The sequence below is a fragment of the Caulobacter segnis ATCC 21756 genome (assembly GCF_000092285.1).
In the GTDB taxonomy this organism is placed as follows: Bacteria; Pseudomonadota; Alphaproteobacteria; order Caulobacterales; family Caulobacteraceae; genus Caulobacter; species Caulobacter segnis.
Window position 1 is genome coordinate 57,672 of the sequence record NC_014100.1, and the last position, 55,813, is coordinate 113,484.

Here is a 55,813-nt window from a genome sequence, read left to right on the forward strand (position 1 = left end):
GTGGCCGCCTCGCTGGTCGGGGGTTCGCTGCTGGTCGGCTGCTCGCCGGCCGATCTGATGAGCATGGGCTCCAAGGTCGAGGTCGGCGCGTTCGGCCCCTTCATCAAGATCGCGCCCGACGGCGCGGTGACGGTGATCTCCAAGCACATCGAGTTCGGCCAGGGCAGTCACGCGGGTCTGGCGGCCCTCGTCGCCGAGGAGCTGGGCGCCGACTGGAGCCGGGTGCGGGTCGAGTACGCGCCGGCCAACGCCAAGCTCTATTCCAACGGCAATGTCGGCGCGCAGCTGACGGGCGGCTCGTCGGCGATCGCCAACTCCTGGGACCAGTTGCGCAAGGCCGGGGCCACCGCCCGTGCCATGTTCGTCCAGGCCGCCGCCAATCGCTGGAACGTCCCAGCCGGGGAGATCACGGTCAAGGACAGCCTCCTGACCCACGCCTCAGGCAAGGCCGCGACCTTCGCCGACCTGCTGACCGACGCGGCCAAGGTCCCACCGCCGACTGAGGTCAAGCTGAAGGACCCCAAGGCCTTCGCGCTGATCGGCACGGACCGGGTGCGCCGCAAGGACTCCCAGGCCAAGAGCGATGGGACGGCGCGCTACACCCAAGACGTCCGCCTTCCGAACATGCTGACGGCCATGGTCGCCCACCCGCCACGCTTCGGCGCCAAGGTGAAGAGCTTCGACGCGACGGAGGCCAAGAAGGTCGCTGGCGTGGTTGATGTCTTCCAGGTCCCGTCCGGCGTGGCGGTGGTCGCCCAGAACACCTACGCCGCCAAGCTTGGCCGCGAGGCGCTGAATGTCACATGGGACGAGGACAAGGCTGAAAAGCGGGGGTCGGCCGCGATCGCCCAGCATTTCAAAGACGTCCTCGTCGGCAAGGATGCGTCGGTCAAATGGGAGCCGTTCGACCAGCGCGGCGACGCTTCGTCCCTGGCTTCGGCCAAGGGCGAGAACGTGTTCGAGGCGACCTACGAGTTTCCCTATCTCGCCCACGCCACCATGGAGCCGATGAACTGCGTCGCCTCGGTGGACGGCTCGAAGGTCAAGTTGGTGTTCGGGTCGCAAGGTCCGACGCTGGATCAGCTGAACGCGGCCAAGATCGTCGGCTGCCTGCCGGGCTCGGTCGAGGTCGAGACCCTGTTCGCCGGCGGCTCGTTCGGCCGTCGCGCCAACTTCCAGTCCGACTACGTCGCCGAATGCGTCCACATCGCCAAGAAGGTTGGCGACGGCCGGCCGGTGAAGTTGGTCTGGACGCGGGAGGACGACATGCAGGCCGGCTATTTCCGGCCGATCGTGGTCCATGCGGTCAAGGTGACGCTGGACAAGGACGGCTATCCGGCGGCCTGGCGCCATCGGATCGTCACCCAGTCGATCATGAAAGGCTCGCCCATGCCGATGGGCAAGGGGCCTGACCAGACCGCCATCGAGGGCGCGGCGGGCTCGCCCTACCTGAAGGCCACGCCCGTGGTCGACGCGCAGGTTGCTTTCCCGGACGTGGGCGTGCCCGTGTTGTGGTGGCGCTCGGTGGGGGCGACCCACACCGCCTTCGTCATGGAGCACACGATCGATCAGCTGGCCCGCAAGGCCGGCAAGGATCCGGTCGAGTATCGCCGGGCGCTCTATCGGAAGGCCGGCGCCGACCGGCATCTGGCGGCGCTGAATCATGCGATCGACAAGGCCGGGCCCGTTGCGACGCCCGGCTGGGCGCGGGGCGTGGCCGTGCACGAGAGCTTCGGCTCCGTGGTCGCCCAGGTCGCCGAGGTCAAGCGCGAGGAGGGCGTCCCGCGCGTCGGTCGCGTGATCGCGGCCGTCGACTGCGGCGTGGCCATCTCGCCCGACCAGATCGCCGCCCAGATGGAGGGCGGGATTTGCTATGGCCTGTCGGCGGCGCTGTTTGGTGAAGTGACTCTGACGGACGGCAAGGTCGATCAAGGCAATTTCGACACCTACCGCGTGCTGCGGATCAACGAGGCGCCGATGGTGGAGACCCATATCGTGCCTTCCGGAAACGCGCCCAGCGGGGTGGGCGAGCCTGGCACGCCTGTCATCGCGCCAGCCGTCGCCAACGCCCTTCTGGCGCTCGACCAGCGGGCCACCGCCCGACTTCCCCTAATCCGGGGCGCCTGACAACGCGGCAGGCTGGACGGAATCGACCTATCCGAGCATTGTGTCCCTGTTCGCCAAAGCGTGGGGTGTTCATGGCCGAGCTGTCCGGTTCCTCGGGAGACCAAGTCGAGGACGATGTGGCGGAATTCCGCGCGGCGCTGTCGCGGCTCCGCGAGGACCACCGGAGGGTCTTGCTGGTCCTGGTGCCTCGCCTGGCCGCGATGCAGGAACGGGGCGACACCGAGGGCGCTTTGGCCCTGGTGGCCAAGATCCAGGAAATCCTCAGCGATCCCGACCGCCCGCTCCAGTAGCTTGCGCGAGCCGAGCCAGATCCTCGGGCCGGTCAATGTCGAGAAGCACCCCTGGGTCGCTGACCTCGACCGTGATCAGGCGTGATCCCGCCTGCGTGAGCAGCGCCCTCGCGCCCTCGTCGCCGTCAAGCTTGGCCAGCGCTGGCAGCCAGTCTGCCCCGAACAGCACCGGGTGTCCGCGTCGACCAGCGAGGACGGGAACGGCGATGCGCTGCGGGGCGTCCAGGACGGCCGCCAGATGCGACGGCGTTTCCAAGGCGATCGCCGGCATGTCGCCGAGGAAGACAAAGACGCCCGCTGTGTCGGCCGGAAGCGCGGCGGCCGCGGTTCTCAGCGACGCGCCCATGCCCTCGGCCGCGTTCGGGACGGGAACGAGGACCACACGATGAGCCGCCTCCAGCCGCGCGGCCGCCGCCTCCAGAGCGGCGACCAGACGGGGATCGTCGCCGACCGCCACGAAGACCCGGCGTACGGGCGCGGCGAGGGCGGTCCGCAAGGCGCCCGCCACGAGGGGCGCGCCATTCAGCGGGGCCAGCAGCTTGTCGCCTCCGAAGCGGGCGCCGCGGCCGGCCGCCAGCACGATCGCCTCCAAGGCCGGGGTATGGCTTTGCGTCATGGGCTCCAGCGCCTATCTTGCGGTCAGACATGACGCCTTATGACGACAGCGCCGCGCAAGCGGTCTTGGCCACGCCCCGCCCGCCCGTCTTGGTGGACGGTTTCGGCCGCGCCGTCACCTATCTGCGCGTCTCGGTCACCGACCGCTGCGACCTGCGCTGCGTCTACTGCATGGCCGAGCACATGACCTTCCTGCCGAAGGCCGACGTGCTGACCCTGGAGGAGCTGGACCGCCTGGCCTCGACCTTCGTGGCCTTGGGCGTGCGCAAGCTGCGCCTGACCGGCGGCGAGCCGCTGGTTCGCAAGGGCTTCATGACCCTGGTCGAGCGGCTGTCGCGGCATCTGGCGTCCGGCGCTCTCGATGAGCTGACCCTGACCACGAACGGCGCTCAGCTGGAGCGTTACGCCGCCGAGCTCGCCCGCCACGGCGTGCGGCGGATCAACGTGTCGCTGGACGCGCTGGACCCGGCGATCTTCCGTCGTTTGACCCGAGGCGGCGACGTGGCGCGGGTGATCGCCGGGATCGACGCGGCCCAGGCCGCCGGCATGGCGGTGAAGATCAACGCCGTGGCGCTGAAGGACGACAACGCCAAGGATCTGCCGGACCTGATCGCCTGGGCCCACGCGCGCGGCTGCGACATCAGCCTGATCGAGACCATGCCCTTGGGCGAGGTCGAGCAGGACCGCACCGACCAGTTCCTGTCCCTGGCCGAGGTGCGGCGCGATCTTTCTTCGTACTGGACGCTGGAGGACATCCCGTTCGCCACCGGCGGGCCGGCCCGTTACGTCCGGATCACCGAGACGGGCGGCCGCTTGGGCTTCATCACCCCGCTCAGCCACAATTTCTGCGAGGCCTGCAATCGGGTGCGTCTGACCTGCACAGGCACCCTGCACACCTGCCTGGGCCGCGACGACGCCAGCGATCTGCGGGCGGTGCTGCGCTCCGGCGCCGACGAGGCGAGGCTTCGGGCGGCGATCTTCGCGGCCATTGGGACCAAGCCCCAGGGCCATGATTTCCAGATCGCCGCGGCGCGTCCGGCGGTCGCCCGCCACATGTCGACGACGGGAGGCTAAAGATGGCGCGCGTGCTGCTGTTCGGACGCCTGGCCGATCAGGCGGGCTGGCGCGACCGCTCGGTCGAGGCCGGTGACCTTTCCGCTTTGCGCGCGGCGCTGGCCGCCGAGGACGCGGGGCTGGGCGAAGCCTTGGCCGCGCCGGGCGTGCAGGTCGCCGTCGACAAGGTCCTGGTGCGAGGCGAGGCGTCCCTGGCGGCCGGCGCCGAGGTCGCCTTCCTGCCGCCGATGAGCGGCGGATGAAAATCGTCCTGACCGACCGGCCGTTCGAGCCGGGCGCGCTGGTGACGGCCTTCTGCGCCGATCGGGCCGAGACGGGGGCCGTGGCGACCTTCGTGGGACTGGCGCGCGCCGAACAGGGCCAGGCCGCGGCGCTGGAGCTCGAGGCCTATCCCGGCTTCACCGAGGCGGCGATCGGCGAGATCGCGGCCCAGGCCGTCGCGCGCTTCCATCTGCAGGACGTCCAGGTCGTCCACCGCGTGGGCCGTATCGCGCCGGGCGAGGCGATCGTCTTCGTCGCCACGGCCGCCGGCCACCGCCGCGAGGCCTTCGAGGCCTGCGATTTCCTGATGGATTATCTGAAGAGCCGCGCGCCCTTCTGGAAGAAGGAGCACGGTCCGGACGGCGCGCGCTGGATCGAGCCGACGGACCGCGATAGGACCGACGCGCAGCGCTGGGATTGAACGTGGAGAAACCGATGTCGGACGCGGGCCTCAAGCCGGGCGGCGGGATCAAGCCGGAATTGCCGTTCAAGCCGGTGCGCGTGGCGGTGCTGACCGTTTCGGACACCCGCGACGAGGCGAGCGACACCTCGGGCCAGATCCTGGTCGAGCGGATCAAGGCCGCGGGTCACGAGCTTGCCGGCCGTGTCGTGGTCCGAGACGACATCGAGCGCATTCGCGATCAGGTCCGCGACTGGATCGCCAGCAAGGCCGTCGACGCCATCGTCACCACGGGCGGCACGGGCCTGACCGGCCGCGATGTCACGGTCGAGGCGCTGGAGCCCCTGTTCGACAAGAAGATCGACGGTTTCTCGGTCGTCTTCCACCTGGTGTCCTACGCCTCGGTGGGCCTTTCGACCCTGCAGTCGCGCGCCACGGCGGGGCTGATCGGCGGCGTCTTCGTCTTCTGCCTGCCGGGCAGCAACGGCGCGGTGAAGGACGGCTGGGACAAGGTGATCAGCGCCCAGCTCGACAGCCGCCACAAGCCCTGCAACATGGTCGAGCTGATGCCCCGCTTGCTCGAACAATGAGGCTTTTGGAACCGTGAGCAAGCTCACCCACATCGACGACCAGGGCCGCGCCCGCATGGTCGACGTCTCCGACAAGCCGGCCACGGCGCGCGAGGCGGTCGCCGGCGGCTTCGTGCGGATGAGCGCCGAGACCTTGGCGCTGGCGGTATCGGGCTCGGGCCGCAAGGGCGACGTTCGCGCCGTAGCCGAGCTGGCGGGCGTGATGGCGGCCAAGAAGACCTCGGACCTGATCCCGCTGTGTCATCCCCTGGCCCTGTCGAAGGTCGAAGTGTCGGTCGAACCGGCCGAGGGCGGCTTATCGGTGACAGCGAGGGTCAAGACCACCGGCCCCACCGGCGTCGAGATGGAAGCGCTGACCGCGGCGTCCATCGCCTGCCTGACGATCTACGACATGCTGAAGGCCGCCGAGAAGGGCATGGTCATCGAGGCCGTGCGCCTGCTGGAAAAGACCGGCGGCAAGTCGGGAGACTGGCTGGCGGACCGCTAGGCGGTCTGGGCGTCTAATCCCTGGGGCCCGACGCCGGATCCAGAGGCCAGACCTCGACGACGCCCTGCGCCACCGCGCAGGGACTTTGGGCCGCGATGGCGATCGCGGCGTCCAGGTCCGGGGCCTCGATCAGGGCGAAACCCGCTATCGGCAGATCGGCGGACAAGAATGAGCCCTCCGTCACTTCCACCTTCGCGGCGTCATGATTTCGCACCTGCACGGGCCTACCCGCCACACCCATGACGTCGCCTTCGCGCACGCGCCGGGCGTCGGCCGCATGCGCGGCGTCTCGCACCACCTTGGCCGTCCGATCGTAACCGGACCTGTCTCCATAGCCGATGGTGATGAACCGGGGCATGAGGTCTGAACGCGAAGGTCCAACGGCGGTTCTCCGCAAGCCCTGGGCTTTCCGCCGTCAGACCGTCGTGGAGGGCGGCCAAGGCCGCCGCTCGCCTTACGCCGCCGCCGCGCTACGAGCCTCGGCGCTGATCCGCAGTTCGCTCATGCGTTGGGCCAGGCGCGTGGCTTCCTGGGCCAGGGCGTGGCTGGCGGCGGTGGTCTCCTCGACCATGGCCGCGTTCTGTTGGGTGACCTGGTCCATCTGGGCGACGGCGCCATTGACCTCGGCCAGGCCGCGCGCCTGCTCGGCGGCGGAGGCGGCGATGTCGCGGACCAAGCCGTCGATCTGCTGCACCTCGGTGGCGATGGCGCGCAGGACATCGCCCGTGCGGCCCACCCGCTCGACGCCGTGTTCGACTTCCGCCGAGCTGGTGGCGATCAGGTCCTTGATCTCCTTGGCCGCGTCGGCCGAGCGCTGGGCCAGGGCCCGGACTTCCTGAGCCACGACCGCGAAGCCGCGACCGGCTTCACCGGCGCGGGCGGCCTCGACCCCGGCGTTCAGGGCCAGGAGGTTGGTCTGGAAGGCGATCTCGTCGATCACGACGATGATCTGGCCGATCCGCGCCGAGGACTTCTCGATCGCTTCCATCGCGCCGACGGCCTGATCGACGATGTCGCCGCTGGCCCCGGCCGCCTCGCGCGCCCGCTCGACCACCGAGCGCGTGCGGCTGGTCGTCTCGGCGGTCTGGCGCACCTTGGCGGTGATCTGGTCCAGCGCGGCGGCGGTCTCTTCCAGGCTCGCCGCCTGCTGCTCGGTGCGCCGGGCGAGGTCGTCGGCCGCCACGGTGATTTCGCGCGAGCCGCCGTGGATCATGTTGGTGGCCTCCAGCGAGGCGGCGATCACGGCCGACAGCTTCTCCACGGCGGCGTTGAAGTCGACGCGCAGGCGCTCGTAGCCCTCGGGGAAGGTCCGGTTGATCCGATGCGAGAGGTCGCCATCCGACAAGTGGTCGAGCGCCTCGGCCAAGGCGTTGACGACCGCCTTCTGCACCGCTTCGGCCTCGTCGCGCCGCCGCTCGGCCTCGCGCCGCTCCACTTCCAAGGCGTCCCTCACGTCGGCGGCCTCGAGGTCCTTTTGGCGCGCCTGAATGGTTTCATGGAAGGTGCGCAGGGCGCTAGTCATCTCGCCGATCTCGTCGCGGGTCTTGATGACCGGAAGCGCGACATTGACGTCGCCGTTGGCCAGCGCGCGCAGGGCGTTGGTCACCGAATTCAGCGGCAGGATCAGACCTTGGCGCGCGGCGAAGATCAGCAGGCCGGCGAAGATGGCGGAGATCAGGAGCAGGCCGCCCATGAGGCCCTGGCCCAAAAGGCCCAGCGACTTGGCCTTGTCGGCGTCGCGGGTGGCGGCTGCTTCGATCTTGCCGGAGGCCACCTCCATCTTGTCCTCGAGCGCCGAGAACTGGGTTGCGAAGCTGGGCAGACGGGCGCGGGCGCTGGCGGGATCGGTGTCGGCGATGGCGACGATGCCGTTCGCGGCGGCGATGTAGGCGGCCAGCGGGGCCTTTACTTCAGAGAGGGCCGCGCTGATCGCGGGGTCATCGGCCAGCTGGCCGCCCTCGGCGATATCCTGCTTGAAGGCGGCGGTGTGCTCGGCCAGATCGGCGCGAACCGCCTTCAGGTCGACCCCGAGCGCCGGATCGCTGGACATGATGGCGCCCATGACGTCGGCGCGCAGGGCGTCGTGCATCATGTCGCCGTGCATGTGCAGGCGAAGAATTCGAGCCGAGCCTTCGGCGCGGACCAGGGCGGAGTCGAGGCTGTGGGCCACCCAAAGCCCTGTTCCGGCCGTCGCCGCGCACAGCAGGGCCGCGCCCGCCGCCGCACCCATGACCTTCCGTCCGAGGGACGCCATGTCGATTTCTCCGCCTTCGCTTGGTGGTGCGGAGAATGCGGGATGATCTGCCTAACGGCGCTTAACCACATCGCCCAATCGGCAGTGGCATAGTGTCGCGCCGGCCCGCTGGGCGAGCGTTCAGGCGGTGACGACCTGACCGTCGCGCACGGCCACCGGCCAGGCTGTCAGGGCCTGACCGGGGCAGGGCCCGGCCACGCAGGCGCCGCCGTCGATCTGGAACAGAGCGCCGTGCCCCGCGCACAGGATGTAGTCGTTCTCGCGCGTCAGATAGCGGCCGGCGAACCCCGCCAGCGGCCAGCCGGCGTGCGGGCAGCTGTCGACATAGCCGACCAGCCTCTCGCCCTGGCGCACGACGAAGCCGGCGAACAGGGCCTCGCCCTCCCGGAACCGGAACCCCTTCGAGCCGGGCGAGGGGATCTCGTCCAGCGCGCAAAGCGAGGTTCCGGCGACGGGCCGGGCGGGATTGTCTGGATCGCCGCGCAAGGCGTTAGAGCGCGCCGATCGCCACGCGCCAGGGCCGCACCTCGACACTCTCGAACACGCCGGCGGCGGTGAAGGGGTCGTTGTCGGCCTGAGCCTGGGCGGCCGCCAGGTCCTCGGCCTCGACGATCAGCAGCGAGCCGATCGGATTGCCGTCGTCGCCCAGCAGAGCGCCGGCCAGCTTCAGGCCTTGCGATTGGTTCAGGTAGTCGAGGTGCGTGGGGCGGGTGGCCAGACGGGTGTCCAGCGCGCCGGGCTTGTCCTTGCAGATGATGGCGAAGAGGGCCATGCGGAGATCCTTGTTCTAGAAACCTTCGGACTTCAGCGGGCGCGACAGCAGCCCGGCGATGGCGGCGTCGACGGCCAGGTCGCCGTCGAGGATGGCGGCGACCGCCTCGCAGATCGGGACCTCGACGCCCAGCTTGCGCGCCAGGGCCCGGACGGCGGGAGCCGAGGCCACGCCCTCGGCGACCGACAGCTTCCCGGCCAGGGCCTGCTCCAGTGTCAGGCCCTGGCCCAGGGCCAGGCCGACGCTCATGTTGCGCGACTGCGGGCTTGAGCAGGTCAGAACCAGGTCGCCCAGGCCGCAGAGGCCGTTCAGCGTCTCCGCCCGGGCGCCCAGGGCCACGGCGAAGCGGGTCAGTTCGGCGAAGCCGCGGGTGATCACCGAGGCGTGGGCGCTGCGGCCTAGGCCCTTGCCCTCGACGACGCCGCAGGCGATGGCCAGGACGTTCTTCACCGCCCCGCCGGCCTCGGCGCCGATCATGTCGCCCGCGACGTAGGGACGGAAGGTCGGGGTGGCGATGGCGTGGGCGATGACGCGCGCCAGCTCCTCGTCGTCGCAGGCGAGCGTGACGGCGGTGGGCAGGCCTCGGGCCACCTCGCCGGCGAAGCTGGGGCCCGACAGCACCGCGATCGGCGCGTCAGGGATGGTCTCGGCCGCGACCTCGGTCATCAGCTTTAGCGAGCCCTGCTCGACGCCCTTGGCGCACAGCACGACAGGGACGCCCGCCTTCAGGTGCGGCGCCAGGGCCGCCAACGCGGAGCGCAGGTGCTGGGCGGGCGCGACGGCCAGGATCAGATCGCAGTCGGCGAGGGCGCTCATGTCGGCGGTCGCGCGGATGGTCGGTTCCAGCGTGACGCCCGGCAGGAACAGGGCGTTCTCGTGGGCGTCGTTGATCGAGGCCACGACCTCGGTCTCGCGCGCCTGCAGCGTGACCTGAAGCCCGGCGCGGGCGCAGACCTGGGCCAGGGCGGTGCCCCAGGCGCCGGCGCCGATGACGCCCGCATGGTGGAAGGTCATGCCTTGGCTCCCTTGCGGCCGTAAGCGTTGGCGGGATTGGCGAGCGCGGCGGCCTCGTCCAGCGGCCAGCGCGGACGGGCGACGGCGTCGAGGTCGTCGGAGATGCCCAGGGCCAGGCGCTCGGCGCCGGCGAGGGCGATCATCGCGGCGTTGTCGGTGCAGTAGGCCAGCGGCGGCGCGGCGAAGGAGAAGTCGTTCTTCTCGCAGTTGGCCAGCAGGGCCGCGCGCACCGCGCCGTTGGCGGCGACGCCGCCGGCGACGACGAAGCGCAGGTCGCCGGGTTCGTGGCTTTCCTTGTAGAGCTTCATCGCCCGGTCGACCCGCTCGGACAGCTGGCGGGCGATGGCGGCCTGGACGCCGGCGGCCAGGTCGCGGCGCTCGTCGTCGGCGGTCAGGGTCTCGGCGATCCGCGCGGCGGCGGTCTTCAGGCCCGAAAACGAGAAATCGCAGTCCTTGCGGCCTAGCAGGGCGCGGGGCAGGGGATAGCGGTCGGGGTTCCCGCCGACGGCCAGCTTCTCCAGCGCCGGACCGCCGGGATAGGGCAGGCCCAGGCTCTTGCCGATCTTGTCGAAGGCCTCCCCGGCCGCGTCGTCGATCGTGGTGCCCAGGCGCTTGCACGCCCCGACCCCGGCGACCTCCAGAAGCTGGCAGTGACCGCCCGAAACCAGCAGCAGCAGGAACGGATAGCCGACGTCCGCGCCAAGACGAGCCGAGACCGCGTGGCCCTCGAGGTGGTTGACCGCCACCAGCGGCACGCCGCGCGCCAGCGAGACGGCCTTGCCGAACGCCAGGCCCACCATCACCCCGCCCACGAGACCAGGGCCGGCCGTGGCCGCCACGCCGTCGAGCTCCTCGAAGCCGAGACCCGCCGAGCGCATGGCCTCCGCGGCGATCGCGTCGATCGACTCGACATGGGCGCGGGCGGCGAGCTCGGGAACCACGCCGCCGAACGGCGCGTGTTGTTCGAACTGCGTCCCGATGATCGACGACAGCACGCTGACGCTCCCGTCCTCGTCCCGGCGCACGACCGAGGCCGCGGTCTCGTCGCAGCTGGTCTCCAGGCCGAGGATCGTGAGCCCCGAGGGCTTAAGGGTGGTCATTCGGTTGCGGGCCTTTCGCCGCTCCTGTAGCAGCGAGGATGAATTTCGCTTCCGCAGGTAACGTTCCGACCGTGTCCCGGCAACCTCCCATCCGCATCGGCGCGCGCGGCTCCAAGCTCTCGCTGGCGCAATCTGGACTGATGCAGGCCCGCATCGCCGCCGCGCTGGGCGCGCCGGCCGGGGCCTCCAAGGAAGAGATCGAGGCCTTCGCCCCGCTGATTCCCATCGTCACCAGCGGCGACCGCATCCAGGATCGCCGCCTGATGGAGATCGGCGGCAAGGGCCTCTTCACCAAGGAAATCGAGGAAGCGCTGCTGGACGGCCGCATCGACTGCGCGGTGCACTCGCTTAAGGACATGCCGGCCGAGCTGCCGCCGGGTCTGGTCCTGGCCGCGACCCCCGAGCGCGAGGACCCGCGCGACGCCTTCATCAGCCACGTCTGCGAGCGGCTGGAAGACCTGCCCAAGGGCGCGCGCCTGGGCACCGCCAGTCTCCGTCGGCAAGCGCAAGCCCTGCATGTGCGGCCCGATCTCGAGATCGTCATGCTGCGCGGCAATGTCGACACGCGCCTGGCCAAGCTGGAGCGCGGCGAGGCCGACGCCATCCTGTTGGCGCAGTCGGGTCTCAACCGCTTGGGCCTGGGCCACCTGACCAAGAGCTGGATCGACCCCGACGCCTGCCCGCCGGCCCCCGGCCAGGGCGCCCTGGTCATCGAGACGCGGGCCGAGGACATCGGCGCGGCGTGGCTGGACGCGGTGCGCTGCCGTCCGACGACGATCGCCGTCGCGGCCGAGCGCGGCGCGCTGCTGGCCCTGGAAGGCTCGTGCCGCACCGCCATCGGCGCGCGGGCGACCCTGGACGGGGCGCGCCTCTCAATGATCGTCGAGGCCCTGACCCCGAACGGCGCCCAGCGCTTCCGCCGTCACGGCGAGATCACCTTGTCGGGCGGCGACGACGCCGGCGAGGCCCTGGCGCTGGGGTTGAAGCTGGGCGCAGAGGTGCGCGCCGAGGGCGGCGACGCCATCCTGCTGCCGGAATAGGGCATGGCGAAGGGCGCGCCGGTCTGGATCACCCGCGCCCATCCCGGCGCCGAGGCCACCGCCGCAAAGGTGGCGGCGCTCGGCTTCACGCCGGTCGTGGATCCTTTGCTGGCGGTCGCGCCGATCGCCGCGTCGGTCGATCTTTCCGGGATCGCCGCTGTGGCCTTCACCAGCGTCAACGGCGTCCAGGCGTTCTCGAAGCTTGCCGGAGCGCGGGACCTGCCGGTCTTCACCGTGGGCCGCGCCACCGCCTCTGCGGCGAGCGAGGCGGGCTTCTCCAGTGTCTCCAGCGCCGACGGCGATGTCGCGGATCTGGCGCGCCTGATCGCGGCCGCCCGTCCGGGGCCCGTCCTGTGGGCCGGCGCCCGGGAGCCCGCGGGCGATCTTGTGGCGATGTTGAACGACGCCGGTGTCGCCGCGCGCGGCGTGGCGATCTACGAGACGGTTGATCGTCCGCCGTCCGAAGCGACGCTGGCCTTGCTGGATCGGCCCCTGACCGTGCTCCTGCACTCGCCGCGGGCGGCGCGCGTCCTGGCCGAGATTCTGAGACGTCGGCCCGCCTCCGCCTTGCGAACGCTCTGCCTTTCCGAGGCGGTCGCGGCGCCTTTGGAAGCGCTCGCCGAACGCGGCTCTGTGGCGTTCGCGCCGCGCCCGGACGAAACCGCGCTGCTCTCCCTGCTCACAGCTTAAGCGCAAAGTTGCGCGGCGCGGCGGCGTGGGGCACGAATGGCGTATGAACGCAGCTCCCGATCCCGCTGAAATCGTCGCCCCCAGCGATCCGGCGCTGTACGCGCGGCGACGCGTGATTGGCCCCAGCGTCTGGGTGTGGTTGTTCCTTTGCCTGCTGTGCGCCGTCCTAGGGGCCGGCGTCGCGTGGTTCGGGCCCGCGCTGTTCCCGGTCAAGCCAGCGCCCGCGCCCGCCGTCGCCCCGATCTCGGCCGCGCCTAGCCCCAAGCCGGTCGCCGAGCGGGTCGCGCCCACGGGGCGGCGCTCCCGCTCGAGAACAGCGACGTCGCGCCGGCCGCGCCCGCCGCCGACGTGGAACGCCTGGAAGGGCGGATCACCGTTCTGGAGACCGCCCAGCAGAGCGTGGCGGACGCCGCCGCCGCCGCTCTGGCCGTGTCGACCCTGGCCGAGGCGGCCGGCGGGTCGCGCCCGTTCTCCGAGGAATTGGCGGGCCTGCAAAGGGTTCTCCCCGGTTCGCCCAGCTTGCGGGCCCTGGATCCTTTGGCCCGGCTGGGCGCGCCGACCCGCGCGGGCCTCGCCGTCCAGTTCAGCAATCTCGCCGGTCGCGCCGCCAGCGCCGCGCGCAATCCCGGCGCCGACGCCGATCTCTTCGCGCGCATCCGCTACGCGCTGTCGAGCATCGTCTCGATCCGCCACGTCGGCTCGATCAAGGGCTCGACGCCCGACGCGATCCTCGCCCGCGCCCAGGTCCTGCTCGACGAGGGCGACATCGAGGGCGCCGTGGCCGCCCTGGAGGCGCTGCCCGACCCCGCTCGCGAGGTGCTGGCGCCGTGGTTCGCCGCCGCCAATCGCCGGATCGAGATCGACCGCCACGTGGCCTCGGTTCGCGCCGACGCCTTGGCGGCCCTGTCGCGCATCGCGCGGACCGCCCCATGACCCGCGTCGTCTTCGCCCTCTTCCTGGTGGCCGCGGTCGCGGTCAGCGTCCTGGCCCTGACGGGCGAGCCTGGCCGGGCGTCCCTGGAGTGGATGGGCTGGCGGATCGAGATGACGGCCGCCGCCGCCGCGCTGCTGACCCTGTTCTCGGCCCTGCTGTTCACCGTGCTGTGGCGCGGCGTGATCTGGATCGTCGAGGCGCCGCGCCGCGCCGCCCGGGCCCGGGCGGAGGCCAAGCGCAAACAGGCCATCGAAGCCCTGACGCGCGGTTTCCTGGCCGTGGCCGCCGGAGATGGCTCCGAAGCTCGCCGCCTGGCGCAGAAGTCCGCCGAGCTGGCCGAGGACGCTCCCGGTCTTGTCCGGGTGCTGGCCGCCCAGGCGGCGGAAGCCGCCGGTGATCGGGGCGCGGCCGCCAGCGCCTACAACGCCATGTTGGGCTTTCCCGAGATGCGCTTGGCGGGCCTCCGCGGCCTGATGCAGGCGGCCCTGGCCGACGGCGACAAGATCACGGCGCTTCGTCACGCCGAAACCGCCTATGGCCTGGCCCGCACCGCCCGCTGGGCCTGGCGCGCCCTGCTGGAGGCTCGTCTCGAGGCCGGCGACTGGGCCGCGGCCCTGCAGCTCGTCCAGGGTGCCCTGGAGCGCAAGATCGTGTCGCCGGCGGTCGCCGAGCGCAGCCGCGCCGCGCTGCTGGCCGCTTCCGCCGCCAGCCTGGAGGAGTCGCCGGACCCGAAGGCCCGCGCCCAGGCGCTCGATTTCGCGAACCAATCGGTGAAGCTGAAGCCCGACTTCGCCCCCGGGGTGATCATGGCCGCGCGCTTGCTGGCCGACGAGGGCAAGACGGCCAAGGCTGGTCAGCTGATCGAGACCGCCTGGAAAGCCCAGCCGCATCCGGCCTTGTGGCTGGCCTATCGCGATCTGAAGACCAACGAGACGCCCAAGGCCCGCGCGCAGCGACTGGCCGCCCTGGCGGCGATGCGCCCTGAGGTCCGCGAAAGCCTGATCCTGCGCGTCGAGGCGGCCCTGGTCGGCGGCGATCCGATCGCCGCCCGCGCCGCCGCCCGCCTGCTGGACGACGAAGCTCCCACCGCGCGCTTCGCCGGGCTGATGGCCCGCGTCGCCGCCGCCAACGGCCAGGCCGACGAGGCCCGGGCCTGGATCGCGCGGGGGATCGATGCGCCGAGGGAGCCTGACTGGTCGGATCTCGACCCCGAAGGCCGCGCCTTCGCCTATGAGCGCGAGGACTGGGCCCGCCTGGCGGTCAGCTACGCCGAAACGGGCCAGTTGATCCATCCGCGCCACGAGCGCCGCGAGCGCACGATGAGCGACCTGCCGGAAGTGCCCTCGGCCTATGTCGAATCGACGCCGTTCATCCGCGCGGCCGAAACGGGCGGCGCGCTGCTGCCCATTCCGGACGACCCGGGCGTGTTCGACGCCCCGCCGCTTCCGGACCCCCCGGAGCCCCCTCCGGCGCCGCGTCGCAATTCTGGTGCAAGACGGCGCTTGGCAAGCGGCTCGCGCCCCGCTAAATAGGCGCTCCCTCCGCTCCGGGATCGCTCCCGAAGCGTCCGTGGGCCGCCTTAGCTCAGCCGGTAGAGCGGCGCATTCGTAATGCGTAGGTCAGGTGTTCGAGTCACCTAGGCGGCACCACTTCTCTTCCTTCTCCAGGAATGACATCGGGCGCTCTCGCGCTCGGAACTTGCGCGTGCGCGTGTCCGTTGCTTCGGGAAGGAGCCTGACATGCCTGATTCCATCCCCCATCCTGTCGACGACGAGACCGCTCTCGAAGACGTCCTGGCCTTTCTCGATTCGCCGCCCGAGGCCGGATCGACGGAGGACGCGCGTTTCGGCGAGCGGTTGCGCCAGGTAATCGCCGCATCGATTCCGGCGGCCGAGGATGAGGATCAAGAGGATACGCCGCGCCTTTCCCTCGACGCCGATCTGCGGCGGCGACTGGAAGCGCTGGCGAGCCGACGCGCGGCGGATCATCCGTTCGGAGATCATCCGGACGGCATCGGACCCACGCTGGGAATGGACCTTCGTCCGACCGCTTCTCGCCGCGATCCCTGAGGTTGATCGAAATGCGCGGCTCTTCCTGCACGGAAACTTGCCACTCGTTTCGGGTGCGGATGGCGGGCCGCGACAATCTGCCCCTCAATGGGATTTCGATCGCAAGCTGAGCTGAATAGGGGCGGCCATACCGCCGCGAAGTGTCGGCCATACCCCTGTAATTCTCGCCACCCTGGCCGCAGAATCGCGAATTTGCGGCGGACCTTTGGCGACATCATCTGTGTATATAATAGAAGTGATAGCTTCATCTCGTGTATAGAGTGGAAAGTTGTGCGCGTGATATCTCGAAGATGTTGGAAGTTGGATTGACATATTCGTCATATGTCGCTGCGACAATCTGTCTTCGATTGCCCTGATTTACTTTCCGTTTAGAAGTGGAGGCCGATCTCCCTGCGCATCAGCTCGACACAACGAGCGGGGGATAGGCTTAATGTTGAACAAGACCAAGAGCGGCGCGATCGCGCTGATCATCGCGGCGTCCATGACGCCCCTGGCGGCTCACGCCGACGCGGCCAAGGATATCGTGATCGCGGGCCGCGCCCTGACCTTCCTTGAAAACGGCCCCACCGGCAAAGTGGTGATGGGCGTCGTCTTCGATCCGTCGAAGCCCGCGTCCGTGGCCGAAAAGAACGCGGTGATGGCCGCGATCGGCGGCGGCTTGGCCGCTGGCGGCGTCACCCTGACTGGCAAGGCGATCGAAGCGGGCGACGCTTCGGGCGCGGCCGGCGTCGGCGCGCTGTTCGTGACGACGGGCGCCAATGGCGGCGCGGTCGTCTCGGCGGCCAAGGCCAAGAAAATCATCACCATCGGCTCGGACGTGTCGTGCGCCACCAGCGGCGCCTGCGTGATGAGCGTGTCGGGCGATCCGAAAGTGGAAATCGTCGTGAGCCGCTCCGCGGCCGCGGCGGCTGGCGCGGTCTTCAAGGCCGCCTTCCGCATGATGATCCGTGAAGTCTGACCCTAGCGATCGAAAGAGACACACCATGAAGACGACTCTCTTCGCCGGCGCTTCGGTCGGCCTCTGCCTGCTGGCCTTCGCCGGCGCCGCCAACGCCCAATCCATCGACTACGGCGCGATGGAGCAGCTGTTCAACGAACCGGTCACCACCTCGGCCACCGGCTCGCCGCAGCGCTCCACCGAAGTGCCGGTCGACATGACCATCATCAGCGCCGCCGACATCAAGCGGTCGGGCGCCAACGACCTGCCCACGATCCTGAGCCGCGTCGCCGGCGTGGACGTGCTGAACTTCGCCGCCGGCCAGTCGGACGTCGGCATCCGCGGCTACAACCAGGCGCGCTCGCCGCGCCTGCTGGTGCTGATCAACGGCCGCCAGGTCTATCTGGACCACTTCGGTTACACCGACTGGGCGTCGCTGCCGATCCAGCTCAGCGAAATCCGCCAGATCGAAGTCGTTCGCGGCCCCAACAGCGCGATCTTCGGCTTCAACGCCGTGTCGGGCGTGGTCAACATCATCACCTTCAACCCGAAGTTCGACGACACCAACGTCATCGAGCTGAAGGCGGGCACCAACTCGAGCACCAGCGTCTCGGTCGTGAAGACCCTGCGCCTGGGCGAGCGCCTGTCGGTCCGCCTGTCGGGCGGCTTCGACCATGAAGATGAATGGAAGAACACCACCCGCGGCACGGGCGCGATCCTCGCTTCCCAGATCCACAATCCGTCGACGGCGCGCGCCAACATCGACGCCGTGGCCCAGCTGACCGATAAGGCCACGCTGCGGGTCGAAGGCTCGATGTCGAACGGGGCGTCGACCCAGGTGATCTCGACCTTCGCCTACGCCGCCCACCGGGTGAAGACCGACTCGATCAAGGCGACCCTGAACGCCGACACCAAGTTCGGTCTGCTGCAGGCCCAGGCCTATCACAACGGCCTGGACGCCCTGACGCCCGGCCGTCGCTACCTGAACGACATCAGCGTCTACAGCCTGGAAGACCTGTTCAAGATCGGCGCGGCCCACACCGTCCGCGTCGGCCTCGAATACCGCGACAACCAGCTGGACACGGCCTCGTACGCCGGCGCCAAGGTCAGCTACACGGTGCTGGCGCCGTCGGCCATGTGGAACTGGGTCGTCACTCCGAAGCTCTCGGTCACCGCCGCCGTCCGCCTGGACAAGCTGAGCCTGAAGCGCACGGGCACGTTCCCGACCGGCGCCTCGCAGACCAACAACGGGCTGTGGAACCGTGACATCACCGAGACCAGCGCCAACCTCGGCGCGGTCTACAAGGTCACGGACAAGGATATGGTGCGCGCCACCTTCGCGCGCGGCGTCCAGGCGCCGACCCTGCTGGAGCTGGGCGGCCTGCTGATCTCCCGCCGGCCACCCCGGCGCCGAGCGGCGGCCTGATCACCGGCAACCCGCTGCTGGATCCGGCGATCGTGACGAACTACGAGCTCGCCTATGACCGCAACCTGCCGTCGCTGAAGGCCAAGGTCGGCGTCAAGGTCTTCGCGCAGAAGACCCAGGACGTGAAGGGTCAGTTCAACGCCTCGATCGTCGACATCGCGCCGACGGCCAGCACCTGGGCGACCTTCACCTACAAGAACGTCTCGGACTCGAAGATGAAGGGCGTCGAGCTGTCCGCTTCGGGCAAGCTGGACGGCGGCTTCCACTGGAGCGCCGATACGACCTACACCGATGTGAAGGACACGCCGTTCACGACCGTCTCGACGATCGTCCTGCGCAAGGTGAACTTCGCGGCGACCTCGCCGAAGTACCGCAGCAACCTCGCCGCGGGCTGGGCGAACGACAAGTGGGCCGTCGACGGCTACGCCCACTTCGTCAGCAAGTTCAGCTCCTACAACGGCAACGTCCTGGAGCCGGTGAAGGGCTACACGACGGTCGGCGGCCGCGTCGCCTACACGATCGCCAAGGGCACGGATATCGCGCTCAACGGCCAGAACCTGCTGAACGACCGCCAGTCGCAAGCCAAGGGCCTCACCGGCCTGCAGGCCGAGCGTCGGGCGATGCTGTCGCTGACCAAGACCTGGTAAGCGCTCCAGCAGACCAAGAGACGAGGGCTCCGCCGCAAGGCGGGGCCCTTTCTTTTGGGTCAGTCGTCCCAGCCCTTGCGTTTCTTCTTCTTGCCTAGGGCGAAGATGCCCGGATAGGGGCCCTTGCCGACGCGGTAGAGGCACCACTCGTCGTCCTTCTTGCAGTCGCCGTCGAAGGCGGCCTTCTTGTCGGGATCGATGGCGGCGTACATCGGGGCGGTCAGAGCCCGCTTGCCGTCGGCCTCGGCGCAGGCGGCCTTCTCGTCGCGGGTCAAGGCCGTGACCTTCTCATGTCGGCACCCCAGGCTGTCGCGCAGGCTCTTGCGGGTCTCGTCGCTCTGCTCGACCAGCTTGCGCGCGGTGAAGCCCGGCGGCGCGACGATGGCCGGTGGTCCGGACGGCTTGGCGGCGGGCAAGGCCGCGACGTTCGTCGGCGGAGCCGGCGCTGGCGTGCCAAGCACGGGACGGGATGGTCTTGCGAGGGGCGGCGGCGGCGACGCCTTGGCCTGAGGCGACGGCGTGTCCACCAGTTCGGCGTGGATGATCGGCGGCTCGATCAGCTGGGGCGTCCAACGGGCCCCGGAAACCAGGGCCAGCAGAACCAGCGCGTGGACCCCGAGAACCGCGCCCAGGGCCAAGAGGTTGCGCCGCAGATCCCGCCGTGAGGGCGGCCGTCGCCAGGTTCCGATGGCGATCGCCGTGCTCATGGTCTCTCCGGGCGCTGCGGCGCGGGGATGTCGTTAGGCGCGTCATGCGGCGCAAGCGTGGCCGCCAGCGACGACAAAAAGGCCCGGCGTCGCCGCCGGGCCTCTCCGTGTTTCAGCTTTGCGAAGAACCGCTTATGCGGCCGCCTTCGCCTTGACGCCGAAACGGCCGTAGAAGGTCTCGCCCTTTTCGGCCATCTCGCGCAGCAGGGCCGGCGGGGCGAACCGCTTGCCATGCTTCTGGGCGAGGGCGTCGCAGGTCTCGACGAAGGCCTTGGCGCCGACGCCGTCGATCAGGCTGATCGGGCCGCCGGTCCAGGGCGCGAAGCCCCAGCCCAGGATCGCGCCGACATCGGCTTCGCGCGGATCGGTGATGACACCTTCCTCGAAGCAGCGGGCGGCTTCGACGGCCTGGCGGTACAGCAGCCGGGTGCGGATCTCCTGGATCAGCGCCTGGTCGGCCTCGGCGATCTTCACCGGGGCGAGGTCCGACAGGCCCTTCCACAGGGTCTTGGGGCCATTCTCCGGATAGTCGTAGAAGCCCTTGCCGTTCTTGCGGCCAAAGCGCTGCAGCTCGACCACCATCTTCTCGATGATCGGCGCGAACGGACGGTCCTCGAACTTGTCGCCGAGGTCCTTCTTGGTCTGCTGGGTGACCTTGTAGCCAAGGTCCAGGGCGACGTCGTCGTTCATCTCCAGCGGACCGCGCGGCATGCCCGTGGCGCGGCCGACATTGTCGATGATGGCCGGGGCGATGCCGTCGGCCAGCATTTCCAGGCCTTCCTGCACGAAGGTGCCGAAGCAGCGGCTGGTGTAGAAGCCGCGGCTGTCGTTGACGACGATCGGGGTCTTCTTGATCTTCAGGACGTAGTCGATCGACTTGGCCAGGGCTTCGTCCGAAGTCTCCTCCCCCATGATGATCTCGACCAGGCCCATCTTGTCGACCGGCGAGAAGAAGTGGATGCCGATGAAGCTCTTCGGACGCACCGACGCCTTCGAAAGACCGGTGATCGGCAGGGTCGAGGTGTTGGAGCCGAAGATGGCGGTCTCGGCCAGCTGGGCCTCAGCCTTCTTGGTGACCTCGGCCTTGATCTCGCGGTTCTCGAATACCGCCTCGATGACGAGGTCGCTGCCCTTGACGTGATCATAGTCGGTGGTCGGGGTGATCAGGGCCAGGACGCCGTCGGCCTTTTCCTGGGTCATCTTCCCGCGCGAGACGGCCTTCTTCAGCAGGTTCTCGGCGTAGGCCTTGCCCTTGTCGGCGGCCTCTTGCGACTGGTCGATCAGGACCGTCTCGATGCCGGCCATGGCTTGGACATAGGCGATGCCCGCGCCCATCATGCCCGCGCCCAGCACGGCGACCTTCTTGGCTTCCGACGGCGGGACGTTGGCCGGACGGCCCGACCCCTTGCCCAGTTCCTGCAAGCTGAGGAACAGGGTGCGGATCATGCCCTTGGCCTGGGGCGACATCATCGTCTTCAGGAAGTAGCGGGTCTCGATGCGGATAGCCGCGTCGAACGGGACCTGCGTGCCTTCGTAGACCGCCTTCAGGATATTCAGCTGGGCCGGGTAGTTGCCATAGGTCTGCTTGCGCAGCATGGCGTTGCCCATCACGAAGACCTGGCTGCCGGTCGGGGTGTAGGGACCGGCCGCCGGGCAGCTTGAAGTCCTTCCTGTCCCAAGGCGCGACCGGGTCACCCTTGGTCTTGACCCAGGTCTTGGCCGCCTCGACCTCGGACCCCGGCGCGACCACCTCGTGGACGACCTTCAGGGCGAGCGCCTCCTGCGGCTTCATCGACTTGCCTTCGAGCAGGTACGGCGCGGCGGCCATCACGCCCATCAGGCGCGGCAGGCGCTGGGTGCCGCCGGCGCCTGGCAAGAGGCCGACCTTGGCTTCCGGCAGGGCCAGCTGGGTCTTCGGATTGTCGCCGACCACGCGGTAGTGGCAGGCCAGGCAGATCTCGAGACCGCCGCCCATGGCCAGGCCGTTGATCGCCGCGGCGACCGGCTTGCCGCAGGTCTCCAGGGCGCGGAAGGCCTTGTTCAGGGCGAAGCCGGCGTCGAACGCCGCCTTCAGGCCCGCTTCACCGCCAGCCGAGCCGCCGGCCAGACCGCCCGAGCCGCCCAGTTCGCCCAGATCGGCGCCGGCGCAGAAGCCGCTGGCCTTGCCCGAGGTGATGACCGCGCCCTTGATGGCCTCGTCGGTCTTGATGCGTTCGACGATCTCGCCGATTTCCTTGATGACCGAAGCGGTCAGGGTGTTCATCGAGCGGCCGGGCACGTCGAAGGTGACGAGGGCCACGCCGTCGGAATCGACCTCGATCTTGAAGTTTTCCATGGTGCTTGCTCCTCGGTCCTAGACGCGTTCGATGACGGTGGCGGTGCCCATGCCGGCGCCGACGCACAGGGTGATCAGGGCGGTTTCCTTGTCCGAGCGCTCCAGCTCGTCGACCATGGTGCCCAGGATCATCGCGCCGGTGGCGCCCAGCGGGTGGCCCATGGCGATGGCGCCGCCGTTCACGTTCATCTTGTCGTGCGGGATGTCCAGCGCCTGCATCATGCGCAGGACGACGGCGGCGAAGGCCTCGTTCAGTTCATAGAGGTCGATGTCCTTGACCTCCATGCCCAGGCGCTTGAGCAGCTTCTCGGTGACCAGCGAGGGCCCCGTCAGCATGATCGAGGGCTCCGAACCAATCGAAGCGGCGCCCTTGATCCGGGCGCGGGCCTTGAGGCCCAGGGCGTCGCCCATCTCCTTGGTGCCGATCAGCACGCCGGCCGCGCCGTCGACGATGCCCGAGCTGTTGCCGGCGTGGTGGACGTGGTTGACGCGTTCGACCTGCGGGTAGCGCTGGGTGACGACGGCGTCGAAGGCCATCTCGCCCATGCCGGTGAACGAGGGGTTCAGCGAAGCCAGGGTCTGCATGGTGGTCGAGCCGCGCACGGTCTCGTCATGGTCCAGGATGGTCAGGCCCAGCTGGTCCTTCACCGGGATTACCGACTTCTTGAAGCGGCCATCGGCCCACGAGGCGGCGGCGCGCTTCTGGCTCTCGACGGCGTAGGCGTCGACGTCGTCGCGGCTGAAGCCGTACAGCGACGCGATCAGGTCGGCCGAGACGCCCTGCGGGGCGAAATAGGTCTTGAAGGCCGAGGACGGGTCGGTCGGCCAGGCGCCGCCGTCGCTGCCCATCGGCACGCGGCTCATGCTCTCGACGCCGCCGCCGATCGCCAGACCGGCTTCGCCAGAGGCGACCTTGGCCGCGGCCATGTTCACGGCTTCCAGGCCCGAGGCGCAGAAGCGGTTGATCTGCACGCCGGCGACGCTCTCGGCGTAGTCGGCGGTCAGGACGGCGGTGCGGGCGATGTCGGAGCCTTGCTCGCCGACCGGGGCGACGCAGCCCAGGACGACGTCGTCGACCTTGCTGGTGTCCAGGCCGTTGCGGTCGCGCAGGGCTTCCAGAACCTGGGTGGCCAGGGACAGGGCGGTGATCTCGTGCAGAGACCCGTCCTTCTTGCCCTTGCCGCGCGGCGTGCGCACGGCGTCGAAGATGTAAGCGTCAGCCATGGAATGGCTCCTTCCTGCGAAGCGTTGTTCGTGTCTGTGGCGCGGCCCTTTGGGCAGGTCGCGTCCTTATGGTTTCCAGTTGCCGATCGGGTACTTGCCGATCGGTTCGCACTTCAGGCCTCGGGCCGAGACCTTGGCGCGGTAGTAGAGGCGCGAGCCGAACTCCGGCGGCGGCAGCGTGCAGGCGGTGAAGCCCGAGGTGGTCACCTCCAGCTTCCACTCGGCGATCTTGGAGCGCAGCAGCGTGCTGCAGATGTCCTTGCCCGCGGGTTGCAGCGGCAGCTTGAAGGCGCCCGGCTGGGGCCGCTTGCCGACCAGCTCGCCGGAGAAGGTGAGGGGGCGGGGGCCTTGCACGGCGCGCACGCAGACCACGGCCGAGCGAGCGTCGGCGGCGGGCGGCGAAGCGGCGGCCGGGCCGGCCAACAAGGCGAGCAGAACGGGCGTGATCACAGGGTCCTCGCGATCAGCAGTTTCATGATCTCGTTGGTGCCGCCGTAGATGCGCTGGATGCGGCTGTCCTTGTACATGCGCGCGATCGGGTACTCGTTCATGAAGCCATAGCCGCCGAACAGCTGCAGGCAGCGGTCGACGATCTTGTTCTCCAGGTCGCTGACCCAGTACTTGGCCATCGAGGCGGTCGCCGCGTCGAGCTTGCCCTCCAGGTGCTGGCCGATGCAGTGATTGACGAAGACCTTGGCGACAGTCGCCTCGGTCTTGCACTCGGCCAGGACGAACTGGGTGTTCTGGAAGTCGAGGATCGCCTTGCCGAACGCCTTGCGATCCTTGACGTAGGCGATGGTCAGCTCCAGCGCCCGCTCGATGGTCGCCATGCCCTGGACGGCGATGTTCAGGCGCTCCTGCGGCAGCTGGCTCATCAGCTGAAAGAAGCCCTGGCCCTCGTCGGTCCCCAACAGGTTCTCGGTCGGGACCTTCACGTCGTTGAAGAAGAGCTCCGAGGTGTCCTGGGCCTCCTGGCCCAGCTTGTCGAGGTTGCGGCCGCGCTCGAAGCCCTCGGCGCCGTCGGTCTCGACGAAGATCAAGCTGGTGCCGCGCGCGCCGCCGGCCGGGTCGGTCTTGGCGACCACGCAGATCAGGTTGGCGGTCTGGCCGTTGGTGATGAAGGTCTTGGAGCCGTTGAGGACGTACTGGTTGCCGGCCTTCTTGGCGGTGGTCTTGATGCCTTGCAGGTCCGAACCGGCGCCCGGCTCGGTCATGGCGATGGCGCTGACCAGCTCGCCGGTCGCCATGCGCGGCAGCCAGCGCCGCTTCTGCTCCTCGGTGCCGTAGTGGACGATGTACGGCATGACGATGGCGTTGTGCAGGCTGGCGCCGAAGCCGTCGACGCCCTTCTTGCCCAGCTGCTCCATCAGCACGACCTCGTGCCGGTAGTCGCCGCCGGCGCCGCCGTATTGCTCGGGCGTGGAGAGGCCGAGCAGGCCCGCCTCTCCAGCCTTGGTCCACATGTCGCGATCGACGCAGTGGTTCTTGCGCCACTTGGCGACGGTCGACTCGGGGGCGTGCTCGTCGAAGAATTTGCCGACCGCGTCCTCGAAGATCGCGATGTCTTCCTCGGCCATGAAGGCCGGCTTTTCAACGTTGAGCACGCTCATGATCAGAAAGCCTCCGCGGGCAGCGCCATCAGGGTCGCCGAACCGGTCTTCAGCTTGGCCAGATGCGACGCAGCGTCAGGCAAGACGCGTTCGATGAAATATCGACCGGTCGTCAGCTTGGTCGCGTAGAACGGGTCCGAGGAGCCGGCGGCGATCTTGGCCTGGGCGGCCTTGGCCATCAGCGCCCACATGTACGCCAGGCCCGCCAGGCCGAAGAGGTGCATGTAGTCGGTCGAGGCGGCGCCCGCGTTGTCGGGGTTCTGCAGGCCGTTCTGCATCAGCCACATGGTGCCGTCCTGCAGTTGGCCCTTCACGCCGGCCAGGGCCTCGATGAACGGCTTGATCGCCTCGTCGGCGTCGTTCTCGCCGATGAACTGGTCGACCTCCTGGAAGAAGGTCATGACCGCGCGACCGCCCTTGGCCGCCAGCTTGCGGCCGACCAGGTCCAGGGCCTGCACGCCGTTGGTGCCCTCGTAGATCAGGGCGATGCGGCAGTCGCGCATGAACTGGCTGACCGGGAAGTGTTCGGTGAAGCCGCTGCCGCCGTGCACCTGCACCGCGTTCGAGCAGATCTGGAAGCCCTTGTCGGTCAGGTAGCCCTTCAGCACCGGGGTCATCAGGCTCATGTAGTCGGCCGACTTCTCGCGGACTTTCTCATCCGGGTGGATGTGCGAGAGGTCGCCGTGCAGGGCGGTCCAGAACAGGAAGGCGCGGCCGCCTTCCAGGATCGCCTTGCTGTCCATCAGCATGCGGCGCACGTCCGGGTGGACGATGATCGGATCGGCCGGGCCGTCGGCGTTCTTCGGGCCGGTCAGCGAGCGGCCTTGCAGGCGATCCTTGGCGAAGGCGACAGCGGCCTGGTAGGCGGCCTCGCCCTGGGCCACGCCCTGCAGGCCGACGCCGAGGCGCGCCTCGTTCATCATTACGAACATGATCTTGAGGCCGGCGTTCTCCTCGCCGATCAGATAGCCGACGGCGTCGTCGTACTGCATTACGCAGGTGGCGTTGCCGTGGATGCCCATCTTCTCTTCCAGGCCGACGCACTTGACGCCCTGGTTGCGCTCGCCGACCGAGCCGTCGGCTTTCGGGAAGAATTTCGGCACGATGAACAGGCTGATGCCCTTCACGCCGGCGGGCGCGCCCTCGATGCGGGCCAGCACCAGGTGGACGATGTTGTCGGCCATGTCGTGTTCGCCGGCCGAGATCCAGATCTTCTGGCCGGTGATCTTGTAGCTGCCGTCGCCTTGCGGGACGGCCTTGGTGCGCAGCAGGCCCAGGTCCGTGCCGCAGTGCGGCTCGGTCAGGTTCATGGTGCCGGTCCATTCGCCGGTCACCATCTTGGGCAGGTAGGTCTCTTTCTGTTCGTCCGTGCCGCCGAAGTGGATGGCCGAATAGGCGCCGTGGGCCAGGCCCGGATACATCGAGAACGCCATGTTGGCCGAGCTCGACATCTCGCTGAAGGCCAGGTTCACGACATAGGGCAGGCCCTGGCCGCCATAGGCCGGGTCCGAGCCGATCGCGGTCCAGCCGCCTTCGCACAGCTGCTTGTAGGCGTCCTTGAAGCCGGGCGGGGTGGTGACGGTGTTGGTCGCCGGATCCAGCTGGCAGCCGTGCTTGTCGCCGACCGTGTTCAGCGGCGCCAGGACCTCGCCGGTGAACTGGGCGGCGGCGTCCAGGATCTGCTCGACCACGTCGAACGGCGCGTCGGAGAAGCCGGGCAGGTCGCCATGCTGGTCGATATTGAGCACGTCGCGCAGGATGAAAGCGTGATCGCGAACGGGCGGCTGGTAGGTCATGAAACGGTCCTGGGAGGATCGGAGGAGGAAAGGTGAGCGGCGCCGCCGTCCCGACGGGTCTTGTCGAAGGACGGCGCCGCGTTGGTCTTACTTGCCCAGCATGGCCTCGGCGTGACCGTCCAGGCGGGCGCGCAGCACCTGCTCGTAGTCGGCCGCGCGGGGCAGCAGGTCGGGGCGGATCTCGGCCAGGCGACGCTCGAGGCGATCACAGGCCTCGCGCAGCTCGACCAGGGCGTTGTCGATGTCGTCGCGCTGTTGCTCCAGGGCCGTGGCGCGTTCGCGGAACTTCTTCAGCGAGCGCGCCATCTGGGCCGCGCCTTGATCGTTCTCGTCGTAGAGGTCCAGCAGCTCGCGGATTTCCGACAGCGACAGGCCCACGCGCTTGCCGCGCAGGATCAGCTGCAGGCGGACGCGGTCCTTGTGGGAGTAGACGCGGTTCAGCCCCTCGCGCGCGGGATTGAGCAAGCCCTTGTCCTCGTAGAAGCGCAGGGCGCGCGGCGTGGCTTTGAATTCGTTGCAGAGCTGGCGGATCGTGAATGTCCGCTCGGGGCGACGCAGGTCGGCCATGGTTTAAACCTCCCAATGAAGAGGGCCTGGCTACTGCGGCCGGGCCGCTTAGTTATCGACGATCACCCTAAACCCGATCTCGGGGAAGCGTCAACGCTTACGTAAACGTCAATCTGCACCGTACGGATAGGTTTACTTTCCTAGGGCTGAAGGCGTATTTTCAGAAGGAAGGCCGCGCCCGTTAAAGGAGACGCCTCATGGCGACCCTCTCTCACGGTGAAATCTGGCGGGCCATCGACGCCCTGGCCGATCGCTTCGACATGACGCCGTCGGCCATGGCCCGGATGGCGGGCCTGGACCCCACCAGCTTCAATCGCTCCAAGCGCGGCTCGACGGAGGCTGACGGCCGGGCGCGTTGGCCCTCGACCGAAAGCCTGGCCAAGCTGCTGGAGGCCACGGGCGTCAATTTCTCGGAATTCGCCGCCCTGACCGAGCAGTCGCCGGGGGCGGGAGCAGGGGGCAAGCGGGGCGCGCCGCTCATCGGCCTTGCGCAGGCCGGGCAGGAGGGCTTCTTCGACGCGGCGGGCATGCCGGTGGGATCGGGCTGGGACGAGGTCGCCGCGCCGGATCTCGGCCAGGGCCTGTTCGCCCTGGAGGTGTCGGGGGAAACGCTGGCGCCGGTCTATCGCGATGGCGACCGGCTCTTGGTCTCGCCCACGGTCGAGCCGCGCAAGGGCGATCGCGTGGTGGCGCGGACCCATGCGGGCGAGGTGCTGGTGCGGGAGCTGGGCCGGGTCACGGCCAGGACGATCGAGCTCCTGGCTCTGGGGCGCGAGAGCGACCGCCTGCTGTCGCGGGACGAGGTCGCCTGGATCGCGCGGATCGTCTGGGCCAGCCAGTAGGCGGCCTCAGAGGACGCCTTTACGTGCGCGGGCAGTCGCCGTGGGTGTCGAGCAGCCAGGCGATCAGCGGGCCGGCGGCCGGATCGGCGCACGACACGTCGACGCGGTACGATTGCCACGTGTCGTTGTGCGCGGCCTCGACGCGGGCGTCGGGGAACTGCTGGACGATGCCGCCGAGCAGAGAATCGAATTCCCGGCGGTCGGTGGGGCGGAGAGTGAACGAAGCCATTGGTCTGACCTTGAAGACTGTTCTGGTCCTGAAGATCGGACCTTAGACTCACAAAGGTGGTCAGACCCTTAATACCGAATTCAGGTGTCGTTCATCTGCCTGGCAAGGTGTCGCTGCGCGTTTCCGCCGCACCAATACCTCTAGCCCAACTTCTCCTCGATCAGCGCGATCGTGCGGTCGACGCCGAAGATCGCCGCGAACGAGCCGAAGCGGGGTCCCTGGCTTTGACCCAGCAGCACCTCGTAGAGGGCCTGGAACCAGGCGCGCAGCGGGTCGAAGCCGTGGGTCTTGCCCACCTCGAACACTTCGTTCTGGATCAGCTCGGCGTCCTGCGCGTCGGCCGGCATGGCCTTCAGCTTGGCCAGGAGGTCCAGCATGGCGGCGCGTTCCTGGTCGCTGGGCGCGCGGAACACCTTCGAGGGCTTCACGAAGTCCTCGTAGTAGTTGATCGCGTAGCCGGCCAGCCGGTCCAGCAGCGGCTGGCTCTCCGGCGTCGCGCCCGGGATGTAGCGCGACAGGAAGCCCCAGAGGATCTCCTTGGTCGAGGCGTCGGCGGCCGACACCAGGTTCAGCATCAGGCTGAACGACACCGGCGAACCGTGCTGGGGCGGACGGCCCGTGTGGACGTGCCACACCGGGTTATCGAGCTGCTTGGCCGGCTCCTGGCGCGGATAGGCGTCCAGCTGCTGCAGGTACTCGTCCGTCGCCTTGGGGATGACGTCGAAATAGAGCTTCTTGGCCGACTTGGGGCTCTGGAACATGTAGTACGACAGGCTCTCGGGCGCGCCGTACCGCAGCCAGTCCTCCATCGACAGGCCGTTGCCCTTGGACTTGGAGATCTTCTGGTTGTTCTCGTCCAGGAAGAGCTCGTAGTTGAAGCCCTCCGGCGGAACCCCGCCCAGCGCCTTGCAGATCGCGCCCGAGGCCTTGACCGAGTCGATCAGGTCCTTGCCCGACATCTCGTAGTCGACGCCCAGGGCCGTCCAGCGCATGGCCCAGTCGGGCTTCCACTGCATCTTCACGTGGCCGCCGGTGACCGGGACCTCGACGTTGCGGCCGTCCTCGTCCTGGAAGACGATCGTGCCCTTCTCGACGTTGCGCTCCAGGGTCGGGACCTGCAGCACCCGGCCGGTGGTCGGGCTGATCGGCAGGAACGGCGAATAGGTCGCGCGGCGCTCCTCGCCCAGGGTCGGCAGCATGACCTTCTGGATCGCGTCGAAGCGCTCCAGGGCGGTCAGCAGGGTCGCGTCGAACATCCCGCCCTTGTAGCAGTCGGTCGAGCTGACGAACTCGTACTCGAAGCCGAAGCCGTCCAGGAACGCGCGCAGGCGGGCGTTGTTGTGGGCGCCGAAGCTGTCGTGGGTGCCGAAGGGGTCGCGGACGACGGTCAGCGGCTTGCCCAGGTCCTCGATCAGCGGCTGCTTGTTCTCGATATTCTCGGGAACCTTGCGCAGGCCGTCCATGTCGTCGCTGAAGGCGATGAGGCGGGTCGGGATCGCCTCGTCGGTCAGGGCGCGGAAGGCGCTGCGCACCATCGTGGTGCGCGCGACCTCGCCGAAGGTGCCCAGGTGCGGCAGGCCCGACGGCCCGTAACCGGTCTCGAAGATCACGGCCTTGGAGAGGGCCGGATAGGCTTTCACCGCCTCGTCGGTCTTGCCGGCGTCGATCAGGGCCTTGGCGGCTTCCTGGTCGGCGCGGTCGGGGAGGCGCACGCGCAGGACGCGGGCGATCGTGGCGCGCGCCTGCTCGAAGGGCCAGGAGCGGGCGTCACGGGCGAGGGGGGAGAGGCCTTCAAACATGCGGGGCGGTATAAGCGCTGACGCGGCGAAGGGCTAGTGCGGGGCTACCCCTTCAGCGCCCCCGCCACCACCTCGCGCGCCTCGGCCTGGACCTGCTTGAGGTGATCAGCGCCCAGGAACGACTCCGCGTAGACCTTGTAGACGTCCTCGGTGCCGGAGGGCCGCGCGGCGAACCAGGCGTTCTTCGTGCAGACCTTCAGGCCGCCGATCGCCTCGCCGTTGCCGGGGGCGGCGGTGAGGATGTCGGTGATCGCCTCGCCGGCCAGGGTCTTGGCCGAGACGTCGCTGGGGCTGAGCTTGGCGAGGCGCGCCTTCTCCTCGCGGCTGGCCGGGGCGTCGACGCGGGCATAGGCCGGCGCGCCGTACTGGTCGGTCAGGCCGGCGTAGAGCTGGCTGGCGCTCTTTCCCGTCACCGCCTGGATCTCGGCGGCCAGCAGGGCCAGCTGGACGCCGTCCTTGTCGGTGGTCCACACCCCGCCGTCGTGGCGCAGGAAGGCCGCGCCCGCCGACTCCTCGCCGCCGAAGCCGACCGATCCGTCCAAGAGGCCCGGCACGAAGTACTTGAAGCCGACCGGCACCTCGAGCAGGCGGCGGCCCATCCCCGCGACCACGCGGTCGATCATCGAGGACGAGACCAGGGTCTTGCCGACCGCCGTGTCCGCGCCCCAGCCGGGACGATGGCTGAACAAGTACGAGATCGCCGCGGCCAGGTAGTGGTTGGGGTTCATCAGCCCGCCGTCGGGGGTGACGATTCCGTGGCGGTCGGCGTCGGCGTCGTTGCCGGTCGCGACGTCATAGGCCGCGCCGCCTTTCATGATCCCGATCAGGTTCGCCATGGCGCTTGAGGACGAGCAGTCCATGCGGATCTTGCCGTCGGTGTCGAGCGGCATGAACGCCCAGCGCGGGTCGACGGCGTCGTTGACCACGGTCAGGTCCAGGCCGTGGCGCTCGGCGATCGCGCCCCAATAGGCGACGGCCGCGCCGCCCAGCGGGTCGGCGCCGATCCGCACCTTGGCCGCGCGGATCGCGGCGATGTCGATCACCGCCGGCAGGTCGTCGACATAGCGACCGAGAAAGTCGTAGTCGCCGACGGCCTTGCGGGCGGTCTCGAACGAAACGCGCTTCACGCCCGCCAGGCCCTGCGCGAGCAGCTCATTGGCGCGGGCGGCGATGGCCGAGGTGGCGTCCGAACCGGCCGGGCCGCCGGACGGCGGGTTGTACTTGATGCCGCCATCGCGGGGCGGATTGTGCGAGGGCGTCAGCAGCAGGCCGTCGGCTTGCGCGCCGCCTTGGCGGTTGTGGGTCAGGATGGCGTGAGACACCGCCGGGGTCGGGGTGAAGCCGTCGCGGGAGTCGACGAGGGTTTCGACGCCGTTGCCGGCCAGGACCTCCAGCACCGAGCGCCAGGCGGGCTCGGACAGGCCGTGGGTGTCGCGGCCGACGAACAGCGGGCCGGTCACGCCCTGGGCGGCGCGGTATTCGACGATCGCCTGGGTGACGGCCAGGATGTGGGCCTCGTTGAAGGCGCCGTCCAGGCTCGAGCCCCGGTGGCCCGAGGTGCCGAACACGACCTTCTGCGCGGGATTGGAGACGTCCGGCTTGATCTCGAAATAGGCGCCGATCAGCGCGTCGAGATCGACAAGATCTTCGGGAAGAGCGCGAAGGCCGGCGCGGTCGTGCATCAAGTCACCTGGTAGAGTTTGGACGAGGCTCGGAAGCCGAACTCCTATAAGGGGTGGAAGACAATTTCACGAACTATTCCGTGTCTGTTTTCCGCCGTTTTGGGTCACTTGTCAGCGCCGTGGGCCCCCACCTGACCACGCTGCGCGTCTCCTTCCGCCCCCGGAGGGGGCGGAAGGAGACGCGGGCCTTCTTCCCCCTCCGGGGGAGGAGCGCGTCAGCGCGGAGGGGGCAAGGCGGAGGGGGCAAGTACGAGCGTTCGCTGCGCTGTATGATCCGGGTATCCGGAATCGAACCGAACGATTTCAATCACTTATCACTTTTACACGCCGCTGGATCATCCGCGTCGAAACCCCGTCCATACTTGTCCTCACCCGATAGCGCGGAAGGGACGTCCGGCCGGCGATCGTGACGGCTGTCGGGGGTGGTCGAGCGGGAAGCGCTCGCCGGTCTTCCTTAGCTTGGGGAAGGCGTCTTCGCGGCGGTCCAGCGGCAGGCTCCCTGAAACATCGGGACGAAGCCCTGGCGGCGGAGACTTCGGCGGCGCGTCAGGCCTGGGCTGAAATCGCCCGGGCGTTCCGGGACCGGGGTCGTCGCCCCGGCCCGCCAGTCGGGGGCCTCTTTCGGAAGCGGGTTAAAACCCCGCGAGTCGAGGGCTCACCGGATAACGGCCGCGCGGAGCGTCTGGCTTCGTCGAAACGGTACACACACTTCAAACCTCCGGACGGATGTCCGGCGCTCCGCGTCCCTTCTATCCCTTCAGCGGCCCAGCCGCGTGAAGCGGCGGGGTTGTGTCTGGAGCCGCCGCATTGACTCCCCCGCCCGCCCCCGTATTTTCCGCCGCGTTCGAGTGACTGGCGTTGAAGGTGGGAAACCACCGGGGAGCTCGATCGCATAAGCCGCGCGCCTGGGCTCCCATTTCCGATCACGAAACCTGGAGTCCGCCTTGCCCGCCGCCCCCGACTATCCGTCCGCCCCCGATCTCGTCGCCCCCAAGCGCGCCCTGCTGTCGGTCTCCGACAAGACCGGTCTGGTCGAGGCCGCCAAGGCCCTGCACGAAGCGGGCGTCGAGCTGGTCTCGACCGGCGGCACCAAGGCCGCGATCGCCGCGGCCGGCATCCCGGTCAAGGACGTCTCGGACCTGACGGGCTTCCCCGAGATGATGGACGGCCGGGTCAAGACCCTGCACCCGGTGGTGCACGGCGGCCTGCTGGGCGTGCGCGACGCCGCCGATCACGCGAAAGCCATGGCCGACCACGGCATCGGCGGCATCGATATCCTCTATGTGAACCTCTATCCGTTCGAGGCGACCGTCGCGAAGGGCGGCAGCTACGCCGAATGCGTCGAGAACATCGACATCGGCGGCCCGGCCATGATCCGCTCGGCGGCCAAGAACCACGGCTATGTCGCCGTCTGCACCGATCCGGCCGATCTCGCCGAAGTGCTGGAGGCCCTGAAGGCCGGCGGGACGACCCTCGCTCTGCGCCAGACCCTGGCGGCCCGCGCCTACGCCCGCACGGCGGCCTATGACGCGGCGATCTCGGCCTGGTTCGCGGAAGCCCTGGGCCAGGACTTCCCGGCCCGCAAGAGCATCGCCGGCGAGTTGCGCCAAACCATGCGCTACGGCGAGAACCCGCACCAGAAGGCCGCCTTCTACACCTTCCCGAACCCGCGTCCCGGCGTGGCCACGGCCACCCAGCTACAGGGCAAGGAGCTCAGCTACAACAACATCAACGACACCGACGCGGCCTTCGAGTTGATCGCCGAGTTCGACCCGGCCCAGGGCCCGGCCGTGGCGATCATCAAGCACGCCAACCCCTGCGGCGTGGCGGTCGGTTCGACCCAGCGCGAGGCCTATGAGCGGGCCCTGGCCTGCGACCCGACCTCGGCCTTCGGCGGCATCGTGGCGGTGAACACGCGCCTGACCCGCGAGGCCGCGGAAGCGATGGTCGAGATCTTCACCGAGGTGGTGATCGCCCCCGAGGCCGACGAGGACGCCGTGGCCGTCTTCGCGGCCAAGAAGAACCTGCGCCTCTTGGTCACCGGCGGCCTGCCCGACCCGCTGTCGACCGGCGACACCTTCAAGAGCGTGGCCGGCGGCTTCCTGGTGCAGTCGCGCGACGACGCCCGCATCAAGGCCTCGGACCTGAAGATCGTGACGAAGCGCCAGCCGACCGACGAGGAGGTGCGCGACATGCTGTTCGCCTTCACCGTCGGCAAGCACGTCAAGTCGAACGCCATCGTCTACGCCCGCGCCGGCCAGACCCTGGGCGTCGGCGCCGGCCAGATGAACCGCAAGGACAGCGCCCGGATCGCGGCCCTGCGCGCGGCCGATTTCGGCCTTGATCTGAAGGGCTGCGCCTGCGCCTCGGAAGCCTTCTTCCCGTTCGCCGACGGCTTGATCCAGGCCGCCGAGGCCGGGGCGACCGCGATCATCCAGCCGGGCGGCTCGATGCGCGACGCCGAGGTGATCGAGGCGGCCGACAAGCTGGGCCTGGCCATGGCCTTCACCGGCGTGCGGGTGTTCAGGCACTAGACCTCAAGAGGTGAAAATGGACGGCGCCGCCTGGGGCGAACAGCTCGCCCGCCACTCCCGCGTGTTCAAGCCGGAAGGGCCCGGTCCCTTCCCGGTGGCGCTGATCCTGCACGGCTGCGGCGGCAAGACGCCGTTCCTCGAAGTCTATGCGCAAGTCGCCGTGGCGGCGGGATGGGCGGCCGTGGTGGTCGACTCGTTTCTGCCGCGCGGCGTTTCCAGTCTCGACGCCAAGCTGACGGTCTGCACCGGTCTTCGGGTGCGCGGACCGCAGCGGGCGGGCGATGTCTTCGCCATGCTGGCCTGGCTGGAGGGCCAGGCGTGGGCCGACGCTTCGCGGATCTTTCTGGCGGGCTGGAGCCATGGCGGCTGGACGATCATGGACGCCTACGCGCTGGGCGGCCGCGTGGCGGCGATCACCCGCGTGTCCGACGCCCGGCCCGAGCGCCTGCGAGCGGTCGTGAAGGGCGCGCTGCTGGTCTATCCCTACGCCGGCTATCCAGCCCTGACGACCCGCCACGGCTGGGGCGAGGCGCCGCCCGTCTGGTCAGTGCTGGCCGGCAAGGATCAGGTGGTCGGCTGGCGCGCGCCGAAGCTGGCCTTGGACCGCCTGGCGCGAGACGGCCTTTCCGTCGACCAGATGTTCCTGCCCGACGCCACCCACGCCTTCGACGACAACAAGGCCAATGATCCCCGGGCGCGCTATCGCCCGGACCTCTTCGAGCAGGTCCAGGCCTATTTCGCGGACGCCTTGAGGGCCAGCGTCTAGGCGGCGACCACGGCGGGCTTGCGGAGGGGGCTCGGACCCCGATAGAGCCGCCGCCAGGCCCACTCCAGCGGACCCATGGCGAAGCGGTCCAGCCACCAGCGCGACCACAGGATCTGCACGATCCAGATGGCGACCGTGATCGCCGCCAGCCCTGGCCGGTCGATCTGGCCATGCAGCCCCAGGCCCCGACCGCCATAGAAGATCGCGGTCATGATCACCGACTGGGCCAGATAGTTCGTGAAGGCCATCTGCCCGACCGGGGCCAGCGCCCTCGGGATCGCCGACCAGACCTTCGAGCGGGTGGCGAACACCATCAGGGCGACATAGGCCAGCGTCGTCGGCGGGGCGAGCATCCACTGAACGCCGACGGACACCATGCCCAGGCCCCTCGGCAGGCCCATCACCGCCTCGGCGATGAACAGGCCGCCGACCAGGGCCGAGGCCAGAAGGCCCCAGGCCAGCAGGCGCCGATAGACGCGGTCGGAGGCCTCGCCCGTCAGCACGCCGGCCTTGAAGGCGCCCAGGCCAAGCATCATCAGCGCCGAGGTCATCACGAAGATGATCGGCTCGCCCGGCAGGAAGTCCAGACGGTCCTTGGCGTTCTGGACCAGCGACTGGACGAAGCTCCCCCCGTACTGCGCCTCGGCCGCCTTGGCCTTGGCCAGCATCTTGGCGGCCTCGAGCGTCTGCTCGGCGGCGGTCTGCGGCATGAAGGCGGCGACGCTCAAGCCAACCAGGGCCAGCAGGCTGAGGACAGTCCAGATCGTCAGGCCGGTCCGGATCAGCTTGCGGGCCGGCCAGGAGCGCACGAGCAGGATCGCAAAGCCCGCCAGGGCGTAGCTCAGCAGGACGTCGCCGTACCAGATCGCAAAGCCGTGCAGCAGGCCGAAGACCACCATCCAAAGGAGGCGGCGGCGAAGGATCGCGCCGCGCTCCTTGTCCGAACGCTCGCCGCCGACCAGGAAGATCGACACGCCGAACAGCATGGCGAACAGGGTCACGAACTTGCGCTGAAACAGCCACTGGGTGACGACCCAGACTGACAAGGTGGCCGGGCCCGTTCCGTGCGGCCAGTGGCTGGCGGATTCGGCGACGACCGGCGGGACCGCGAAGTCCGGCGCGTTGCAGAGCAGGATGCCCAGGACGCCGAGACCCCGCAGAGCGTCCAGCAGAACGATCCGATCCTTGTCCATCCCCACCCCCGAGAAGCCCCCACGCCGCGAACCTGCCTCGCCGCGACGTGGAGCGCAACCTCAGGGCTAGGCGGCCGACAGCTCGCGCAGGGCGGCGTTGGCGATGGTCAGCTTGGCGAAGGTCCAGCCGCCGCCGGCCTGCTCGATCTCTTCGATCGTGCGCTTGACCGTGCGAGGCAGCTCACCGCGCAGGGCGGCCCAGGAGTTGATCGACGCCTTCGCGCCGGCTTCGTCCTCGCCCGCCTGGGCGTTGGCGGCGAACTTCAGCACCGCCTGGGTGATCGCGGCCTGCTCGCCGAGCATGTCCTCGATCAGGCGACGAACCGCCAGGCGCTCGAAGCTGTCCCCGCCGACGAAGGCGCCGGCCGCGGCCCGCAAGCGATCGAAGCCGAAGGCCGCGCCGACTTGGTGATACAGGCGGGCGACGTTCTCGACGCTCCAGCTGGAGGCGTTGGCCAGGTCGACCAGGTCGGCGGCGGTGGTCAGCGGCTGCAGCGCCGCCACGGCCTGGGCCAGCGTCTCCGGCGCGCCATCGGCGATATAGGCCTTGGCGCGCTTGGCGACGGCCTTCTGCTCGAACGGCGACAGGATGGTCGGCGTCTGGCTACGCAGCTTCGCGACCGACGGGCCATAGGCTTCGACCAGGGCCTTCACGCTGGACTTGTCGCGGAACGCCCGTCGCGCCAGCCAGAAGCTCAGGCTGCGCAGGGCGTAGGCCAGAGCCTTGTAGAGCGCGGTCTGGCCATCGGCCGAGGCCTTGTTGTCGAGCGCGCCGACCTGCGCCCACAGGGCGTCGATCCCCAGGATCTCCCGGGCGGCCGTGAAGCCCAAGACCACGGCCGAGATGTCCGAACCGGCGGCGGCCTGCAAGCGGCTGGCGAAGGTCGGGCCGCACATGTTGACCATCTGATTGTCGACCACCGTGGCGATGATCTCGCGTTTCAGGCGATGCTTCTGCATGGCGTCGGCGTACTGGCCGAGCGCCTTGGGGAAGTAGCCTTTCAGCGTCGCCTCGAACCACGGATCGTCCGGCGCCTGGGAGGCGACGATCTCGTCGAACAGGTCGAGCTTGCCATAGGCCAGCAGAACCGCCAGTTCCGGTCGGGTCAGGCCCTTGCCGGCCGCCTTGCGCTCCAGCAACGCCGTATTGGTCGGCAGACCTTCGACGCGGCGGTCCAGGCGGCCGCGTTGCTCCAGATCGACCATGTAGCGGATCTGGGCGTCGACCTCGCTGGGCGCGTCGCTTTCCAGGAGGGTCAGGGCCAGGGTCTGGTCGTAATTGTGCTCCAGCACGTGGTGGGCCACGTCGTCCGTCATCGAGGCCAGCAGCGTGTTGCGGTCGGGGCGGGTCAGTTCGCCGCCGCGCTCCAGGATGCCGGTCAGGATCTTGATGTTGACCTCGTGGTCGGAGCTGTCGACACCGGCCGAGTTGTCGATGGCGTCGGTGTTCACGTGGCCGCCAGACTGGGCGAACTCGATGCGGCCCGCCTGGGTCAGGCCCAGGTTCGCGCCTTCGCCGACCACCTTGACCCGCAGGTCCGCGCCGTTGATGCGGATCGCGTCATTGGCCTTGTCGCCGGCGTCGGCGTTGCTCTCGGCCCTGGCCTTCACATAGGTGCCGATGCCGCCGAGATAGAGCAGCTCGGCCCGCGCCTTCAGGATCGCGGTCATCAATTCGGCCGGAGAGACGGCCTCGGCCTTCAGGTCCAGCATGGCGCGGACCTCGGGTGACAGGGGGATGCTCTTCAGGCTGCGGGCGAAGACGCCGCCGCCCTGCGAAATCTTCGACTTGTCATAGTCTTCCCACGACGAGCGCGGCAGCTTGAACATCCGGTCGCGCTCGGCCCACGACACGGCCGGGTCCGGATTGGGGTCCAGGAAGATGTGGCGGTGGTCGAAGGCGGCCAGCAGCTTGGTCTGCTTGGACAGCAGCATGCCGTTGCCGAACACGTCGCCGGACATGTCGCCCACGCCGACCACCGTGAAGGGCTCGGTCTGGATATCCTTGCCCAGCTCACGGAAGTGGCGCTTGACCGCCTCCCAGGCGCCGCGAGCGGTGATGCCCATGACCTTGTGATCGTAGCCGACCGAGCCGCCGGAGGCGAAGGCGTCGCCCAGCCAGAAGCCGTAGTCCTCGGCAACGCCGTTGGCGATGTCGGAGAACGTCGCCGTGCCCTTGTCCGCGGCCACGACCAGATAGGGGTCATGATCGTCGTGGACGACCACCGAGCGGGGCGGCACGACCTCGTTGTCGGCGTTGATATTGTCGGTGAGGTCCAGCAGGCCCGACAGGAAGGTCTTATAGGCGCGGATGGCCTCGGTCTGGATCGCGTCGCGGTCGCCGCCGCGCGGCAGTTGCTTGGGATAGAAGCCGCCCTTGGAGCCGACGGGCACGATCACCGCGTTCTTGACCTGCTGGGCTTTGACCAGGCCCAGCACTTCCGTCCGGAAGTCGTCGCGGCGGTCCGACCAGCGCAGGCCGCCGCGCGCTACGGGGCCGAAGCGCAGGTGAACGCCCTCGATGTGCGGCGCGGAGACGTAGATTTCGCGGAAGGGCTTGGGCGCCGGCAGGTCTTCCAGTTCGCGGGAGGCGATCTTGAAGCTGATATAGGGCTTGGGCGCGCCATCGGCGGCCGGCTGATAGAAGTTCGTGCGCTGGATCGCGCCCACGAGCGCGGCCAGGCGGCGCAGGACGCGGTCGGCGTCGAGGCTTTCGACCGCCTGCAGCGCCTCGACGATCTTGGCCTCGACAGCCTTGGCCTGGGCCGTACGGGCCTTCAGGTCGCTGGCGATCGCCGGGTCAAACTTGACGCGGAAGAGGTCCAGGATCAGGCGGGTGACCGCTGGATGGTCGCGCAGCGCGGCCTCCTGCACCTGCTGGCTGGGGTCGAGGCCCGATTGCTGGCGGTAGCGCGCAAGAGCGCGGATCAGGGCCGCCTCGCGCCAGCCGATCGCCAGTTCGAGCACGATCCGGTTGAAGCCGTCGTTTTCGGCGAGGCCCGTCCAGATCGCGATGAAGGCCTCTTCGAAGACCTGCCGGATCTCGTCAAACACGATGTGCTCGCCGGCCGGATCGTCCAGAACGAATTCGTGCACCCAGACCGAATGCGGGCCGTCGAGTTCGTAGATGCTGAGACGGAAGCCATCCTCGATCAGCGCCTTCAGGCCCATGCGCTCAAGGATCGGCAGGACCTCGGCCAGCGGCGCCGCGGCGCCGCGCAGATAGAGCTTGAAACGGAAGGTCCGGGCGTCGTCCTCAGCCCGGCGGAAGGCGCGCACGCGCGGTTGCGTGTCGGGCGCCAGCGTCTCGATGACATCGATGTCCAGCAGCGCTTCCTGGGCGTCATACTGATCGCGATAGCCCGGAGGGAAGGCGCGACCATATTTCGCCAGCAGGGCGCGAACGCCGCCGGTCGGCGCGCCGCCCGCGCGGACCACCGCCTCGAAGCGATCCTCCCAGGTGAGCGCCGTGTCGGCGATGCGAGACTCCACCCGGGCCAGGTCTGGTTCGGGATGGTCGCCCGGCGTGACTTCGATGATGAACTGGGCGCGGGCCAGGGGCGCGTCCGAAATTTCCGGATAGTACTCAAGGACCTTGCCGTCATAGGCGTCGGCCAGGATCGCGCCGGCGCGCTCGCAGACCTCGGTGTCGAAGCGTTCGCGCGGGATGTAGACCAGCACCGAGGCGAAGCGGTCGAACGGGTCCATGCGGGCGAATAGCCGCACGCGCGGCCGGTCGATCAGGTGCAGGACGCCCAGCGCCATGGACAGCAGCGTGTCCTCGCTGGTCTGAAACAGCTCGTCGCGAGGCCAGGTTTCGAGGATGTTGCGCAGGCGTTTTTCGTTGTGGCTGCCGGGCGCCTTGGCCGCTCGGCGCATGATCCGCGCCACCCGATGCCGGATCAGCGGCACCTCGCTGGCGGGCGTCTCATAGGCCTCGGCGGTGAACAGGCCGACGAACCGGACCTCGCCCGAGGGCTTGCCGTCCGAGCCGTAGCGGCGCACGCCGACATAGTCCATGAACCCGCGTCGGTGAACGCGCGAGCGTAGGTTGGACTTCGCCACCACGACGGGCGTCCCCGTCTCGAGTTGCCGGCGCAGTTGCGCCGACAGGATCGCGGGCTCGTGGGTCCGGCGCAGCACCGCCCGCGTGGAATCCTTCAGGACCCCAAGGCCCGCTTCGGCCTCGTAGAGGGGTTCCTCGGCGGCGTAGCTCCCGTCCGGCGAGCGCGGGTACTCGTAGACGCGGGCGCCCAGGAAAACGAAGTTGTCGTCCTCGAGCCAACGCAGGAAGGCGAGCTCCTCTTGGCGGCCCTCTTCGCTGGTGACGCCGTGGGTGGCGGACAGCTCGCCGATCGCACGATGCATCAGTTCGCGCATCGCCTTGAAGTCGCCGACGGCGCGGCGGACGTCGGACAGGGTTTCGCGAACCTGCTCCAGCAGGAGTTCAGCGCGGTCTTCGCCCACCGGGTCCAGGTGGACCTGGATCAGCGAGCGGGCGACACCGTCAATCTCCACCACGGGGTGGAACATGGCCCGGACGCGGAAGCCGCTCTCGGTGATCTCGCCCATGACGCTGTCGACCAGGAACGGGCGGTCGAGTTGAACGATCTCAAGCAGGTCTCGACCAGCCGCGCCTTCGATGGCCGACCGGAGTCGCACGGCGGGTTGCTCGCCTCTCACGCTGACCGCGAAATCCCAGAATTCGACGAGGGACGCAGCGGCCGCGGTCGCCGACAGAACCGGCGCGTCTTCGACGGCCCAGTCGGCGTCGACCTGAGCCAAATAGTCGCGCTCTTCCAGGGAAAGTTCCTGGACGCTCTTCCCGCGGGCCTGGGCGTAAGCGGCGGCAAGGCTGTGGTTTGGGTCAATCTTTACGCCGCTCATGCCGCTTCCTCAAAAATTTTTCCGACTTACCTAGCGAAGAAAGGTAAAAACTCAACGCACACGCGGAAAATAAGCCACCTTTTGGTCTCGCCGATCCGCTCTGTCATGGGACCGATGGCGCGGCTTTTAAGCCTAGCGCTGGGGCGAAAGCTTGTCGTTAACGGCGCTGTGAAAACGGAAACGCCGCCGGCTGGGGGAAGCCGGCGGCGCGGGCCCGCTTGGGGATGCGGGCGTCTTCCGCTTCGATGGCGGCGGCCTTGCCGGCCGCGATCGGCGGGGTGTCCGGGTGGGGGAGGCCGGACTAACCCTAGATAGGCGCCCAAGGCGTGAGTTTAAGGGGAGGTGTTCATTTCTTTCGCGAGCGCGCAGGCTCCTTTGGCTTGGCCGCGTGCAGGCGCTCGCCCTCAGGATCGCCGTCCTCCGACAGCAGGATGGCGATCCAGCGCGATCCCTCGAACTGGGCCAGAATCAGCATCACCGCCACGGTCAGCGGCGTGGACAGGAACATGCCCGGCACCCCCCACAGCGCCCCCCAGACGGCGAGGGACAATAACACCACCGTCGGGTCCATGTTCAGGCTGTCGCCTTGCATCCGCGGCAGGATCACATTGCCGACCACGAAGAAGATGCCTTGCAGCGCGCAGAACAGGATGATCGCCGGCCAGAGGCTTTCGGGAAACTGCACCAGGGCGAACAGCGGCGGCAGGAAGCAGCCGATCGCGCCGCCCAGGATCGGGATGTAGGCGGCCAGGAAGATCAGGAAGGCCCAAAAGAAGGCGTTGTCCAGCCGCACGAGCATCATCACGGCCCAGGCGGCGACGGCGATCATCAGGCCGGTCACCGTCTGGATCCACAGGTACTGCTCGACCCCGTCGCGGATGCGCTGGAACAGCTTCATGTTCTGCTCGCGCTCGGCGTGCTGCGGGAAGAGCGAGACGATCTTGCGCGCGAAGCCCCGGCGCGAGGCGATGATGAAGCCCAGATAGATCAGCACCAGCACGGCGCTGGAGGCGAAGTTGCCGAACGACTGCGCGGCTTGGCCGATATAGCGCTGGGGATTCAGCTCGTTGATCAGGCCGCCGATGGTGGGGGCGACATGGATGCCGACGGCGTGCGCCAGCTTGGCGATGATGTCATTCAGGCGCGGCGCGTAGTCCTTGAGCTGGTCGAAGAAGCCTCGGCCATTCTCGATGACGACCCAGAACGACACTCCGAACAGCAGGATCGAGATGACCACGGCGGCGGGCAGGGCGGCGCGCGCCGGGAAGCCGGGCACGCGGGCGGTCAGCACGCGGGCGAAGCTGTCGACCATCACCGCCAGGAAAACCGCCAGAGCCAGCGGCGTCAGGATGTCTTGCATCCAATAGAGCGCCGCGCCGCTGGCGATGACGGCCAGGAGCACCACGGCGTTTCGAGTGGTGGACGGAGATGAGGCAGGGGCGCGCATTTTCAAAGGCTCTACTGAAACGTGGGCGACATTGCCCGCGACGATTGGCTGCGCGCAAGGCCCCGGCTAGGGTCCGCGATCAAGAGGAGATTGCTCATGCCGCTTCCCATCGGTGACAACGAGATCCTGCTGGGACTTGGACAGGGTCCGGTCACACAACGCCTTGATCGCACGAATCGACACGGCGTCGTCGCAGGAGCCACCGGGACGGGCAAGACGGTCACGTTGCAGGTCATGGCCCAGGCCTTCTCCGACGCAGGGGTGCCGGTGTTCGCCGCCGATGTTAAGGGCGACCTGTCTGGGCTGGCCGTGCCGGGATCGCCGAACGAGAAGATGCTGGCGCGGGCGGCCGCGATGGACCTGGCCCTGGCGCCGGCCGCTCCGCCGGTGATCTTCTGGGACCTCTTCGGTCAGAAGGGGCACCCGATCCGCACGACCATCTCCGAAATGGGGCCGCTGCTGTTGTCGCGCCTTCTGGAGTTGAACGACGTGCAGGAGGGGGTCCTGACGATCGCCTTCCATGTCGCCGACCAAGAGGGCCTCCTCCTGCTGGACCTCAAGGACCTGCAGGCGGCGCTGAAGTACGTGGCGGACCATGCCGACGACATCGGCACACAATACGGAAACGTGTCCGCCGCGACGGTCGGCGCGATCCAGCGCAAGCTTCTGACCCTTCAAACCCAGGGCGCCGAGGCTTTCTTTGGTGAGCCGGCCCTCGACCTCTCCGACGTGATGCGCACCGATGCGGCGGGGCGCGGCTATGTCAGCCTGTTGGCCGCCGACCGGCTGATCCAGTCGCCGAAGCTCTACGCGACTTTCCTGATGTGGCTGTTGTCGGAGCTGTTCGAGGTCCTGCCCGAGGTTGGCGACCCGGAGAAGCCCAGGCTCGTCTTCTTCTTCGACGAAGCCCATCTGCTGTTCGACGACGCGCCAAAGGCCTTGATCGAGAAGATCGAACAGGTGGTGAGACTGATCCGGTCGAAGGGCGTGGGCGTCTATTTCGTGACCCAGAATCCCGCCGACATTCCTGACGCCGTGCTGGGGCAGTTGGGGGCGCGGGTTCAGCACGCCCTGCGCGCCTATACGCCCGCCGACCAAAAGGGCCTGAGAGCGGCGGCGCAGTCGTTCAGGATCAATCCCGACTTCGACACGGCCGAGGCTATCCAGGCGCTGGGCGTGGGCGAGGCGCTCGTCTCGACTCTCGATGAAAAGGGCGCGCCGCAGGTGGTCCAGAAGACGCTGATCCGACCGCCCGCTTCGCGCCTTGGGCCCCTCACGCCGCAGGAGCGCGCGGCGCTTCAAGGACAGAGCCCGGTGAGAGGGGTCTACGACGAACCGAGGGATCGAGACTCCGCCTACGAAATCCTCCAGGGCCGAGCCGTCCAGGCCGAGCGCCAGGCGGAGGCGCGAATGCGTGAACAAGAGGCGGCCAAGAGAGATGCGAGCGCCCGGCCTCGCGCCTCCGGCAGGCAGACCATGGCGGAGGCGTTCGCCGTCACCCTGGTCCGCACCGTCGCGTCTCAAGCGGGGCGAGAGCTGATGCGCGGCCTGCTTGGCGGACTTACGCGTCGAAGACGATAGCCCCCTGTGCGTTCACGTCGGCGATGGGCGCGACCCTGGAGGATTTCATGGCGGCGTCATGAGGAGGTCTTGAGGGCGTGACTTGCCTCGGCGTCACGATTGCTGGAATAGGCGGAGCGCCGCGCGCGACGGCGGCGCTCGGGATCAGGATGTTTCGATGCGCGTAGCGATGATTGGCACGGGTTATGTGGGCCTGGTGTCTGGGGCGTGTTTCGCCGACTTCGGTCACGTGGTGACGTGCATCGACAAGGATCCGAGCAAGATCGAGCGGCTGGAGCGGGGCGAGATCCCGATCTTCGAGCCTGGGCTTGATGACCTGGTGGCGCGCAACGTGCGCGAGGGCCGCCTGTTTTTCACCCTGGAGGGCGCCCAGGCGATCAAGGAGGCCGACGCGGTGTTCATCGCCGTGGGCACGCCCACGCGTCGCGGCGACGGCCACGCCGACCTGTCGTACGTCTACGCCGCGGCCGAGGAGATCGCCGGCCTGATTGACGGCTTCACGGTGGTGGTGACCAAGTCGACCGTGCCGGTTGGCACCGGCGACGAGGTCGAGGCGATCATCAAGAAGGTCCGTCCCGACGCCCAGTTCGCGGTGGTCTCCAACCCCGAGTTCCTGCGTGAAGGCGCGGCGATCGAGGACTTCAAGCGCCCCGACCGCGTGGTCGTCGGCACGGACGACGAGCGGGCCCAGGCGGTGATGCGCGACCTCTACCGGCCGCTGTCGCTGAACGAGACGCCGATCGTGTTCACCGGCCGTCGGACCAGCGAGCTGATCAAGTACGCGGCCAACGCCTTCCTGGCGATGAAGATCACCTTCATCAACGAGATGGCCGACCTCTGCGAGAAGGTCGGCGCCGACGTCCAGTCGGTGGCCAAGGGCATTGGTCTCGACAAGCGCATCGGCGGCAAGTTCCTAAACGCCGGCCCGGGCTATGGCGGCAGCTGCTTCCCGAAGGACACCATCGCCCTCGTCAAGACCGCCCAGCAGTACGGCGCCCCGACCCGGCTGATCGAGACCACGGTCGAGGTCAACACCGCCCGCAAAAAGGCCATGGCCGACAAGGTCGCCGCCGCCATCGGCACGACCAACCTAACCGGCAAGACGATCGGGGTGCTGGGCGTGACCTTCAAGCCCAACACCGACGACATGCGCGATGCGCCCAGCCTCGACATCCTGCCGGCCCTGCAGGCCATGGGCGCCAAGGTCCAGGCCTTCGATCCGGAGGGCGCCAAGGAAGCCGCCCACATGCTGGAGGGCGTGGAGTTCAAGGCCGGCGCCTATGAGGCCGCCGAAGGCGCGGACGCCCTGGTCATCCTCACCGAATGGGACCAGTTCCGGGCCCTCGACCTCGACCGCGTCAAGCTGCTGATGAAGGCGCCGGTCGTGGTCGACCTGCGCAACGTCTACAAGCCCGCCGAGATGGTCCGGCACGGCTTCACCTACGCCTCCATCGGACGCGGCCGAGCATGACCAAGCCTCCGATCATCGTTACGGGCGCGGCGGGATTCGTGGGCTACCACGTGGCCGAGCGCCTGCTCGACCGCGGGGAGGCGGTGATCGGGGTCGATGTCTTCAACGCGTATTACGACCCCGCCCTGAAGGAGGCCCGCGCCTCGCGGCTGGATGGTCGGGACGCGTTTACGATGGTCCGCATGGACATAGCCGAGCACGAGGCCTTGGCCGCGCTGGTCAACGCCTCGGGCGCCAAGCAGGTGATCCACCTAGCCGCCCAGGCCGGCGTTCGTTACTCGATCGACAACCCGTTCGCCTATGAGCGCAGCAACCTAGCCGGCCATCTCTCGGTGCTGGAAGCCTGCCGCCACGCCGGCGTCGAGCATCTGGTCTACGCCAGCTCCTCGAGCGTCTATGGCGATCGGCCGCTGAATGGTGACGGCTTCAAGGAAAGCGATCCGGCCGAGAGCCCGGTGTCGCTCTACGCCGCCACCAAGCGCTCGTGCGAGCTGCTGAGCCAGAGCTACGCCAAGCTCTACGGTTTCCCGCAGTCGGGCCTGCGGTTCTTCACCGTCTACGGCCCTTGGGGTCGGCCGGACATGGCCTATTACGGCTTCACCGAGAAGATGCTGAAGGGCCAGGAGATCGAGGTCTATGGCGAGGGCAAGATGGCCCGCGACTTCACCTATATCGACGACATCGTCGACGGGATCCTGGGCGTGCTCGACAACCCGCCGGCCCAGGGCGGGCACGAGGTCTACAACATCGGCGACAACGATCCCGTCGGGCTGATGGACATGATCGCCACGCTCGAGAAGGCGCTCGGGATCGAGGCCAAGAAGGTCTTCCGCCCCATGCAGCCCGGCGACGTCACCGCCACCTACGCCAACATCGACAAGCTCCACGCCCTCTGCGGCTACAAGCCCAAGGTCAAGCTGGCCGAGGGGCTGCAGCGCTTCGTCGACTGGCGGCGGGCCTACGCTGGCTGAGCCCGAGCGCGCTGCGCCAATTGGTGCTCGCGCCAAGAGATGAGAAGGGTCGAGGCCACCACGATCGCCGCGCCGATCAAGGTCGCCGGCTTGGGAATTTCGTGGAAGAGCAGGAAGCCCGCCCCGACCGCGAAGACCAGACGCGTATAGTCGATCGGCGCCATGACGGCCGCTTCGCCGGCCTCCATGCCCTTGATGTAGGCGCCTTGGGTGAGCGTGCCGATCACGCCCATCGCCGCCAGCAGGCCCAGATCCGGCCAGCTGGGCCAACGCCAGACGAACAGGGCCGGCGGGATCGCGAAAATGAGGCCCAGCACGGCGGCGTAGACCAGCAGCACAAAGGGGCTGTGATCGCGGGTCATGACCTTCATGCCGGTGATGGTCAGGGCGAATAGCAGGGACGAGATCAGGGCGCAGGCCTGCGGCCAGCCGATCCAGGCGCCCATCCCACCCGAGCCGGGCCGCAGCATGATCAGCACACCGACAAAGCCGACCAGCGCCGCGCCGATCCGAAGCGGCCCGATCGGCTCGCGCAGCACGAAGGCCGCCAGCGGAACCAGCCATAGCGTCCGGGTGAAGGACAGCGCGTTGGCGTCGGCCAGCGGTAGCTTCTGATAGGCGTAGAAGCCCATGATCAGCGCCAGCACGCCGGCGCTGGAGCGGAAGATCAGGATGCCAGGCCGCGTCGTGCGGAACGCCCCGCGCCAGTCGCGAGCGATCAGCGGCAGCAGGATGATCACGCCGGCCAACTGGCGGTAGAAGGTCTGGAGCGCCGCCGGATAGTCGGCGCCCAGGAACTTGATCAGGGTTGTCATCACGGTGAAGCCGATGGCCGAGGCCAGCATCCACAGCGCGCCGCGCAGGTTGGGGGTGAGGCTCACCCCGCCCCGCCGGAGGCGATCAGGGCCGCGCGCATCTGCTCGGCCTGCTCGGGCGTGATGCCCATGGCCGCCAGGATCGGCGAGGGCGTATTGACGTCCCAGGCGCTGCGCGGTCCCACCGTGATGCCGCCATCGACCACGATGTGCGTGCCGGTGACGAATTCGGAGTCGGCGCTGGCGAGGTAGAGCGCGGCGCGGGCGATGTCCTCGGGCAGGCCCGACTTCGGGATCGGCTGGATCTTGGGGCCGATCTGGGCGACCTGCGCGGCCATCTGGTCGGCGACCTCGCGCGGCAGGCCCATCGAGGCGCCGAAGATCGAGGTCGCGATCAGGCCCGGGCAAATCGCATTGACCCGGATCTTCCGCGGCGACAGTTCGGCCGCCGCGCAGCGGCTCATGTGGATCACCGCCGCCTTGGCCGTCGAATAGGCGAGGGGACCAAAGCCCGCCTGCAGGCCGGCGATCGAGGCGGTGTTGATGATCGAGCCCCCGCCGCGCTTGGCCATCAGCGGGACGGCGTGCTTCATGCCGATCGCCGGACCCCGCACCAGCAGGGCGAAGGTCTTGTCCCAGCCCTCGACGGTCATGTCCTCGACGCCCGCCGGGGTGCCGCCGTGGCCGGCGTTGTTGAAGAGGATGTCGAGCCCGCCGAAAGCGCTGTCGGCCAGGCCCAGGGCGGCGGCCACGTCGGCTTCCGCGGTCACGTCGCAGCGGACGTAGCGGACGCGGTCGGGGAAGCGCTTTTCCAGCATCGCCCCCTTCTCGTCCTGCAGGTCGGCGGCGACGACGAGCGCCCCTTCCGCCGCGAACAGTTCGACCGTCCCGAGCCCGATGCCCGAGCAGCCCCCCGTGACGACGGCGATCTTGCCGTCCAGACGTCCGACCATGGCTTTGCCTCCGCGTTGTCCGACCTCTCGTGGGTCGGTGATCATTGATCATCTTCGCGAAGCGCGGGCGTCTTGGCTAGAGGCCGATACCCGAAAGGCGGTCCGGAGCGGCAACTCGGCAAGCGTGGCGACGGCGCCGTAAGGCCCCTGTCCGTCGCCACGCTTGCCTAGCGTCACCTTGCGCCCCCTTAGGCGGCCTCGATACGAAAAGTCCGCATCGGGGCGTGAGCGGCCCGGCCATCCGCCGCTTTGCTCGGTGGGGTGAGCGTCTTCGGCGGCGACCGAACCGGGGGCACAATCGCCGAGCAACCTGTCTGCTTCGCTAAGAAGGACGATTAGCGAACCTTAACCAAGCCCGACGAAACAGGGTTAATCGATCGTGATCACGACCTTGCCCATCGCCTTGCGGCTGGAGAGGTGCGCGATGGCCTCGCCGGCCCGCGCCAGGGGGAAGCGTTCGGACACGTAGGGGCGGATCTTGCCCGCCGCGTAGAGGTCCATCAGGGCCTTCAGGTTCGCCGCGTGGCCCTTGGGATCGCGGGCCACGGCCGCGCCCCAGAACACCCCGACGATGTCGCAGGACTTCAGCAGGGTCAGGTTCAGCGGCACCTTGGGGATGCCCGACGGGAAGCCGATCACCAGGAAGCGCCCCTCCCAGCCCGCGGCGCGGATCGCCGCTTCGGAATAGTCGCCGCCGACCGCGTCATAGGCCACGTCCCAGCCGTTCGAGCCGCAGGCGCCCTTGAAGAGCTCGGCCAGGGCCTTCTGGCCGTCCTTGTCGAAGGGGCCCTTCGGATAGACGACGCCGCTGTCGGCCCCGTGCTTGATGGCCAGGTCGATCTTCTCCTGGCTGGAGGCCGCGGCCACGACCTTGGCGCCCATGGCCTTGGCCAGCTCCACCGCCGCCAGGCCCACGCCCCCGGCTGCGCCCAGCACTAGCAGGGTCTCGCCGGGCTTCAGATGGCCGCGATCCTTCAGCGCGTAGTAAGAGGTGCCGTAGGTCAGGACGAAGGCGGCGGCCTCGTCGAAGGGCATGTTGTCGGGAATGGGGGTGCAGCGGGCCTCTTCCAGGGCCAGCTTCTCAGCGTAGCCGCCCCAGCCGGTCGAGGCCAGCACCCGGTCTCCGACCTTGAAGCGGCTGACGCCCTCGCCGACCGCGGCGATCACGCCCGAGACCTCGCCGCCGGGCGCGAACGGGCGCGGCGGCTTGAACTGGTACTTGTCCTCGATGATCAGCACGTCGGGGTAGTTGACGCCGCAAGCCTTGACGTCGATCAGCACCTGACCGGGACCGGCGACGGGATCGGGCAGCTCCTCCAGCACCAGGGTCTCGGGTCCGCCGACCACCTTGCTGAGCACCGCCTTCATCTCGCCTCTCCCTGCGATTGTCTTTAATCAAGCCGGACGCTAGCGCGGGACGCGCCGCCAAGGAAGCAGAATGTCAAACAAGTGTTTTAGTCTCGCCCTGCACGGCGGGGCCGGCGCGAAACGGGGTCACGACTACGCCGTCGAGATCGCCCACATGCGCGGTCTGGCCGAGGCCGCCCGCGACCGCCTGGCCGCCGGGGCCAGCGCCCTGGACGTCGCCGTCGAGACCGTCGTCGCGCTGGAGGCCAGCGGCCTCTACATCGCGGGGAGAGGCGCCTCGCCCAACGCCGACGGCGAATACGAGCTGGACGCCAGCCTGATGGACGGCGCCAAGCGCCTGGCCGGGTCGGTCGCCGCCCTGCAGGGGTTCAAGAGCCCGATCCTGGCCGCCCGCGCGGTGATGGAGGCCACGCCCCACGTGATGCTGGCCGGCCAGGGCGCGATCGACTTCGCCCGCGAGCAGGGCCTGGAGCCCGTCGAGGACCCCGAGGCCTGGTTCACCCGCGCCGGGGCGTTCGAGGACAACCATCCGCCGGATGCGCTCCCCACCGGCACCGTCGGTTGCGTGGTCCGCGACGCCGAGGGACGCCTGGCCGCCGCCACCTCGACGGCGGGCGTGTTCGGCAAGCGGCCCGGCCGGGTCGGCGACTCGCCGGTGATCGGGGCGGGGACCTACGCTGACGCTCACGCCGCCGTCTCCTGCACCGGCCAGGGCGAGTATTTCATCCGCGCCGCGATCGCCGCCCAGATCGCCCACCGCGTCCGCTTCGGCGGCGAGGCGCTGGAGACCGCCGCCCAGGCCGCCATCCAGGAGGTCGCCGCCCTCGGCGGCCACGGCGGGTTGATCGCGGTCGACAAGGACGGGACGATCGCCACGCCGTTCGCCTCCAGCGGCCTCAAGCGCGCCGCCCTGCTGCCCGACGGGACCATCGTCAGCGCGGCGTTCTAGCCCCGCCACGCGCTAGTAGCCCCGCACCGCCATCGGCGCGAAGTGGGCGCGGTATTCGGTCGGGGTCATGCCCGAGCCGCGCTTGAACAGGCGGCGGAAGAAGGCGACGTCGTCATAGCCGACGGCCGAGCTGATGGTCTGCACCGGCTCGGCGCCGCGCTCCAGCATGGCCTTGGCCGCCTCCATCCGCAGGGCCTGCAGATAGTCGGCCGGCAGCCGCCCGGTCGCCGCCTTGAAGCGGCGGGTGAAGGTCCGCGCGCCCAGTCCCGCCTGGTCGGCCAGGGTCGCCACCGAGACGTCGTTGCGGAAGTTGGCGTGCAGGAAGCTCTCGACCGCGCGGATGCGCTCGTCGGCGTGGGCCCGCGAGACGGGCAGCATGGCGTAGCCGGACTGATGCACGCGCGGCATCGGCAGCAGCAGGGCCTTGGCCGTCTGCAGGGCCACCGCGTGGCCGCAGAACTTCTCGACAAGGTGCAGGCTGATGTCCATCGAGGCGCAGACCCCGCCGCTGCACAGCACGCGGCTGTCCTCGGTGACGAACAGCTCGGGCCGCCAGCGCACCTTGGGATAGCGCGCGGCCAGCTGCTCGGCGACCGCCCAGTGGGTCGTGGCCACCCGCCCGTCCAGCAGGCCCGCCTCGGCCAGATAGGCCGCGCCCATGCAGACGCCGGCCACGTGCGCCCCCTGGTCGTGATGGCGGCGCAGCCAGGGCAGCAGGGCGCTGTTCTCGACCAGTTTCTCGTCCAGCTCCAGGCCAGAGGTCGGCACGATCACGATGTCCGAGCGCTCGACGGCGTCGATCGAATCCTGCGCTCCCAGCGTCAGGCCATAAGGGCTCCTGGCCGGTCCGCCGGTGGGCGAGACGATCCGCACCCGGAATGCCGGCTCGGTCGCCTGGCCCATCAGCTCGTTCCACAGCCGGCCGGCGCAATGGAAGATCTCCATCGGCATCACGGCCGTCGAGGCCAGGCCGTCCTCCAGCACCACCACCGTCACGTCCAGCATCGCTTGGCCTCCTGGCCCTCGGGTCGGGATGCGGAGCCCCGGAGAGAGGGGGCGGGGCTCCGCCACGGACGTCAGCCCGCCGTCACGGGACTGATGACGCCCGCCACCTCGGTGATCCGCGAAGCGGGAAAGCCGCTCAGCGCCGCATGTTCACGGATCACCGACTCGTCCTCTGCGAGGTACACGCAGAAGGTCTTGTCCTTGGTCACGAACGACTCGACCCACTGGACCCGAGGGGCCAGCTTGGCGAGAGCGGCGTTCGACGCCGCCGCCGCGCCCTTCAGCTGCTCTGCGTCCAGTTGCTCGACGCCGGGAATCTCACGCTCGATCACGTACTTCTTCATGAGGATCTCCATCTCCGATTGAGCGCGGGAACCTGCCGAACGACGTTCTTTGGCGTAAGGGGACGATCCGGACAATAAGCGGGGGCGATCGGGCCGGGGAGGATTTTGGGCGTGCGTCCGCCGCTTCACGCGATCGCTCGCTGAAGGGATGGAAAGGGACGCGGAGCGCCGGACGACGTCCGGAGTGTGAGTTTGTAGATACCGTTTCGACGAAGCCCGACGCTCCGCGCGACCGTTATCCGCCAGCGTCCCGTCGGGTGGCCCTGTTCAGGCCTTACCGGGACCCAGGCCTCCCGTTTCCGAGAGCCCCAGCGGTCGGAGAGGACGGGCTTTCAGCCAGACACGCCCTTTTGCCTCCAACCACGCCGACGGCGGGCGGGTGAGCCCAGCAAGCTCAGCCCCGGACCGTTCGAGTATCCCCCTCGAACCTGTCCCCGCTCGATCGCCCCCCGCCGCCGCAAATGGTCGCTGGCCACGCGCCCTTTCCTCACGACGAGGTGGTTCAAGGATAAGGGCGGTTTCAACGCGGATGATGGAGCGGGGTGTAGAAGTGGGAAGGGTTTGAAATCGCTGGATTCGATTCCGGATACGCGGATCATAGAGCGCCGCGAACGCTCGTACTTGCCCCCTCCGCGCCTACGGCGCTCCTCCCCCGGAGGGGGAAGAAGGGGCGCGCTCCTTCCGCCCCCTCTGGGGGCGGACGACCACGCTGTGCGTGGTCAGGTGGGGGCCTGCGGCGGTGCCCCGCCTTACTCCGCCGCCCCCCGCCTTTGCGACTCAAGATAACACCGTTACCTTAGCGTCACTTAAGCCGACGCGGTGCTTGTCATGACCGTTCACGCCGTTTCCCGGATGCGCCGGGCCCTGGTCGTCCTGTACGCGGCCGGCCTGGGCGCGATCCTGGTGGTGGCGGGCTTTCTCGCGCACGAGGGGCAGTGGATCCTGCTGGCGCCGGTGATCGCGTCGTTCGCCGCCGCCTCGGCCGGCTTCGTGGCCCTGATGCGGCTGGCTGACCACCACGCCACCCTGGGCCTGACCCCCGGCCGCCGCCGCCTGCTGCTGACCTTCGCCCTGATCAGCGCCGCCGCTTTCATCGCCGGCCTGGTCACGGCCTGGCGGCTGCTGTGAGGTGAAGCTTCGCTTCTTTCAAACCCCGTCATCCCGCGCTTCATGCGCGGGACCCATGGTTCAGCTTCCACGTGAGAGCCCCCTTCGTCTCCGCACGTGCGGCGGAGAAATGGGTCCCGCGCATAAAGCGCGGGATGACGGCGGATTTTGAGGATAGGCGCCCTAAACCTTCCGCCCTCCGGGGCGGGAGCCATCCTTACATCTCACGGCGAGACGATCGCAGGGCTGACCGGCTGGGGCGGGTTCACCGGTTTTGCTCGGGGGACCATTCGGCGAAGCCTCCTGCGTTCCACAATGCATCCAGAGCGGGCTTCAAGCTCCCTATATACTCAGATCTGTTTTCTGATGGGACGATTAAGCACGGGGGAAGCAGTAGGTCTTTTTGACGAATTTCAGGTGGAGTTTCCCAATCCAAATCGGCGATCGAGCAGCAGACTCTAGATCCTGATATTCCTTGAAGACTTATCAATGCGATCCAGGGGCCAGGCGTCGCGATATTCTCAAGGCATTTTATATATAGAGGAATGCTAGAGGATAATATTTCTTCAATATGACGGGCCCATATATATCTCTCATCGTTTCTGGATCGGATAATATCTATCTTTGTTGCTTCTATTATTCCGTCTCTAAATAACTGAGTGTATCCGGCGCACTCTACGCCACTTCTTATATTGGCGAAGCCATCCACGTTGAACCTTGGTGTCCAGCCGCTGGAGTGCATCGGCCGAAGCAATTCATTTCTCTCATGTGCGGAAATTAGGTTAACGGAGCCGTACGGTGAATAAAGTGGTGCCAAGTGGACAATTAGATTGCCGTCACCTTTAGCGACCGTGATGGCGGAGTCGCCATTTTCGATCATAAAGAGGCGTTTCTTCCTAAAGGATTCTAATTTTGCTCTTATTGTAACAGTCTGGCTAAAGAGCGCCCTGAGCTCCTCCATGCTTGCCTCATAAACTCCTGTCGAATGCCGAAGATGGAAGCTGTTTTTTCCTTGAGCAGAGACTCTGTGGGGCGGGTAGTTGCTTTGAGGAACGTAGATAGAAAGTACATATCCATCGTCGATCTGTACGTGATGCATCCTAACCCCCAATATAGGTGGTTGAATGCCAGATCTAAGAAGGCTCTCTAGACGCCGCTTTAGGCTGTCATGATCGGATTCAGTGATCGGTGTAATTTTCGTGGCGACGCCAGCTTCTTCGGAAATGCCTAATATTAAGGTGCCGCCATTGGTGTTGGCGAGTGCGGATACATCTTTCAAGAATTCACGTGAGCCATCGGGCCCTAATGGGTACGCAGTGGATTTAAACTCCAAATTAATAGTTTCAGATATGGCTCCGTCTACGAGGCGAGCTAGATCCTCCTCTGTTAACTCTGAGAATTGCCCTGGTATGAATGCCATCTGAATCCTCGCTCTAGAACCTACTTGTATCTCCCAACCCTCTCCACCACCCCCCGAAACACCATCGCCATCTCGATATGCGTGTGCACGTACCCGTGCTCGAACAGGTACGTCAGCATCCGGTCGTAGACATCGTCATAGTCCGCCGCCGCCACGCTGCCCGGCGCCTTCGCCGCGCGTTCCAGTACATCCAGCAAGTCCGGCGCGTGCGCCTTCAGGGCGGCGATAACCTCGGCAATTTCCGCGTCGGTGTATTCCGGCGCCTGGCGCACACGGCCGGGGTCGATCGGGGGGCGACGGGTGAAGCCCACGGCGCTACCCCTCCGCCCGCGTCAGCTTCCAGCGGATCTTCGCCCCCACCTCCGGGCGGACCTGGCTCTTGAGCACCACCTGGCCGGCCTTTCTGGCCAGCCCGTGGTCGAAGTGCGCCGAGGGGGCGATCTCGACGTCGACGGCGTCGTTCCTCAGCCACCAGCCGATATTGTTCGGCCCCCGGATCAGCACGCTCTTGCCGTCGCGGGCGATCGAGGCGCGGGCCTCGGGGTGCAGGTGGAAGCGCACGGCGAAGGGCAGGTAGCGGCGCGGGCCTTCGGCGGCGCCGGGATCGGCGGCGATCGGGGTCAGGCTGTCCTCGCCGCGCAGCTCGTCGGCGACGGCGTCCAGGAACAGGCGGCGGGTGTGGGTCAGGCCGACATGGCGCCAGCCGTCGTGGACGATGTCCAGCCACACCCCGCCGACGTCGTCGTGACGCTCGGCCGAGACAGTCGTCGCGCCGTCGACCAGCCACGGGCCCAGGGCCTTGGCGCGGAAGCCGGAGAGCGGGCGGCCGGCCGAGCCGTCGCCGACCGAGACGGTCGAGGCGGCGTCGGACAGGCGGAAGGCGTGGGCGCCGGCGGCCTCGGGGCTCCAGCCGCAGCTGGTGATCAGCCGGTCCTTGGCGCAGAGGATCTCGATGGCGGCCGGCTGGGCGCAGGCGGCGATCGACAGGAAGCCGGCGGCGGGCGGACCGCAGTCGGCGATCAGCTCCAGGGAGCCGCCGACCATCTTCTCGTAGCCGCTGTGCGGGGCGCTGTTCAGCGGGCGGGGGCCCGTGTCGTCATGGGCCAGGGCCGCGGCGATGCGCGTGGGGCCGACCGTCTCGCCGCCGTGGAAGGCCGCCAGGCCGCCGTCGCCCAGGGTGAAGAAGCGGGTGGCGGTCGACAGGCGGTCGATGGCGCGGGCGGCGGCCTCGGGCGTCGGCTTGCCGCGCTGGCGCAGGGCGTCGTCGAGGGTCAGCAGGTCGAACAGGAGCTCGACCCCGGCCTCGGGCGAGCGGGTGGCGTGGCCGCCGTCGGGCAGGACGATGCGGTCGATGTGGCGGGACAGGGCCTTCAGGCCCTTGTCGATCAGGGCCTCGCCCGGCTTGCCGGCCAGGACGCAGCCGGCGATCGTGACGGCCACGGCGCGTTCCAGGGCGCGGGCGGGGATCTTCTTGATCTCGGCCAG

The 55,813-nt window shown here is 68.5% G+C and carries 47 protein-coding genes, 1 tRNA gene, 6 pseudogenes and 1 riboswitch (2 of these 55 only partly in view); of the genes and pseudogenes, 25 read left to right on the forward strand and 29 right to left on the reverse strand.

Translation table 11 applies throughout. The features are described 5' to 3' along the window. Both CSEG_RS00250 and CSEG_RS00255 read left to right on the forward strand, forming a co-directional pair. Positions 1–2,127 carry the 3' portion of a xanthine dehydrogenase family protein molybdopterin-binding subunit gene (locus CSEG_RS00250; RefSeq protein WP_013077254.1) on the forward strand. Its footprint begins 48 nt before the window's first position, so the window shows 2,127 of its 2,175 coding nt (coding positions 49–2,175); its start codon lies off the left edge, out of view; the stop codon is at positions 2,125–2,127. 71 nt (positions 2,128–2,198) lie between these two features. Then, a complete protein-coding gene (locus CSEG_RS00255; protein WP_013077255.1) occupies positions 2,199–2,417 on the forward strand; it encodes a hypothetical protein in 219 nt (72 codons plus the stop codon). Here the strand turns inward: CSEG_RS00255 and CSEG_RS00260 are convergent. Continuing rightward, complete coding sequence (locus tag CSEG_RS00260; protein ID WP_013077256.1) at positions 2,389–3,033, reverse strand: nucleotidyltransferase family protein; 645 nt, start codon at positions 3,031–3,033, stop codon at positions 2,389–2,391. The genes CSEG_RS00255 and CSEG_RS00260 overlap by 29 nt on opposite strands. Positions 3,034–3,062: 29 nt before the next feature. On the opposite strand from CSEG_RS00260, the gene moaA reads away from it, so the two are divergent. Genes moaA through moaC form a run of 5 tightly spaced genes read left to right on the forward strand, consistent with a single transcriptional unit; the run spans position 3,063 to position 5,844 of the window. After that, positions 3,063–4,106: a GTP 3',8-cyclase MoaA gene (gene moaA / locus CSEG_RS00265; RefSeq protein WP_013077257.1), complete on the forward strand. Its 1,044-nt coding sequence runs from the start codon at positions 3,063–3,065 to the stop codon at positions 4,104–4,106. A gap of 2 nt (positions 4,107–4,108) precedes the next feature. Next, positions 4,109–4,348, forward strand: coding sequence for a MoaD/ThiS family protein (locus tag CSEG_RS00270; RefSeq protein ID WP_013077258.1), 240 nt, complete (start codon positions 4,109–4,111; stop codon positions 4,346–4,348). Further along, positions 4,345–4,788 carry a molybdenum cofactor biosynthesis protein MoaE gene (locus CSEG_RS00275; protein WP_013077259.1) on the forward strand — a complete coding sequence of 148 codons (444 nt, stop codon included), beginning with the start codon at positions 4,345–4,347 and terminating at the stop codon, positions 4,786–4,788. Before CSEG_RS00270 ends, CSEG_RS00275 begins: the two co-directional genes overlap by 4 nt. Before the next feature lie 14 nt (positions 4,789–4,802). Beyond that, positions 4,803–5,357: a molybdenum cofactor biosynthesis protein B gene (moaB, locus tag CSEG_RS00280; protein ID WP_013077260.1), complete on the forward strand. Its 555-nt coding sequence runs from the start codon at positions 4,803–4,805 to the stop codon at positions 5,355–5,357. 13 nt (positions 5,358–5,370) lie between these two features. Then, positions 5,371–5,844 carry a cyclic pyranopterin monophosphate synthase MoaC gene (gene moaC / locus CSEG_RS00285; protein ID WP_013077261.1) on the forward strand — a complete coding sequence of 158 codons (474 nt, stop codon included), beginning with the start codon at positions 5,371–5,373 and terminating at the stop codon, positions 5,842–5,844. Positions 5,845–5,857: 13 nt separating this feature from the next. Here the strand turns inward: moaC and CSEG_RS00290 are convergent, their stop codons facing one another. From CSEG_RS00290 to tsaD, 6 genes are all read right to left on the reverse strand, one after another. After that, positions 5,858–6,202, reverse strand: coding sequence for a YciI family protein (locus CSEG_RS00290; protein ID WP_013077262.1), 345 nt, complete (start codon positions 6,200–6,202; stop codon positions 5,858–5,860). 96 nt (positions 6,203–6,298) lie between these two features. Beyond that, the gene (locus CSEG_RS00295; RefSeq protein ID WP_013077263.1) at positions 6,299–8,098 is read right to left on the reverse strand and encodes a methyl-accepting chemotaxis protein; all 1,800 of its coding nucleotides are present in this window, start codon (positions 8,096–8,098) and stop codon (positions 6,299–6,301) included. A 120-nt stretch (positions 8,099–8,218) separates the two neighbouring features. Next, positions 8,219–8,584 carry a Rieske (2Fe-2S) protein gene (locus CSEG_RS00300; RefSeq protein ID WP_013077264.1) on the reverse strand — a complete coding sequence of 122 codons (366 nt, stop codon included), beginning with the start codon at positions 8,582–8,584 and terminating at the stop codon, positions 8,219–8,221. A gap of 4 nt (positions 8,585–8,588) precedes the next feature. Then, complete coding sequence (locus CSEG_RS00305) at positions 8,589–8,870, reverse strand: YciI family protein (protein WP_013077265.1); 282 nt, start codon at positions 8,868–8,870, stop codon at positions 8,589–8,591. Between the two features lie 15 nt (positions 8,871–8,885). Continuing rightward, on the reverse strand, positions 8,886–9,884 hold the full coding sequence (locus CSEG_RS00310) for an NAD(P)H-dependent glycerol-3-phosphate dehydrogenase (protein WP_013077266.1): 999 nt from the start codon (positions 9,882–9,884) through the stop codon (positions 8,886–8,888). Next, on the reverse strand, positions 9,881–10,984 hold the full coding sequence (gene tsaD, locus CSEG_RS00315) for a tRNA (adenosine(37)-N6)-threonylcarbamoyltransferase complex transferase subunit TsaD (RefSeq protein WP_013077267.1): 1,104 nt from the start codon (positions 10,982–10,984) through the stop codon (positions 9,881–9,883). The genes CSEG_RS00310 and tsaD overlap by 4 nt, the downstream gene beginning before the upstream one ends. Before the next feature lie 71 nt (positions 10,985–11,055). Between tsaD and hemC the strand changes: the two genes are divergently transcribed. The 8 genes and pseudogenes from hemC (at position 11,056) to CSEG_RS23030 (ending at position 18,726) form a co-directional block, all read left to right on the forward strand. Further along, entirely contained in the window at positions 11,056–12,024 is a 969-nt protein-coding gene (hemC, locus tag CSEG_RS00320) for a hydroxymethylbilane synthase (RefSeq protein WP_041538124.1), read from the forward strand. 3 nt (positions 12,025–12,027) lie between these two features. Continuing rightward, entirely contained in the window at positions 12,028–12,714 is a 687-nt protein-coding gene (locus tag CSEG_RS00325) for a uroporphyrinogen-III synthase (protein ID WP_013077269.1), read from the forward strand. Between the two features lie 43 nt (positions 12,715–12,757). Further along, positions 12,758–13,647, forward strand: a pseudogene (locus tag CSEG_RS00330) (COG4223 family protein). After that, complete coding sequence (locus CSEG_RS00335; protein ID WP_013077270.1) at positions 13,644–15,179, forward strand: heme biosynthesis protein HemY; 1,536 nt, start codon at positions 13,644–13,646, stop codon at positions 15,177–15,179. Before CSEG_RS00330 ends, CSEG_RS00335 begins: the two are co-directional and overlap by 4 nt. A gap of 41 nt (positions 15,180–15,220) precedes the next feature. Continuing rightward, a tRNA-Thr gene (locus CSEG_RS00340) sits at positions 15,221–15,296 on the forward strand. Between the two features lie 90 nt (positions 15,297–15,386). After that, complete coding sequence (locus tag CSEG_RS21755; RefSeq protein WP_013077271.1) at positions 15,387–15,716, forward strand: hypothetical protein; 330 nt, start codon at positions 15,387–15,389, stop codon at positions 15,714–15,716. A gap of 430 nt (positions 15,717–16,146) precedes the next feature. Further along, complete coding sequence (locus CSEG_RS00350; RefSeq protein ID WP_013077272.1) at positions 16,147–16,674, forward strand: hypothetical protein; 528 nt, start codon at positions 16,147–16,149, stop codon at positions 16,672–16,674. Positions 16,675–16,792: 118 nt separating this feature from the next. Further along, positions 16,793–18,726: pseudogene (locus CSEG_RS23030) on the forward strand (TonB-dependent receptor plug domain-containing protein). A gap of 59 nt (positions 18,727–18,785) precedes the next feature. Here the strand turns inward: CSEG_RS23030 and CSEG_RS00365 are convergent. The 7 genes and pseudogenes from CSEG_RS00365 to CSEG_RS00395 all read right to left on the reverse strand — a co-directional run bounded on the left by CSEG_RS00365 (position 18,786) and on the right by CSEG_RS00395 (position 26,965). Beyond that, entirely contained in the window at positions 18,786–19,433 is a 648-nt protein-coding gene (locus tag CSEG_RS00365) for a hypothetical protein (protein WP_013077273.1), read from the reverse strand. Positions 19,434–19,565: 132 nt separating this feature from the next. Then, a pseudogene (locus tag CSEG_RS00370) lies at positions 19,566–21,768 on the reverse strand (3-hydroxyacyl-CoA dehydrogenase NAD-binding domain-containing protein). An 18-nt stretch (positions 21,769–21,786) separates the two neighbouring features. Beyond that, positions 21,787–22,992: an acetyl-CoA C-acetyltransferase gene (locus CSEG_RS00375; RefSeq protein WP_013077274.1), complete on the reverse strand. Its 1,206-nt coding sequence runs from the start codon at positions 22,990–22,992 to the stop codon at positions 21,787–21,789. Between the two features lie 66 nt (positions 22,993–23,058). Continuing rightward, positions 23,059–23,442: a hypothetical protein gene (locus CSEG_RS00380; RefSeq protein WP_013077275.1), complete on the reverse strand. Its 384-nt coding sequence runs from the start codon at positions 23,440–23,442 to the stop codon at positions 23,059–23,061. Beyond that, positions 23,439–24,602 carry an acyl-CoA dehydrogenase family protein gene (locus CSEG_RS00385; protein WP_013077276.1) on the reverse strand — a complete coding sequence of 388 codons (1,164 nt, stop codon included), beginning with the start codon at positions 24,600–24,602 and terminating at the stop codon, positions 23,439–23,441. The genes CSEG_RS00380 and CSEG_RS00385 overlap by 4 nt, the downstream gene beginning before the upstream one ends. A 2-nt stretch (positions 24,603–24,604) precedes the next feature. Next, a complete protein-coding gene (locus tag CSEG_RS00390; protein ID WP_013077277.1) occupies positions 24,605–26,398 on the reverse strand; it encodes an acyl-CoA dehydrogenase C-terminal domain-containing protein in 1,794 nt (597 codons plus the stop codon). An 87-nt stretch (positions 26,399–26,485) separates the two neighbouring features. Further along, a complete protein-coding gene (locus tag CSEG_RS00395) occupies positions 26,486–26,965 on the reverse strand; it encodes a MerR family transcriptional regulator (RefSeq protein ID WP_013077278.1) in 480 nt (159 codons plus the stop codon). Positions 26,966–27,162: 197 nt separating this feature from the next. Here CSEG_RS00395 and CSEG_RS00400 point away from each other — a divergent pair, with 197 nt between their 5' ends. Further along, the gene (locus tag CSEG_RS00400) at positions 27,163–27,807 is read left to right on the forward strand and encodes a S24 family peptidase (protein ID WP_013077279.1); all 645 of its coding nucleotides are present in this window, start codon (positions 27,163–27,165) and stop codon (positions 27,805–27,807) included. A gap of 19 nt (positions 27,808–27,826) precedes the next feature. On the opposite strand, the gene CSEG_RS00405 is transcribed toward CSEG_RS00400, so the two are convergent. From CSEG_RS00405 to pgm, 3 genes are all read right to left on the reverse strand, one after another. After that, entirely contained in the window at positions 27,827–28,036 is a 210-nt protein-coding gene (locus tag CSEG_RS00405) for a hypothetical protein (protein WP_013077280.1), read from the reverse strand. A gap of 140 nt (positions 28,037–28,176) precedes the next feature. After that, positions 28,177–29,835: a lysine--tRNA ligase gene (locus CSEG_RS00410; protein ID WP_013077281.1), complete on the reverse strand. Its 1,659-nt coding sequence runs from the start codon at positions 29,833–29,835 to the stop codon at positions 28,177–28,179. Between the two features lie 44 nt (positions 29,836–29,879). Next, entirely contained in the window at positions 29,880–31,520 is a 1,641-nt protein-coding gene (gene pgm, locus CSEG_RS00415) for a phosphoglucomutase (alpha-D-glucose-1,6-bisphosphate-dependent) (RefSeq protein WP_193852709.1), read from the reverse strand. Between the two features lie 835 nt (positions 31,521–32,355). After that, a riboswitch (ZMP/ZTP riboswitch) is annotated at positions 32,356–32,435 on the forward strand. 26 nt (positions 32,436–32,461) lie between these two features. Here pgm and purH point away from each other — a divergent pair. After that, positions 32,462–34,051, forward strand: a complete 1,590-nt coding sequence (gene purH, locus CSEG_RS00420) for a bifunctional phosphoribosylaminoimidazolecarboxamide formyltransferase/IMP cyclohydrolase (protein WP_013077283.1) — start codon at positions 32,462–32,464, stop codon at positions 34,049–34,051. Positions 34,052–34,067: 16 nt separating this feature from the next. After that, positions 34,068–34,817 carry a dienelactone hydrolase family protein gene (locus CSEG_RS00425; protein ID WP_013077284.1) on the forward strand — a complete coding sequence of 250 codons (750 nt, stop codon included), beginning with the start codon at positions 34,068–34,070 and terminating at the stop codon, positions 34,815–34,817. Here CSEG_RS00425 and CSEG_RS00430 read toward each other — a convergent pair. The 3 genes from CSEG_RS00430 to CSEG_RS00440 form a co-directional block, all read right to left on the reverse strand. Then, positions 34,814–36,010, reverse strand: a complete 1,197-nt coding sequence (locus tag CSEG_RS00430; RefSeq protein WP_013077285.1) for a DUF418 domain-containing protein — start codon at positions 36,008–36,010, stop codon at positions 34,814–34,816. The two genes, CSEG_RS00425 and CSEG_RS00430, sit on opposite strands and share 4 nt — an antisense overlap. Before the next feature lie 66 nt (positions 36,011–36,076). Then, positions 36,077–40,897 (reverse strand): NAD-glutamate dehydrogenase, encoded by a 4,821-nt coding sequence (locus CSEG_RS00435; protein WP_013077286.1) that lies wholly within the window; start codon positions 40,895–40,897, stop codon positions 36,077–36,079. A gap of 346 nt (positions 40,898–41,243) precedes the next feature. Continuing rightward, positions 41,244–42,344, reverse strand: coding sequence for an AI-2E family transporter (locus CSEG_RS00440; RefSeq protein ID WP_013077287.1), 1,101 nt, complete (start codon positions 42,342–42,344; stop codon positions 41,244–41,246). Positions 42,345–42,440: 96 nt separating this feature from the next. Here CSEG_RS00440 and CSEG_RS00445 point away from each other — a divergent pair, with 96 nt between their 5' ends. The 3 genes from CSEG_RS00445 (at position 42,441) to CSEG_RS00455 (ending at position 46,367) form a co-directional block, all read left to right on the forward strand. Next, a complete protein-coding gene (locus CSEG_RS00445; RefSeq protein ID WP_013077288.1) occupies positions 42,441–43,925 on the forward strand; it encodes a helicase HerA-like C-terminal domain-containing protein in 1,485 nt (494 codons plus the stop codon). A 157-nt stretch (positions 43,926–44,082) separates the two neighbouring features. Next, positions 44,083–45,396, forward strand: a complete 1,314-nt coding sequence (locus tag CSEG_RS00450) for a UDP-glucose dehydrogenase family protein (protein ID WP_013077289.1) — start codon at positions 44,083–44,085, stop codon at positions 45,394–45,396. Further along, positions 45,393–46,367: an NAD-dependent epimerase/dehydratase family protein gene (locus CSEG_RS00455; protein WP_013077290.1), complete on the forward strand. Its 975-nt coding sequence runs from the start codon at positions 45,393–45,395 to the stop codon at positions 46,365–46,367. Before CSEG_RS00450 ends, CSEG_RS00455 begins: the two co-directional genes overlap by 4 nt. Here CSEG_RS00455 and CSEG_RS00460 read toward each other — a convergent pair. From CSEG_RS00460 to CSEG_RS00470, 3 genes are all read right to left on the reverse strand, one after another. After that, entirely contained in the window at positions 46,355–47,248 is an 894-nt protein-coding gene (locus CSEG_RS00460) for a DMT family transporter (protein WP_013077291.1), read from the reverse strand. The genes CSEG_RS00455 and CSEG_RS00460 overlap by 13 nt on opposite strands. Beyond that, the gene (locus CSEG_RS00465; protein WP_013077292.1) at positions 47,245–48,135 is read right to left on the reverse strand and encodes an SDR family NAD(P)-dependent oxidoreductase; all 891 of its coding nucleotides are present in this window, start codon (positions 48,133–48,135) and stop codon (positions 47,245–47,247) included. The genes CSEG_RS00460 and CSEG_RS00465 overlap by 4 nt, the downstream gene beginning before the upstream one ends. A 369-nt stretch (positions 48,136–48,504) precedes the next feature. Next, the gene (locus tag CSEG_RS00470; RefSeq protein WP_013077293.1) at positions 48,505–49,503 is read right to left on the reverse strand and encodes an NADPH:quinone oxidoreductase family protein; all 999 of its coding nucleotides are present in this window, start codon (positions 49,501–49,503) and stop codon (positions 48,505–48,507) included. Between the two features lie 70 nt (positions 49,504–49,573). Here CSEG_RS00470 and CSEG_RS00475 point away from each other — a divergent pair, with 70 nt between their 5' ends. Beyond that, entirely contained in the window at positions 49,574–50,452 is an 879-nt protein-coding gene (locus CSEG_RS00475; RefSeq protein ID WP_013077294.1) for an isoaspartyl peptidase/L-asparaginase family protein, read from the forward strand. A gap of 12 nt (positions 50,453–50,464) precedes the next feature. Here the strand turns inward: CSEG_RS00475 and CSEG_RS00480 are convergent, their stop codons facing one another. Next, a complete protein-coding gene (locus tag CSEG_RS00480) occupies positions 50,465–51,457 on the reverse strand; it encodes a GlxA family transcriptional regulator (protein WP_013077295.1) in 993 nt (330 codons plus the stop codon). 71 nt (positions 51,458–51,528) lie between these two features. After that, on the reverse strand, positions 51,529–51,801 hold the full coding sequence (locus CSEG_RS00485; RefSeq protein WP_013077296.1) for a DUF4242 domain-containing protein: 273 nt from the start codon (positions 51,799–51,801) through the stop codon (positions 51,529–51,531). A 358-nt stretch (positions 51,802–52,159) separates the two neighbouring features. Between CSEG_RS00485 and CSEG_RS23645 the strand changes: the two are divergent. Beyond that, positions 52,160–52,313: pseudogene (locus tag CSEG_RS23645) on the forward strand (hypothetical protein); the annotation flags it as partial. 114 nt (positions 52,314–52,427) lie between these two features. Here the strand turns inward: CSEG_RS23645 and CSEG_RS23650 are convergent. Further along, positions 52,428–52,512 (reverse strand): annotated as a pseudogene (locus tag CSEG_RS23650) (hypothetical protein); the annotation flags it as partial. A 117-nt stretch (positions 52,513–52,629) separates the two neighbouring features. Between CSEG_RS23650 and CSEG_RS00490 the strand changes: the two are divergent. Next, the gene (locus tag CSEG_RS00490) at positions 52,630–52,929 is read left to right on the forward strand and encodes a hypothetical protein (protein ID WP_013077297.1); all 300 of its coding nucleotides are present in this window, start codon (positions 52,630–52,632) and stop codon (positions 52,927–52,929) included. A gap of 55 nt (positions 52,930–52,984) precedes the next feature. Beyond that, a pseudogene (locus CSEG_RS23035) lies at positions 52,985–53,074 on the forward strand (hypothetical protein); the annotation flags it as partial. Between the two features lie 99 nt (positions 53,075–53,173). Here the strand turns inward: CSEG_RS23035 and CSEG_RS21765 are convergent. The 3 genes in view from CSEG_RS21765 to CSEG_RS00500 are tightly spaced (at most 20 nt apart) and all read right to left on the reverse strand, a layout consistent with a single transcriptional unit that may run on beyond the window. Further along, positions 53,174–54,328 (reverse strand): AlbA family DNA-binding domain-containing protein, encoded by a 1,155-nt coding sequence (locus tag CSEG_RS21765; protein WP_013077298.1) that lies wholly within the window; start codon positions 54,326–54,328, stop codon positions 53,174–53,176. A gap of 20 nt (positions 54,329–54,348) precedes the next feature. Further along, on the reverse strand, positions 54,349–54,639 hold the full coding sequence (locus tag CSEG_RS00495; RefSeq protein ID WP_013077299.1) for a hypothetical protein: 291 nt from the start codon (positions 54,637–54,639) through the stop codon (positions 54,349–54,351). A gap of 4 nt (positions 54,640–54,643) precedes the next feature. Then, on the reverse strand, positions 54,644–55,813 hold the 3' portion of the coding sequence (locus CSEG_RS00500; RefSeq protein WP_013077300.1) for a heparinase II/III family protein. The gene runs 567 nt beyond the window's last position; only the last 1,170 of its 1,737 coding nucleotides appear in the window; the start codon falls outside the window, past its right edge; the stop codon is at positions 54,644–54,646.

Bases quoted from the DNA above. Each gene is read 5' to 3' on its own strand.
- CSEG_RS00255 (WP_013077255.1), top strand. From the start codon at position 2,199: ATGGCCGAGCTGTCCGGTTCCTCGGGAGACCAAGTCGAGGACGATGTG.
- CSEG_RS00260 (WP_013077256.1), bottom strand. From the start codon at position 3,033: ATGACGCAAAGCCATACCCCGGCCTTGGAGGCGATCGTGCTGGCGGCC.
- moaA (WP_013077257.1), top strand. From the start codon at position 3,063: ATGACGCCTTATGACGACAGCGCCGCGCAAGCGGTCTTGGCCACGCCC.
- CSEG_RS00270 (WP_013077258.1), top strand. From the start codon at position 4,109: ATGGCGCGCGTGCTGCTGTTCGGACGCCTGGCCGATCAGGCGGGCTGG.
- CSEG_RS00275 (WP_013077259.1), top strand. From the start codon at position 4,345: ATGAAAATCGTCCTGACCGACCGGCCGTTCGAGCCGGGCGCGCTGGTG.
- moaB (WP_013077260.1), top strand. From the start codon at position 4,803: ATGTCGGACGCGGGCCTCAAGCCGGGCGGCGGGATCAAGCCGGAATTG.
- CSEG_RS00290 (WP_013077262.1), bottom strand. From the start codon at position 6,202: ATGCCCCGGTTCATCACCATCGGCTATGGAGACAGGTCCGGTTACGAT.
- CSEG_RS00295 (WP_013077263.1), bottom strand. From the start codon at position 8,098: ATGGCGTCCCTCGGACGGAAGGTCATGGGTGCGGCGGCGGGCGCGGCC.
- CSEG_RS00305 (WP_013077265.1), bottom strand. From the start codon at position 8,870: ATGGCCCTCTTCGCCATCATCTGCAAGGACAAGCCCGGCGCGCTGGAC.
- CSEG_RS00310 (WP_013077266.1), bottom strand. From the start codon at position 9,884: ATGACCTTCCACCATGCGGGCGTCATCGGCGCCGGCGCCTGGGGCACC.
- tsaD (WP_013077267.1), bottom strand. From the start codon at position 10,984: ATGACCACCCTTAAGCCCTCGGGGCTCACGATCCTCGGCCTGGAGACC.
- CSEG_RS00325 (WP_013077269.1), top strand. From the start codon at position 12,028: ATGGCGAAGGGCGCGCCGGTCTGGATCACCCGCGCCCATCCCGGCGCC.
- CSEG_RS00335 (WP_013077270.1), top strand. From the start codon at position 13,644: ATGACCCGCGTCGTCTTCGCCCTCTTCCTGGTGGCCGCGGTCGCGGTC.
- CSEG_RS21755 (WP_013077271.1), top strand. From the start codon at position 15,387: ATGCCTGATTCCATCCCCCATCCTGTCGACGACGAGACCGCTCTCGAA.
- CSEG_RS00350 (WP_013077272.1), top strand. From the start codon at position 16,147: ATGTTGAACAAGACCAAGAGCGGCGCGATCGCGCTGATCATCGCGGCG.
- CSEG_RS00365 (WP_013077273.1), bottom strand. From the start codon at position 19,433: ATGAGCACGGCGATCGCCATCGGAACCTGGCGACGGCCGCCCTCACGG.
- CSEG_RS00375 (WP_013077274.1), bottom strand. From the start codon at position 22,992: ATGGCTGACGCTTACATCTTCGACGCCGTGCGCACGCCGCGCGGCAAG.
- CSEG_RS00385 (WP_013077276.1), bottom strand. From the start codon at position 24,602: ATGAGCGTGCTCAACGTTGAAAAGCCGGCCTTCATGGCCGAGGAAGAC.
- CSEG_RS00390 (WP_013077277.1), bottom strand. From the start codon at position 26,398: ATGACCTACCAGCCGCCCGTTCGCGATCACGCTTTCATCCTGCGCGAC.
- CSEG_RS00395 (WP_013077278.1), bottom strand. From the start codon at position 26,965: ATGGCCGACCTGCGTCGCCCCGAGCGGACATTCACGATCCGCCAGCTC.
- CSEG_RS00400 (WP_013077279.1), top strand. From the start codon at position 27,163: ATGGCGACCCTCTCTCACGGTGAAATCTGGCGGGCCATCGACGCCCTG.
- CSEG_RS00405 (WP_013077280.1), bottom strand. From the start codon at position 28,036: ATGGCTTCGTTCACTCTCCGCCCCACCGACCGCCGGGAATTCGATTCT.
- CSEG_RS00410 (WP_013077281.1), bottom strand. From the start codon at position 29,835: ATGTTTGAAGGCCTCTCCCCCCTCGCCCGTGACGCCCGCTCCTGGCCC.
- CSEG_RS00425 (WP_013077284.1), top strand. From the start codon at position 34,068: ATGGACGGCGCCGCCTGGGGCGAACAGCTCGCCCGCCACTCCCGCGTG.
- CSEG_RS00430 (WP_013077285.1), bottom strand. From the start codon at position 36,010: ATGGACAAGGATCGGATCGTTCTGCTGGACGCTCTGCGGGGTCTCGGC.
- CSEG_RS00435 (WP_013077286.1), bottom strand. From the start codon at position 40,897: ATGAGCGGCGTAAAGATTGACCCAAACCACAGCCTTGCCGCCGCTTAC.
- CSEG_RS00440 (WP_013077287.1), bottom strand. From the start codon at position 42,344: ATGCGCGCCCCTGCCTCATCTCCGTCCACCACTCGAAACGCCGTGGTG.
- CSEG_RS00445 (WP_013077288.1), top strand. From the start codon at position 42,441: ATGCCGCTTCCCATCGGTGACAACGAGATCCTGCTGGGACTTGGACAG.
- CSEG_RS00450 (WP_013077289.1), top strand. From the start codon at position 44,083: ATGCGCGTAGCGATGATTGGCACGGGTTATGTGGGCCTGGTGTCTGGG.
- CSEG_RS00455 (WP_013077290.1), top strand. From the start codon at position 45,393: ATGACCAAGCCTCCGATCATCGTTACGGGCGCGGCGGGATTCGTGGGC.
- CSEG_RS00465 (WP_013077292.1), bottom strand. From the start codon at position 48,135: ATGGTCGGACGTCTGGACGGCAAGATCGCCGTCGTCACGGGGGGCTGC.
- CSEG_RS00470 (WP_013077293.1), bottom strand. From the start codon at position 49,503: ATGAAGGCGGTGCTCAGCAAGGTGGTCGGCGGACCCGAGACCCTGGTG.
- CSEG_RS00475 (WP_013077294.1), top strand. From the start codon at position 49,574: ATGTCAAACAAGTGTTTTAGTCTCGCCCTGCACGGCGGGGCCGGCGCG.
- CSEG_RS00480 (WP_013077295.1), bottom strand. From the start codon at position 51,457: ATGCTGGACGTGACGGTGGTGGTGCTGGAGGACGGCCTGGCCTCGACG.
- CSEG_RS00485 (WP_013077296.1), bottom strand. From the start codon at position 51,801: ATGAAGAAGTACGTGATCGAGCGTGAGATTCCCGGCGTCGAGCAACTG.
- CSEG_RS00490 (WP_013077297.1), top strand. From the start codon at position 52,630: ATGACCGTTCACGCCGTTTCCCGGATGCGCCGGGCCCTGGTCGTCCTG.
- CSEG_RS21765 (WP_013077298.1), bottom strand. From the start codon at position 54,328: ATGGCATTCATACCAGGGCAATTCTCAGAGTTAACAGAGGAGGATCTA.